At 34.9% G+C, this 57,671-nt stretch carries 45 protein-coding genes; 30 read left to right on the top strand and 15 right to left on the bottom strand.

Annotation, left to right across the window (positions count from 1 at the left end; genetic code table 11):
• The first annotated feature begins 41 nt into the window (after window positions 1-41).
• Genes LNP23_RS13545 through LNP23_RS13525 form a run of 5 tightly spaced genes read left to right on the top strand, consistent with a single transcriptional unit; the run spans window position 42 to window position 3,243 of the window.
• Window positions 42-650 carry a lactate utilization protein B/C gene (locus LNP23_RS13545; RefSeq protein WP_047776058.1) on the top strand — a complete coding sequence of 203 codons (609 nt, stop codon included), beginning with the start codon at window positions 42-44 and terminating at the stop codon, window positions 648-650.
• 1 nt (window position 651) lies between these two features.
• Window positions 652-1,542 carry a phosphatidate cytidylyltransferase gene (locus LNP23_RS13540; RefSeq protein WP_047776060.1) on the top strand — a complete coding sequence of 297 codons (891 nt, stop codon included), beginning with the start codon at window positions 652-654 and terminating at the stop codon, window positions 1,540-1,542.
• The gene (locus LNP23_RS13535) at window positions 1,532-2,185 is read left to right on the top strand and encodes a phosphatidylserine decarboxylase family protein (protein WP_047776063.1); all 654 of its coding nucleotides are present in this window, start codon (window positions 1,532-1,534) and stop codon (window positions 2,183-2,185) included. The genes LNP23_RS13540 and LNP23_RS13535 overlap by 11 nt, the downstream gene beginning before the upstream one ends.
• The gene (locus tag LNP23_RS13530) at window positions 2,186-2,455 is read left to right on the top strand and encodes an acyl-CoA-binding protein (protein ID WP_230001605.1); all 270 of its coding nucleotides are present in this window, start codon (window positions 2,186-2,188) and stop codon (window positions 2,453-2,455) included. It begins immediately after the preceding gene.
• A gap of 8 nt (window positions 2,456-2,463) precedes the next feature.
• Complete coding sequence (locus LNP23_RS13525) at window positions 2,464-3,243, top strand: superoxide dismutase (protein WP_230001604.1); 780 nt, start codon at window positions 2,464-2,466, stop codon at window positions 3,241-3,243.
• Between the two features lie 440 nt (window positions 3,244-3,683).
• Here LNP23_RS13525 and LNP23_RS13520 read toward each other — a convergent pair whose 3' ends face one another.
• A complete protein-coding gene (locus LNP23_RS13520; protein WP_230001603.1) occupies window positions 3,684-5,552 on the bottom strand; it encodes an alpha-amylase family glycosyl hydrolase in 1,869 nt (622 codons plus the stop codon).
• A gap of 285 nt (window positions 5,553-5,837) precedes the next feature.
• Between LNP23_RS13520 and LNP23_RS13515 the strand changes: the two genes are divergently transcribed.
• The 7 genes from LNP23_RS13515 to LNP23_RS13485 all read left to right on the top strand — a co-directional run bounded on the left by LNP23_RS13515 (window position 5,838) and on the right by LNP23_RS13485 (window position 15,545).
• A complete protein-coding gene (locus LNP23_RS13515; protein ID WP_230001602.1) occupies window positions 5,838-7,505 on the top strand; it encodes an OstA-like protein in 1,668 nt (555 codons plus the stop codon).
• A 362-nt stretch (window positions 7,506-7,867) separates the two neighbouring features.
• Window positions 7,868-9,064 (top strand): aspartate aminotransferase family protein, encoded by a 1,197-nt coding sequence (locus LNP23_RS13510; protein ID WP_047776072.1) that lies wholly within the window; start codon window positions 7,868-7,870, stop codon window positions 9,062-9,064.
• A gap of 206 nt (window positions 9,065-9,270) precedes the next feature.
• Window positions 9,271-10,668, top strand: a complete 1,398-nt coding sequence (locus LNP23_RS13505) for a tetratricopeptide repeat protein (protein WP_047776073.1) — start codon at window positions 9,271-9,273, stop codon at window positions 10,666-10,668.
• Complete coding sequence (locus tag LNP23_RS13500; RefSeq protein ID WP_230001601.1) at window positions 10,668-11,417, top strand: shikimate dehydrogenase family protein; 750 nt, start codon at window positions 10,668-10,670, stop codon at window positions 11,415-11,417. Before LNP23_RS13505 ends, LNP23_RS13500 begins: the two co-directional genes overlap by 1 nt.
• Window positions 11,418-11,483: 66 nt before the next feature.
• Complete coding sequence (locus LNP23_RS13495; RefSeq protein WP_230001600.1) at window positions 11,484-12,224, top strand: lipid A phosphoethanolamine transferase; 741 nt, start codon at window positions 11,484-11,486, stop codon at window positions 12,222-12,224.
• Window positions 12,225-12,503: 279 nt separating this feature from the next.
• A complete protein-coding gene (locus tag LNP23_RS13490) occupies window positions 12,504-14,495 on the top strand; it encodes a DUF349 domain-containing protein (RefSeq protein WP_047776079.1) in 1,992 nt (663 codons plus the stop codon).
• 630 nt (window positions 14,496-15,125) lie between these two features.
• Window positions 15,126-15,545 carry an OsmC family protein gene (locus LNP23_RS13485; RefSeq protein WP_230001599.1) on the top strand — a complete coding sequence of 140 codons (420 nt, stop codon included), beginning with the start codon at window positions 15,126-15,128 and terminating at the stop codon, window positions 15,543-15,545.
• Window positions 15,546-15,612: 67 nt separating this feature from the next.
• Here LNP23_RS13485 and LNP23_RS13480 read toward each other — a convergent pair whose 3' ends face one another.
• The gene (locus LNP23_RS13480; RefSeq protein ID WP_230001598.1) at window positions 15,613-16,881 is read right to left on the bottom strand and encodes a tetratricopeptide repeat protein; all 1,269 of its coding nucleotides are present in this window, start codon (window positions 16,879-16,881) and stop codon (window positions 15,613-15,615) included.
• A 40-nt stretch (window positions 16,882-16,921) separates the two neighbouring features.
• Window positions 16,922-19,564 (bottom strand): DNA gyrase subunit A, encoded by a 2,643-nt coding sequence (gene gyrA, locus LNP23_RS13475; protein WP_230001597.1) that lies wholly within the window; start codon window positions 19,562-19,564, stop codon window positions 16,922-16,924.
• Between the two features lie 261 nt (window positions 19,565-19,825).
• On the opposite strand from gyrA, the gene LNP23_RS13470 reads away from it, so the two are divergent.
• From LNP23_RS13470 to LNP23_RS13460, 3 genes are all read left to right on the top strand, one after another.
• On the top strand, window positions 19,826-22,372 hold the full coding sequence (locus tag LNP23_RS13470; protein ID WP_230001596.1) for an ATP-dependent Clp protease ATP-binding subunit: 2,547 nt from the start codon (window positions 19,826-19,828) through the stop codon (window positions 22,370-22,372).
• A gap of 139 nt (window positions 22,373-22,511) precedes the next feature.
• Complete coding sequence (gene rimK, locus LNP23_RS13465) at window positions 22,512-23,882, top strand: 30S ribosomal protein S6--L-glutamate ligase (protein WP_230001595.1); 1,371 nt, start codon at window positions 22,512-22,514, stop codon at window positions 23,880-23,882.
• A 102-nt stretch (window positions 23,883-23,984) separates the two neighbouring features.
• On the top strand, window positions 23,985-24,500 hold the full coding sequence (locus LNP23_RS13460) for a DUF421 domain-containing protein (RefSeq protein WP_230005160.1): 516 nt from the start codon (window positions 23,985-23,987) through the stop codon (window positions 24,498-24,500).
• A 130-nt stretch (window positions 24,501-24,630) separates the two neighbouring features.
• Here the strand turns inward: LNP23_RS13460 and LNP23_RS13455 are convergent, their stop codons facing one another.
• Genes LNP23_RS13455 through hutH form a run of 4 tightly spaced genes read right to left on the bottom strand, consistent with a single transcriptional unit; the run spans window position 24,631 to window position 29,756 of the window.
• The gene (locus LNP23_RS13455; protein WP_230001594.1) at window positions 24,631-26,151 is read right to left on the bottom strand and encodes an SMI1/KNR4 family protein; all 1,521 of its coding nucleotides are present in this window, start codon (window positions 26,149-26,151) and stop codon (window positions 24,631-24,633) included.
• 21 nt (window positions 26,152-26,172) lie between these two features.
• A complete protein-coding gene (locus tag LNP23_RS13450) occupies window positions 26,173-27,516 on the bottom strand; it encodes an inorganic phosphate transporter (RefSeq protein WP_230001593.1) in 1,344 nt (447 codons plus the stop codon).
• Window positions 27,517-27,548: 32 nt separating this feature from the next.
• Window positions 27,549-28,193 carry a DUF47 domain-containing protein gene (locus LNP23_RS13445; RefSeq protein WP_230001592.1) on the bottom strand — a complete coding sequence of 215 codons (645 nt, stop codon included), beginning with the start codon at window positions 28,191-28,193 and terminating at the stop codon, window positions 27,549-27,551.
• 48 nt (window positions 28,194-28,241) lie between these two features.
• Window positions 28,242-29,756: a histidine ammonia-lyase gene (gene hutH, locus LNP23_RS13440; RefSeq protein ID WP_047776311.1), complete on the bottom strand. Its 1,515-nt coding sequence runs from the start codon at window positions 29,754-29,756 to the stop codon at window positions 28,242-28,244.
• A 645-nt stretch (window positions 29,757-30,401) separates the two neighbouring features.
• On the opposite strand from hutH, the gene thrA reads away from it, so the two are divergent.
• The 3 genes from thrA to thrC all read left to right on the top strand — a co-directional run bounded on the left by thrA (window position 30,402) and on the right by thrC (window position 35,364).
• A complete protein-coding gene (gene thrA / locus LNP23_RS13435) occupies window positions 30,402-32,849 on the top strand; it encodes a bifunctional aspartate kinase/homoserine dehydrogenase I (RefSeq protein WP_047776093.1) in 2,448 nt (815 codons plus the stop codon).
• Window positions 32,850-32,938: 89 nt separating this feature from the next.
• Window positions 32,939-33,862, top strand: coding sequence for a homoserine kinase (locus LNP23_RS13430; RefSeq protein WP_230001591.1), 924 nt, complete (start codon window positions 32,939-32,941; stop codon window positions 33,860-33,862).
• 212 nt (window positions 33,863-34,074) lie between these two features.
• The gene (gene thrC / locus LNP23_RS13425; RefSeq protein WP_230001590.1) at window positions 34,075-35,364 is read left to right on the top strand and encodes a threonine synthase; all 1,290 of its coding nucleotides are present in this window, start codon (window positions 34,075-34,077) and stop codon (window positions 35,362-35,364) included.
• A 235-nt stretch (window positions 35,365-35,599) separates the two neighbouring features.
• Here thrC and LNP23_RS13420 read toward each other — a convergent pair whose 3' ends face one another.
• Window positions 35,600-35,800 carry a hypothetical protein gene (locus LNP23_RS13420; protein WP_230001589.1) on the bottom strand — a complete coding sequence of 67 codons (201 nt, stop codon included), beginning with the start codon at window positions 35,798-35,800 and terminating at the stop codon, window positions 35,600-35,602.
• A 146-nt stretch (window positions 35,801-35,946) separates the two neighbouring features.
• Between LNP23_RS13420 and LNP23_RS13415 the strand changes: the two genes are divergently transcribed.
• From LNP23_RS13415 to LNP23_RS13400, 4 genes are all read left to right on the top strand, one after another.
• Entirely contained in the window at window positions 35,947-36,153 is a 207-nt protein-coding gene (locus LNP23_RS13415) for a helix-turn-helix transcriptional regulator (RefSeq protein ID WP_395426016.1), read from the top strand.
• A 76-nt stretch (window positions 36,154-36,229) separates the two neighbouring features.
• Window positions 36,230-36,811, top strand: a complete 582-nt coding sequence (locus tag LNP23_RS13410; RefSeq protein WP_230001588.1) for a hypothetical protein — start codon at window positions 36,230-36,232, stop codon at window positions 36,809-36,811.
• An 88-nt stretch (window positions 36,812-36,899) separates the two neighbouring features.
• Window positions 36,900-37,487, top strand: coding sequence for a hypothetical protein (locus LNP23_RS13405; protein ID WP_230001587.1), 588 nt, complete (start codon window positions 36,900-36,902; stop codon window positions 37,485-37,487).
• Window positions 37,488-37,591: 104 nt separating this feature from the next.
• A complete protein-coding gene (locus tag LNP23_RS13400) occupies window positions 37,592-39,061 on the top strand; it encodes an FAD-binding oxidoreductase (protein ID WP_230001586.1) in 1,470 nt (489 codons plus the stop codon).
• Between the two features lie 194 nt (window positions 39,062-39,255).
• On the opposite strand, the gene LNP23_RS13395 is transcribed toward LNP23_RS13400, so the two are convergent.
• On the bottom strand, window positions 39,256-40,185 hold the full coding sequence (locus LNP23_RS13395; protein ID WP_230001585.1) for a hypothetical protein: 930 nt from the start codon (window positions 40,183-40,185) through the stop codon (window positions 39,256-39,258).
• Between the two features lie 324 nt (window positions 40,186-40,509).
• On the opposite strand from LNP23_RS13395, the gene LNP23_RS13390 reads away from it, so the two are divergent.
• From LNP23_RS13390 to LNP23_RS13380, 3 genes are all read left to right on the top strand, one after another.
• Window positions 40,510-41,514: a hypothetical protein gene (locus LNP23_RS13390; RefSeq protein ID WP_230001584.1), complete on the top strand. Its 1,005-nt coding sequence runs from the start codon at window positions 40,510-40,512 to the stop codon at window positions 41,512-41,514.
• A gap of 365 nt (window positions 41,515-41,879) precedes the next feature.
• On the top strand, window positions 41,880-42,386 hold the full coding sequence (locus LNP23_RS13385) for a GNAT family N-acetyltransferase (RefSeq protein ID WP_230001583.1): 507 nt from the start codon (window positions 41,880-41,882) through the stop codon (window positions 42,384-42,386).
• Between the two features lie 68 nt (window positions 42,387-42,454).
• Window positions 42,455-43,003 (top strand): HutD family protein, encoded by a 549-nt coding sequence (locus LNP23_RS13380; RefSeq protein WP_230001582.1) that lies wholly within the window; start codon window positions 42,455-42,457, stop codon window positions 43,001-43,003.
• 209 nt (window positions 43,004-43,212) lie between these two features.
• Here the strand turns inward: LNP23_RS13380 and LNP23_RS13375 are convergent, their stop codons facing one another.
• The 3 genes from LNP23_RS13375 to LNP23_RS13365 all read right to left on the bottom strand — a co-directional run bounded on the left by LNP23_RS13375 (window position 43,213) and on the right by LNP23_RS13365 (window position 45,357).
• Window positions 43,213-43,596: a DUF3037 domain-containing protein gene (locus tag LNP23_RS13375; RefSeq protein ID WP_230001581.1), complete on the bottom strand. Its 384-nt coding sequence runs from the start codon at window positions 43,594-43,596 to the stop codon at window positions 43,213-43,215.
• The gene (locus LNP23_RS13370; RefSeq protein ID WP_230001580.1) at window positions 43,586-44,368 is read right to left on the bottom strand and encodes a HipA family kinase; all 783 of its coding nucleotides are present in this window, start codon (window positions 44,366-44,368) and stop codon (window positions 43,586-43,588) included. Before LNP23_RS13370 ends, LNP23_RS13375 begins: the two co-directional genes overlap by 11 nt.
• 140 nt (window positions 44,369-44,508) lie before the next feature.
• Window positions 44,509-45,357, bottom strand: a complete 849-nt coding sequence (locus tag LNP23_RS13365; protein ID WP_230001579.1) for an NAD(P)H-hydrate dehydratase — start codon at window positions 45,355-45,357, stop codon at window positions 44,509-44,511.
• Window positions 45,358-45,638: 281 nt separating this feature from the next.
• Between LNP23_RS13365 and gcvT the strand changes: the two genes are divergently transcribed.
• The 3 genes from gcvT (at window position 45,639) to LNP23_RS13350 (ending at window position 50,332) form a co-directional block, all read left to right on the top strand.
• The gene (gcvT, locus tag LNP23_RS13360) at window positions 45,639-46,721 is read left to right on the top strand and encodes a glycine cleavage system aminomethyltransferase GcvT (protein WP_047776118.1); all 1,083 of its coding nucleotides are present in this window, start codon (window positions 45,639-45,641) and stop codon (window positions 46,719-46,721) included.
• Window positions 46,722-47,217: 496 nt separating this feature from the next.
• Window positions 47,218-49,248 carry a S41 family peptidase gene (locus LNP23_RS13355; protein ID WP_230001578.1) on the top strand — a complete coding sequence of 677 codons (2,031 nt, stop codon included), beginning with the start codon at window positions 47,218-47,220 and terminating at the stop codon, window positions 49,246-49,248.
• Window positions 49,249-49,618: 370 nt separating this feature from the next.
• Complete coding sequence (locus LNP23_RS13350) at window positions 49,619-50,332, top strand: YebC/PmpR family DNA-binding transcriptional regulator (protein ID WP_047776123.1); 714 nt, start codon at window positions 49,619-49,621, stop codon at window positions 50,330-50,332.
• A gap of 1,257 nt (window positions 50,333-51,589) precedes the next feature.
• On the opposite strand, the gene capA is transcribed toward LNP23_RS13350, so the two are convergent.
• The gene (gene capA / locus LNP23_RS13345; RefSeq protein ID WP_047776313.1) at window positions 51,590-52,630 is read right to left on the bottom strand and encodes a cysteate synthase; all 1,041 of its coding nucleotides are present in this window, start codon (window positions 52,628-52,630) and stop codon (window positions 51,590-51,592) included.
• Window positions 52,631-52,700: 70 nt separating this feature from the next.
• On the bottom strand, window positions 52,701-54,836 hold the full coding sequence (locus tag LNP23_RS13340) for a S9 family peptidase (protein WP_428979162.1): 2,136 nt from the start codon (window positions 54,834-54,836) through the stop codon (window positions 52,701-52,703).
• 68 nt (window positions 54,837-54,904) lie between these two features.
• On the opposite strand from LNP23_RS13340, the gene LNP23_RS13335 reads away from it, so the two are divergent.
• Window positions 54,905-55,225: a YbaB/EbfC family nucleoid-associated protein gene (locus LNP23_RS13335; RefSeq protein WP_047776126.1), complete on the top strand. Its 321-nt coding sequence runs from the start codon at window positions 54,905-54,907 to the stop codon at window positions 55,223-55,225.
• Between the two features lie 100 nt (window positions 55,226-55,325).
• Here LNP23_RS13335 and LNP23_RS13330 read toward each other — a convergent pair whose 3' ends face one another.
• Window positions 55,326-56,345, bottom strand: coding sequence for a threonine aldolase family protein (locus LNP23_RS13330; RefSeq protein ID WP_047776127.1), 1,020 nt, complete (start codon window positions 56,343-56,345; stop codon window positions 55,326-55,328).
• Between the two features lie 150 nt (window positions 56,346-56,495).
• Between LNP23_RS13330 and prfB the strand changes: the two genes are divergently transcribed.
• A protein-coding gene (prfB, locus tag LNP23_RS13325) for a peptide chain release factor 2 (RefSeq protein WP_117610300.1) occupies window positions 56,496-57,594 on the top strand; the annotation gives its coding sequence in 2 pieces (ribosomal slippage) (window positions 56,496-56,558 and window positions 56,560-57,594; 1,098 coding nt in all).
• Window positions 57,595-57,671: the final 77 nt, after the last annotated feature.

Below are 57,671 nucleotides of genomic sequence, written 5' to 3'. Positions count from 1 at the left end.
TTTGAACGTTTTCAATTAACATGTAAAGTATTTCATATAAAATGAATTTTTTCAAAAAAATATTTGGTTCCGGTGACTCCGCTTCTGATGAAGAACATGAAAGCGAATATGGAGGAAGTGCGGCAAGTCCTGATAGTCATTTGTCAATTGACGAGAGGTTCATTTTTAATTTTAAGAAGAATGGCGGTAAATTTTTGTATTGTGAAAACAAACAAGAAGTTGCTGAACAGTTTGAAAATATTCTGGAAGAAAACGACTGGTTCGAAAACGAAGTTTTATGTTATGAACCGGGGTTATTTAGCCTGTTAGAAGAGAATAAATTACTTTATATCTCTCCTAGAAATCCTAAATTTTTACTTGCCTCTTGCGAAAACCTTATTGCCGATGAAGGTTCGATCTTGTTTTCATCCAAACAAATCAGACAAGACAAACCAAACGAATTACCTGCTAACATTGTCATAATAGCAACCACAAGTCAGATCCTGGCTATAAAAAGCGATGGTCTAAGTGCTATTAAACACAAATACGAAAGGGATTATCCAACTAATATTACCACAATAAAATATTTCGAAAAAGCAAAAGAAGAAGATTTTACACAATACGGAAGTGTTGCAAAAAATCTATATTTATTGCTCTTAGAGGATCTTTAAGATGAACGAAACACTCAAGCGAGCCATTTCCGGTGCTGTTTATATTGCTTTACTATTAAGTTCGATCTTGTTTTCTACTGAAAGCTTTATTATCCTTTTTGGTATTTTCCTGATCATTACAATTTACGAGTTTTGCAACTTGGTAAGCCTTAATAAAATCTTCGCCATTCTATTCGGAGTTTTGTTATATGCTGTTATTGTACTCCTAAGTCATTACAACAAACAGACAACTGCTTATCTGGATGAATTGTTTCAAACAAACCTCGATTTAGAAACCAACATTCAACAATTAAATCTGATACTTCTTGCTGTTACAGTAGTGATATCAGTTAAATGTATTATATTCTTATTTTATGACTCTGTTCAAAAAGTAAGCATTTCCTCAAAATATCTCTACCTACTGGGATATATTACACTACCCTTTCTTTTTATTGTCAAAATTTCTTTTGGAACCAACGATTACAATCCGAAAATTATTATTGGACTATTCGTTCTGATCTGGACCAATGATACTTTTGCTTATCTGGTTGGAAAATCGATGGGAAAACACAAACTTTTTGAGCGTGTTTCTCCAAAAAAGACCATAGAAGGATTCCTGGGAGGTGTTGTATTCGCTGCTTTTGCCGGTTTTTTAATTTCAAAACTTTACATTCAGCCTAGTCCGGCTTTTAGTAATAAATCTATTTTAATATGGACGATTATTGCTTTAATAGTAAGTGTTTTTGGAACGATCGGTGATTTGATCGAGTCTAAATTTAAGAGAATCGCCGGTGTAAAAGACAGCGGTTCGATAATGCCGGGACACGGAGGCATCTTAGATCGCCTGGATAGTGTTATATTTGTTGCACCATTTATATTTTTATTTTACCAAATTTTATATTATGTTTCATAAAGAAGGAGCCCCATCAATCTTATTAGGTACAGTTTTTACTGTTGCCGTACTTTTAATTGCTGAAAAATTTATCGATATCAATTGGCTAAGAATGCTTGTTCAAATAGCAGCTTTGTTAATTTTGATTATTATTCTGCAATTTTTTAGAAACCCAAAAAGAATCGCCGTTTTAAACAGTGATCACATTCTTGCTCCAGTTGATGGAAAAGTTGTGGTAATTGAAGAAGTTTACGAAGGTGAATTCTTTAAAGACAAACGTCTTCAGGTTTCTATTTTTATGTCACCAATAAACGTGCACGTTACGCGCTACGCAATGAACGGTATTATCAAATTCAGCAAATACCACCCTGGAAAGTTTTTAGTTGCATGGCATCCAAAAGCAAGTGAAGAAAACGAAAGAACAACTGTTGTTATCGAAAATGATACTTTCGGACAGGTATTATACAGACAAATTGCAGGTGCTTTGGCACGTCGGATTGTGAATTATGCCGAAGAAGGAATGCAGGTTATTCAGGGAACTGATGCAGGTTTTATTAAATTTGGTTCGAGAGTAGATTTATTTTTACCTTTAGGTACTCCAATTAATGTGGAATTAAACCAAAAAGCAATTGGAGGAAAAACCATTATTGCTACAAAAGCTTAAATGACGATAAAAGATTTAGATACACGTTTCTCTGAGGCTGTAGAAAATGCATTAAAAATGACACAAGCCACGTTGCCGCAAGATGTGCAACTAAGGCTATATGCCTATTACAAACAAGCCACTTTTGGAACTGCCGTTTACAATCAATCTGAAAATTTTGATTTAAGAGACGCTTTCAAAACAAATGCATGGATGCAAATAAGCCATTTATCAAGAGATGAGGCTAAAGAAAATTATATCGAAATCATTAATTCACTAACAGCAAAATAATTTTTATTATGAAGAAAAACATTGTTCGTTTCAGTATTTTAACTTCATTCTTAGCATTATTTTCTTGTCAGGACAATAAGCTAACCGAAGTTGTAGAAGTTCCTTTACCAACAAAAGAAGAGAAAATACTCATAGGAACACCCGATGATGTAAAAGCAGACGCAGGATCTTTTGCTTTAACCAAACTTTCTTTTGCTTATGACGGTTTAGCCCCTGCCATACGATCACTTACTTTAGAAACACATTATTCAAAACATTATTTATCGTATACAAATACTTTAAATAAAGAAATTGTTTCTACCGAATATGAGAATATGACGATTGAAGATATACTGAAAAAATTAGATCTCAACAATGCCAAACTTCGTCAAAATGCTGGTGGGTATTACAATCACACGCTTTATTTTAATATTCTGACACCAAAAGAGCAAACCCCAAAAGATACGCTTGCAGGTTCAATTAATAAAGAATTTGGTTCGTTTAATAATCTTACACACCAATTTAAAAGTCAGGCAACAAAACAATTTGGTTCGGGCTGGGTTTGGCTGGTAGTGGACAAATTAGGGAAATTACAGGTCACAACGACCGATAATCAGGACAATCCACTAATGAAAAATGCTTTGATTCCCGGAACACCCATTATGGGAATTGACCTTTGGGAGCATGCTTATTATCTCGATTATCAAAACCGAAAAGGAACCTATATTGATGCTTTTTATCAACACATAAATTGGGAAAAAGTAAACGAAAATTATATTGAGGCTTTAAAGAAAGTAAGAAAAGTATAAAACATAAAAAACAGGCTGTTTCTACATTAAGAGACAGCCTGTTTTTTTTATCCTTATAACTTTTAAGGTTAGAAAGTTTAACCGCAAGGGTCGCAAAGGGTTTGCGCAAAGGACGCAAGTTTTACTTATAGCTTTGTATTTTTTTTTAGCACGCAGATTTTGCAGATTAGGCTGATTTATTTACTGCTAACAAAACAACAGTAGCTATTTTAACTTTGCGCGGCAACAAAAAAATCTGCCAAATCTGCGTGATAAAAAAATATCAAATTGTAAATGAATCTATTTTCAACTCTAAACCGAAAACCAAAACTGTTTTTTTTAAAGCTTCAATAACTTTACGGCAAAATGCACTAAGTAATATTATATCTTTTTATAAAGTCTAAGAAAAAAAATCATAGCGAACCTAGCGTAAACCCTTTGCGACCCTTGCGGTTAAAAAGTTACTTCACTTCATAAATAAACGACTCAGAAGGCCCTATTTTAACTCGTGCAACGCCTTCACCATTCTTTACTGTAAAATAGATTTTATTCTGCAAATACAACTGATCCAAAAGCACGTAAGAACCCTCCTTTAATTTCCATTTAGAAATAACATCAGAAGGAACTTTTAATTCGAATTCGCTTGTCTTTTCCGAAGAAAAATTAGCCACAACAATCAATTTCTGGTTTTCGGACCAACGCACATAGGAATAAATCAGATCGGTATAACCTGTATTCTGACGATTTACAGAATGAATTTCCTGAAAACTTCCCATCAAAGCCGGACTGTTAATCGAAAAATTCAATAAACGTTTATAAAAATCACGAAGACTCTTCTCTGACTCTGAAAGCTGCCCACCATCAAATTTTCCCTCATTCATCCAACGCTGATGATTTGGGACACCTATATAATCAAAAATTGAAGTTCGGGAACGCGTACCGAAACCGGCGTTTTCATTTCCGGCCTCTCCTACTTCCTGTCCAAAATACACCATGGTTGGCGATGTGCTGATTGTAGTAGAAACAACCATCAATGGTTTACCTTTTTCCGGAGTTCCTGCAAATTCAGGACTTGCCAAGCGCTGTTCATCATGATTGTCTAAAAAATGCAACATATGATGTTCGATATCCGACATTCTGTTTTGAATTTCAGACAAACCATCAGTTGAAGATTTTCCACGAATAATATCTTTTAGCTTATCGTATGTTTCTACTTTATCATACAAATAGTCCATTTTCCCCAAACGGATATAATTTCGGTATTCATTCGGATTATAAACTTCAGCCAATAAAAAGGCTTTTGGGTTTTTCATTTTGATTGCCGAATTCATATAACTCCAAAATTCATAAGGAACCATTTCGGCCATATCATAACGAAAACCATCAACCCCTTTAGCTGTCCAATACAAGGCAATCGATTTAAATTTCTTCCAGGAATCCGGCACGTCTTTATCCTGCCAAAAGGCAAAATGCTCTTGATAGGTTTTTTGATCAAAACCAGCCGGAAGTTCCGGAAAATCCTTTGAACCATCCGGACGAATTCCATAATTTACTTTTACGGTTTCGTACCAATCGTTTTGGTCCGGTTTTATTTTACGGGAGCCATTACCGGTCCATTTTGCCGGGTTTTCATCAAAAACACCATCAACGAGAGGGCTTTTTTCTCCATTAAGCGGAATATCGCCATCAGGAATCTGAAAATGTTGATTCGGAATATAATAGAAGTTATTGTTTTTACTGTATTCAACCTTTACATTATCATCAGCGCCAAAATCCCGAACACCCTCCGGATTGCTTTTTCCTTCATACTTTCTGGCAATATGATTGGGTACTATATCAATAATGACTTTCAAACCCGCTTTATGGGTTCGCGCAATCAAAGTTTCGAATTCCTGTAAACGATTCGCAGGATTCACCGCTAAATCAGGGTTTACATTGTAATAATCTTTCACTGCATAAGGAGAACCTGCTCTTCCTTTTACCACTTCCGGATCATCGTTTGAAATTCCATAAGCTGTATAATCACGAACCAAAGCATGATGTGGAACTCCGGTATACCAAACATAAGTCACCCCTAAATCTTTAATTTCATGCAATGCTTTATCTGTAAAATCATCAAACTTTCCAACCCCATTTTCTTCAATAGTGCCCCATGGTTTATTGGTGGTGTTTTTATTTCCGAATAAACGTGTAAAAACCTGATATACGACAATTTTCTTAGCTGCAGCAACTTCCTCTTTGTCTCTGTTCATTTTCAAATCTTTTGTTTTACATGCCGAAAACAGCATCGTCACAGCCATTCCTGCAACAAAAATTCTTTTACTTATCATATTGATTTTATAAACTGATTTTTTTCTAAACCGAAAGATTAAATCGATAATTTAGAAACCATTTATTAAATTTAAACTAATTTTTAAAATCCGAAGAAAACTTAAATCAATTTATACTGTTTCCAATTCAAAAAGACAAACTACAACGAGAGAGTAGCGGTTTTTGTTCATAATTTAAACTTTTAAAATTCGCTTAACCTGTAATGAAATTTATGAATTATAAATTAATCCTAATATCCTTAAAGGTTGTAACCTTTTTCATAAATTTGACAAAAATTTAAACCATTGAAGAAATCACTCCTTTTCATATCTTATTGTTTGCTTCTTTTAAGTGTTCAAAGCATCTTTGCACAAACACCAAAAAAAATCATTGTCGAGAATGCTGATTTTTCTGATGTCGATCAGATATTAATGCCGGACGCTCTTTTGTTAACCGGAAATGTGAAGGTCAATCATGATGGTGTAGTACTAACCTGTAACAAGGCTTACTTTTTTCAAAAAGAAAACTATCTGAAAGCTTTCGGAAATGTACAATTAGTACAAGGAGACACCTTGTTTCTAAACAGTAAATATGCCGAGTACAATGGTAATATGAAAAAAGCTTTTGCAACCGGAAATGCTGTAATGACTTCTCCGGATGCCACTTTGCAAACGGATACGATCAATTTTGACCGAAATGTTCAGGAAGTTTTTTACAACACAAAAGGAACTATCATCAACAAAGACAATACTTTGGTTAGTAAATCAGGCAGGTATTATGTGACGGAGAAAAAGTTTAAGTTTTTAACAGCCGTTACGCTTACCAACCCGAAATACGTAATCAAATCAAATCACCTGGATTATTACAGTAACTCAGGACACAGTTATTTATTTGGTCCGTCGACAATTACCAGTAAAACCAATTATATCTATACAGAAAATGGTTTTTATGACACCAAGAAAAATCTGGCGCATTTACTGCGAAAATCCTATATTAAATACGATGATCGGCGCATAGAAGGTGATAGTTTATTCTACAATCGGAATACCGAATTTGCATCGGCAACGCGCAATGTAAAAATTACGGATTCAATCAATCGCGGAATCGTAAAAGGACATTATGCAGAAGTCTTTAAACTGAAAGATTCGATGTTTGTTACCAAAAGAGCCGTTGCGGTTAACTTTGTAGACAATGATTCCGTTTATATTCACGGAAAAAAACTGATGGTTACCGGTAAAGAAGGCGAGCGAATCCTTAGGGCTTATAACAATGCACGTTTTTACAAAACCGATATGAGCGGAAAATGCGATTCGATTCATTCCAACTCTAAAAGTGCGTTAACAAAACTAATCGGAAATCCGATTCTTTGGAATGGTGAAAGTCAGATTACAGGAGACATCATGCACCTTATCGGAAATAATACAACTCGAAAAATCGATTCTTTAAAAGTACTCAACAATACCTTTATGGTCTCACGGGATACCCTCGGAACGGGTTATAATCAGGTCAAGGGTATCAATTTATTTGGTAAATTCCGGGATGGAAAACTACATGATGTCGATGTCGTAAAAAACACGGAAGTTATTTATTATATGCGGAATGATGCCCATGAACTTATCGGTATCAACAAAAACGTGAGTAGTAAAATCAATATGATTTTAGAAAACAATGCGCTCGAAACCATCACTTTTTTCAACAAAGTAGATGGCGATATCTACCCCGAAGCTGATCTGCCCGAAAATGCCAGAAAACTGCGAGGTCTAGTCTGGCGAGGCGATGAACGAATAAAATCTAAAGACGATATTTTTACCCCCGAAGAGAATGAACTCAACGATAAATTAGTCAAAGAAGGAAAACAAGATGATGCAAAAGAAAATGTTCCCATGAAAATCATGAAAGAGACATTAGATTACGATAAAAAGAAGCCAACTGTTAAACAAAAGAGTAAGGAGAAGACCAAGGAGAAAAAATAGTTTTCAGTCGCAGTTTTCAGTCTCAGTCGCAGTTTTTGGCAACCTGAAACTTGAAACTCAAGAAGTAGTTTTCAGTCGCAGTCGCAGTTTTCAGTAACCTGAAACTTGAAACTCAAGAAGTAGTTTTCAGTCGCAGTCGCAGTTTTCAGCAACCTGAAACTTGAAACTCAAGAAGTAGTTTTCAGTCGCAGTAGCAGTTTTCAGCAACTTGAAACTTGAAACTCAAGAAGTAGTTTTCAATCGCAGTAGCAGTTTTCAGCAACCTGAAACCTGAAACTTGAAACCTGAAACCTGAAACCTGAAACAAAAAACCCAAAATCTCAGCAACTCAGAATCTCAGCAACTTAGCACCTAAAAAAGAAATGAATCCCGATTTTATAAAATACCAGGCACAAACATCCCCATATCCTTTAGGAATGGAGGTTTCGCATGCCATTGGTTCCTACATATACGATACCAACAATAAAAAATATTTAGACTTTGTGGCCGGAGTTTCTGCCTGCACGCTTGGTCATCAGCATCCGAGAGTCAATCAGGCTATAAAAGACCAGTTAGACAAATATTCGCATGTTATGGTTTATGGCGAATATTCGCAAAGCCCTGCGGTAGAATATTGCAAATTATTAGCTTCACTCCTTCCCGAATCCCTGAACAAAACTTATTTGGTCAATTCAGGTACAGAAGCGATTGAAGGAGCGCTTAAATTGGCTAAAAGAACAACAGGTCGCAGTCAGCTTATATCGTGTCATAATGCGTATCATGGTAACACGATGGGTTCTATGAGTGTTATGGGTTTTGAGGAACGCAAACAAGCTTTTCGTCCGTTGTTGCCTGATGTAGATTTTATTACATTCAATAACGAAGAAGATTTACAAAAAATAACCACGCGAACGGCTGCTATTCTTTTAGAAACCATTCAAGGAGGTGCAGGATTCATCCAACCCCATGATAATTTCCTTCAAAAAGTACGCAAACGCTGTGATGAAGTTGGAGCCATGATGATTGTGGATGAAATCCAACCCGGATTTGGAAGAACCGGAAAACTGTTTGGTTTTCAAAACTACGATGTCGTTCCCGATATTGTCGTTATGGGAAAAGGAATGGGTGGCGGAATGCCTGTAGGTGCTTTCACGGCATCGGCAGAAAAAATGGATCTTTTAACGGAAAATCCGAAATTAGGACACATCACCACCTTTGGAGGTCATCCTGTCATTGCGTCAGCCTGTCTGGCAACTTTGCAGGAATTAACTGAAACAAACCTCATGCAAGAGGCGTTAGAGAAAGAAAAACTCTTTAGATCGCTTTTGGTACATCCTTTGATAAAGGAAGTTAGAGGAAAAGGATTGATGCTTGCCGCCATGACTGAAACTGCCGAAATAACCAACGAAGTTATTTTGAATTGTCAGGACAAAGGGCTCATTTTATTCTGGTTGCTGTTTGAAGGATGTGCGATACGAATAACACCGCCGTTAACGATTTCTGAAGAGGAAATAAAAGAAGGTTGTGCCATTATCTTGAATGTTATGGATGAAATAATGAAAAAGGAACAAGAAAATTAATCAGGAGTAAATACGCCGGATTAGTATTAAATTTTAGAATAATAATGCTGTATTCTTTTACAAGAAAAAAGAATACCACCTAAAAAAACAGAACACGAATTCTGTCCATATTGTTAATTAAATTGTTCAAAACAATTAATCCCCTTTCCTCACAACAAAATATGGTTGCCTAATTTTATAACAGGCTAATTTCAAATAAACAAAGTATGCAATTAAGCAACGAAGAAGAAGATTATAACCTATCCCTATCCAAATTTGAGTCGATGTTAAAAACTAACAAAGTACTCTTTTTTGATTCTGAAGAATTTGAAGAAATTATTCTTCATTATTTAGACATAGGTAAGGCTAATTTAGCAAAAAAAGCCTTAAAACTCGCATTAGATCAGCACCCAAAATCTACGGGCTTAAAACTAGTACAAGTAGAAATGCTGGTTTATGATGACAAACTCGACATCGCTGAAAAGCTTTTGAATGAGTTGTATGCAATTGAACCTAACAACGAGGAAATTTACATCCAGAAAGCCAATATTTGTTCTAAGAGAGACCAACACGAAAAAGCGGTAGAATTACTTAAAATTGCGCTGCAATATACAGACGATTACGCTGACGTGTACAACTTGATCGGAATGGAATATCTGTTTATGGATAACCTTGAGATGGCAAAAGACAGTTTTATTAAATGTCTTGAAGAAGATTTAGAAGATCAGTCTGCTTTATACAATGTGGTGTATTGTTTTGAATTTTTAGATCAAAATCAGGACGCCATTGTATATCTGAACGATTATATCAACAAAAACCCGTACAGTGAGATCGCCTGGCATCAGTTGGGTCGCTTGCACTATGGTGTTAAAGAATATGAAAATGCCATTCGTGCCTTTGATTATGCAACCATCATAGACGATGAGTTCTTAGGTGCCTTTATGGAAAAAGCGAAAGCTTACGAACGCCTGAAAGACTACAGCAAAGCCATCGAAAGCTACAACCGTACCATCGAATTAGACGATGCTACCTCGTATGCTTTGTTGCGTATCGGAAAATGTCATGAAAAACTGGGCAATTCAGCCAAAGCATTACAATATTACAATCAGACCGTACATGAAGATCCGCTTTTAGACAAAGGATGGATTGCGATTACTGATTTTTATGTTCGTCAAAAAAACTTCCAGAAAGCCTTATTCTTTGTCAATAAAGCATTGGCTATTGACAATCAAAATCGTTTGTACTGGAAACGTTACGCAACGATAAACAAACAAATGAACTTCTTTGAAGAAGCTGAGTTTGGGTATAGAAAAGCAGTAGAATTTGGCGATTACGCCTTAGAAACCTGGTTATTCTGGGTTGATATTCTTCAGTTTTTAGGTGAATTTGAAAGCGCCATTCAAACCTTATTGCAGGCGTCGGAATACTTCCCTGAAGAAAATGAAGTTGAATATCGTCTTGCGGGATTGTATTTTATGATTCAGGACAATACAAAAGCTAAATTTCATTTAAGCAACGGATTACGTTTAAACTTTGACAATTACATCTTAATCGAAGATTTGTTTCCGGTAGTCTGGACCAAAAAAATGGTTAAAAATTATATTGAAAAACACAGAAAGCAATAATGATTGACACTTTAAAAAGACGTTTTGGCTTACTGGGCCGTAACATTAGCTACTCTTTTTCGAAAGGATATTTTACTGAAAAATTTAGCAATGAAGTTTTTACCGGCAACAGCTACGAAAATTTTGACATTTCAGAAATCAATCACTTCACCGGATTAGTTAAAAACAATCCGGATTTAAAAGGATTAAATGTTACGATTCCGTACAAACAGCAAGTCATTCCCTTTTTAGATAAACTTTCAAAAAAAGCGGCTTTAATAGGCGCTGTTAATACCATAAAATTTACCAAAAGCGGTAAATTAAAAGGATACAATACGGACTACTATGGTTTTAAAAAATCATTAAAGCCACTATTAGAACCCCATCACAAAAAAGCACTCATTTTAGGTACCGGTGGTGCCTCAAAAGGGGTTGCTTTTGCTCTTGATGAGCTTGATATTCTTTATACTTTTGTTTCGAGAGAGGCCAAAGACAACATCATTGATTACGATTTAATCAACGCCACTACTTTTGACAATTATCAAATTATAATCAATTGTACTCCGGTAGGTACAAGCCCTAATATCGAAGCTTGCCCTGACCTGCCGTATGAGTATTTCACCAATAAGCATATCGCTTATGATTTAATTTACAATCCGGAGGAAACTCAATTTCTAAAAAATGCAAAAGAACGTGGTGCTGTTATAAAAAATGGTTACGACATGCTTATTTTTCAAGCCGAAAAAGCCTGGAAAATCTGGAATAAATAAAAAACCGGCCGTCCATAAAATGTTAAAGTAATTTTCGTACATTAGACTACTCGTTAACAGGTAGTTATGAATGAATCGTTACTTATTCTATTTTTTTTAATTGCCACGGCTACAAATGCTCAAGGAACAGTTGAGTCCAAAAGTCCTTTTTCGGAACCCCGTTATCATTATTTTCTTAAAACCATATTACTTTTTAATGAGTATTTAGATACCGACAATGGTTCTTTTAATACTACACAAGTACGTGCTTTAGTTCCGATTGGAGACAAAGCTTGGAATTTACGGTTTGACCTTCCTTTAATATCAGCCAATACCAATTCAATAAACAAAAGCGGGATTGGAGATGTTGGCATGGGGGTTAGTTACATTCCTTTTATGGAGAGACAAAACGGTATTGCCCTCAGAGCAAGAGTATATGCCAATTCTGCCGCAGATCCAAACTTCGGATCGGGTAAATGGGTTGTCATGCCGGCCGTTTTTTATGGGAAATATATGAGCGGCAAAAAATTTCTTTGGATCGCTTCCTTAGAATATCAGGCGAGTTTTGCCGGTTCCAGTGAGCGAAGTGACATTAGCGTCATTGCTTATGAAAATGTACTATTTCATTTTTTTGGCAAAAACTGGATTGCTGCCGATGTTGCTTTTCGGTACAATAGTATTTTAGAAGGCTTTCAAAATAATGCTTTTTTAGAATTTGGCCGAAAAATTACCCCTACTAACCTCGCCTACATCCATCCGAGTGTGGCTTTTGGAGGTAATAAAACATACAACTATGGTTTGGAGGTTGGTCTTCTAATCTTATTCTGACAAAGATCTTTGACTACAAAATTTCAGATTTCTTAAAATAAAATCCTTAATAGAAAACGAAATAATCAATTAATAGCATTTTTCTAAAAATGGTATGGGGTCAAATTTCGAATTTATTTCAGAAAACGAAACAAAAAAAAGAATATCACATCCCTAAAACAGAACAATAAATAAGGATTTCATCGAAAAATAGTGCATAAACAAACGATTTATTTTGTATTTAGAAACACCTTTACTATCTTTCGCTCTACTTAAACCAATAAACCTTATACATTTAAAATGTTAGAAGAAAAGAATGATAACCTGCAAGATGCAGACGGAAAACTAGAAATCGAGATTAGCGATTCTATACAAGACAATGTGATTGAAGAATCTGATTCTGAAACTGCAGCCGAAAATTTAGTTTCAACTACTGAAATTGAATTAGAAACTGTGGCTGAAACTCCGGAAGCAGATCATCAAGAGGCATTAGATGCGATCACCAATTCGAACGCTGAGGAAAGTGAAGATGAAACGTTAAAAGAACGTCATGAAATCCCTATGCAGGATTATGATACTTTTACGCTAGATACTCTTGTTGACGAACTGAAAAAACTTGTAAATACAGACAAAGTAATGTCTGTAAAAGAGCATATCGAAGAAATCAAGAAATCATTCTTATTACAATACAATCATCTTATAGAGGAGAAAAAAGAAGAATTCAACGCTTCTAAACAAGATCCTAATGAAGAATTTGAATACCATTCTCCATTAAAATCTAAGTTTGATGAATATTATTCTATTTTCAGAGAAAAGAGAAATGCGCATTTCAAACATTTACAAACCAATTTAAAATCTAATTTAGACAATCGACTTGCAATTGTTGAGGAGCTAAAAGAACTTATAAACCCGCAGGAAAACATCAAAGACACCCTTAAACATTTTAATGATTTAAGAGAAAGATGGAAAAATGCAGGACCAATTCCAAAAGACAAATACAATCACGTTTGGAACAACTATCACTTTCATGTAGAAAATTTCTATGATTATCTGCATTTAGATCGTGAAGCCAGAGATTTAGATTTTAAATACAACTTAGAGCAAAAACAAAAAATTATAGCTCGTGTTGAAGAATTGGTAAACGAAACGGATATCAGTAAATCTTTCAGAGAATTACAGGACCTACACCGAATCTGGAAAGAAGATATCGGACCTGTTTCTAAAGAACACCGTGACACGATCTGGAATAAATTTAGTGAACTGACTAAAAAAATCCACGATAAAAGAGAGGTTTTATTTGAAAGCCAAAGAGCTAATGAACAACAAAATCTTGAAATTAAAAAAGAGATTATTGGTAAATTAGAAGTTCTGGGAACTGAAAAAGTAAACTCACACTCCCAATGGTTGCTACAAATTCAAAAAGTAGAAGCGTTAAGAAATGAGTTCTTTGCAGCTGGAAAAGTGCCGTCTGAGGTAAACGAAGAAACTTGGGCTTCTTTTAAAACTGCCGTTAGAAATTTCAACTCTTTTAAAAATTCTTTTTATAAGGACATTAAAAAAGATCAAAACGACAACTTAAATAAGAAAATGGCACTTGTTGCCAAAGCCAAAGAATTACAAGAAAGTACTGATTTTGGTGCCACTACTCCAATCATGAAACAAATTCAGGAAGAGTGGAAACAAATTGGTCATGTTCCTAAAAAATATTCTGACAAAATCTGGAAAGATTTCAAAGACGCTTGTAATCACTATTTTGATAAATTAAAAGAGCACAAATCAGAGGAAAACGGTGATGAAGTAGCTGCTTTTGACAACAAAAAAGCGTACTTGGATATCTTAAGAGCTTACCAGCTTACCGGAGACCATAAAACAGATTTAGACGCTATAAAATTACATATTGAAACTTGGAAAGGTTTTGGTAAAGTCCCTTTCTCAAGACGTCATATTGAAGGGAAATTCAATAAAATCCTGGATGCTCTTTTTGAAAAATTAAGTTTGAGTAAAAAAGAAACCGAAATGATGCGTTTCTCTAACCGTATAGATTCTTTATCGGAAAGTAACGACACCAGAAAACTGGATAACGAAAAAATCTTCTTAATGCGTAAAATTGAAGAGGTTCAAAATGAAATTTTCCAATTAGAGAACAACATTCAGTTTTTTACCAATACAAAAAATGCTAAGAAAGAGAATTCAATTGTTCTTGAAGTTCGTAAAAACATTGCTGTTCACAAAGAAAGCCTTGATGTTTGGAAAGACAAACTAAAACAATTACGTAATCTAGGTCAGGAATAAGACTTTTGATTTAAAAATATAAAAGGTGTAATGAAATTCTCATTGCACCTTTTTTTTTATGCACTATTTTTTTTTAACCGCAGGGTTCGCAAAGATTTACGCAGAGTTCGCAAAGCAAGATCAACATAAAGTTTTTCGGACTCCTATGTTTGTCTCGTTAAAAACGCTCTATAACGTTCTTTTATGAATTATTGTCACCCTGAGCGTAGTCGAAGGCTGGTTGGATAAAAAGGGCTTCGACTTCGCTCAGCCTGACAAATGGAGGAAAGAAGAGAAAAACTGTTTGGCATTTTTTGCTTGGAAAACTTCGAAATCAAGTACAGAAATTGCAGAGAAACAAAAATCTCGCGAAGCCGCAGAGTCGCGAAGCTAAAAAATCAGTATAAAAACTTGGCGGCTCTGCGTCTTTGCGAGAAATAAAGCCTAAAAAATCACCAACAAAATAAACAGAAAAAGATTTATACAAATTACTCCACATTTTTTTGACTTGATCCAAACTTTGCACGCAATTATGCTTTCAAGTATTTCTCCCAGAAACTTAACGTTCTAATTAAATTTCATAAAACTATTCTTTAAAATATTGATTATATTTGAGAATCAGAAGATTGTAAACCTTTAAATAGTATCAATATGAAATTTACAAGAAAAGCAAATGCCAACTGGAAAGGTACGGGCATGGAAGGAAAAGGAACTATCAGTACACAAAGTACTACATTAGACAATGCGCAATTGTCCTTTAAAACAAGATTTGCAGACGGAGTCGGAACGAATCCGGAAGAACTTATTGCAGCAGCGCATTCGGGCTGTTTTACCATGCAATTAAGTTTTTTACTTAACGAAGGAGGTTTTACCGCAGATGATTTAACTACAGAAGCCACAGTAACTTTTGAAGACGGCGCCATAACTTTGATCCATTTGGATTTAAAAGGAAAAGTCCCTTCAATTTCAGCAGAAGAATTCGAAAAAACGGCTGCTAAAGCGAAAGAAATTTGTCCAATATCAAAGCTTTTAAATACTACAATTACGTTAACTGCTACTTTGGTAAGTTAGACGAAACTTTAAAGCATAAAAAAACCAAGGTCAAGCCTTGGTTTTTTTTATACTAATTCATTTCTGCTTACATTGTAGCTTTCAAAGCTTTTGCTTCAGCAGTCATTTCTAATGCTTTGTAAACACCTAATAATGTTTTAGAAACATCTTCGTTTTTAGGATCTAATTCGTTTGCTTTTTTAAGGTAAGGAATAACTCCTTTAAAAACAGACTCTCTTTGCGCTTTTAAAACGTCATAACGTTTCATGTCTTTTGCAGAAGTACCCAATTTGTTCATTTCTTCAATGATTGGTTTCTCTGCTTCTAACTTTAAAGCTGCAAGGTTAAGATAAGCGTTTGTATAATCCGGTTTGATTTCGATCGCTTTCAAATAGTATTTCTCAGCGTCAGCAGGATTTTTAGCATTGTTACTAATTACTCCTAAGTTAAACAATAGATCAGCATTGTTCGGGTCTTTTTGTAAAGCCTCGTTAACTAATTTTTTGTACGTTTCAAAATCTTTCGTTTCTAAATATAGATTGGCTTCTGTAAGCAACAAAGTAGAATCTTCCGGATTTGCTTTTCTAGCATCTGCAACGGCTTTTTTAGCATCTTCAATACGTCCTTTTTGAACCAGGATTAAAGCAAGATTTTTGTTGATCTCACCTCTTTTAGAAGGAATTGCTTCTGTTCTTGGTTTTTCGTGAGTTCCTAATTTCACAGCTAAATCTCTTTCGTTAGCATTATTAAAACCGTCTTCGTTTTTAGTTGCTTTGTTTAATGCTAAATAACTAGTTCCTTTTCCGGAATAATTTACTTTTTTCAATTCTTCGTACATTGGTAAAGCTGCATCATAATCCTGAGCATTTACCGCTGTTGAAGCTGCATAATACAAATTGATTGTATCTTTTTTATCTAACAAATAAGCTTCGTATAATTTCTTTGCACCATCAGCATGTTTGCTTGCTTGTGTATCAGCAATAGCCGAGTTAATCAAGTTTCCTTTAATTTGAGTAATTGAAGTAGCTGCCTGAGTAGAGTATTTTAACTTTCCTGACTCTTTTTCAATATCAATTAATTTTTTGTAGCTCTCTGCCGCAAGAGATAAGTTTTTACTTTCTTCAACTTTTTTGTTAGCCAAATCCAAGTAAGCGTTCCCTTTTACAAAATAGTATTGCGCTTGCTCTACATCTTTAGCATTAACAACTAAATTTTCGGCATCTTTTAGTATTGTGATAGCCCCTTGTGCGTCTCCGTTTTTTAATGCTTTCTCAGCACTTTTAATCTGATCTTTTTGAGCAAAAGTAGCTACTGAAATCAATAATGCTGACGCAAGTATTACATATTTACTTTTCATAATAGTCAATTTGTATATTTAATTTATTTTTGTGGTTTACTTATTCTTCTGATTCTTCTTCAGAATCCTCTTCGTCTTCTGTTTCTTCTTCAGCATCGTCTTCATCGTCCTCTTCTTCTGCCGTACCGTCGTCTTCAAGAACTTCTAAATCCGGCTTCACTCTTTCTATAGCGGATTCGATAACATTACCATCTTCGTCAACTACAACTTCTGCCACATCGTCTTTCATTACTTTTGTAACAGCAGCGATTGAATCTTTTCCTTTTAAGTTAATCAATCGAACTCCTTGCGTTGCACGACCCATTACACGTAAATCTTCAATTGCCATTCTGATTGTTAATCCAGATTTGTTGATAATCATCAAATCATCCGCATCGGTTACCGCATTAATCGAAATTAATTTCCCTGTTTTCTCCGTGATATTAAGTGTCTTAACTCCTTTTCCTCCACGGTTCGTAATTCTGTACACATCTTCACCATCATCATCAACCAATTTGGTACGTTTACCGTATCCGTTCTCGGTTACTACTAAGATTTGTGAATCGTTAACGTTGTCTTTATCAACAGTAACCATACCAATTACTTCATCGGTATCGTCTTTTAGCGTAATTCCACGAACTCCGGAAGCTGTTCTTCCCATCGGACGGGTTTTAGTTTCTTCAAAACGAACTAATTTACCGGATTTCACAGCCAGGATAATTTGGCTTTCTCCGTTTGTTAATTTCGCTTCCAGTAATTCATCCCCTTCTTTAATTGTAATTGCAGCAACTCCATTTACTCTAGGCTTAGAATATTTCTCTAAAGATGTTTTCTTAACCTGTCCTTGTTTGGTTACCATTACAAGGTTATGACTGTTGATATACTCTTTGTCTTTTAAATCTTGTGTACAAATGAAAGCTTTTACTTTATCATCGCTTTCAATATTTACCAAGTTCTGAATCGCTCTACCTTTTGCGGTTTTGCTTCCTTCCGGAATTTCATAAACACGCATCCAGAAACATTTTCCTTTTTGCGTAAAGAACATCATATATTGGTGGTTGGTTGCAACGAACATATGCTCAAGGAAATCCTGATCTCTTGTTCCTGCGCTTTTTTGTCCAACGCCACCTCTGTTTTGTGTTTTGTACTCTGTAAGGTTTGTACGTTTGATATAACCAGCGTGCGAAATGGTAATAACCACATTCTCATCGGCAATTAAATCTTCAATACTTACATCACCACCTGAATATTCGATTAGAGAACGACGGGCATCGCCATATTTCTCACGAATTTCTTCCAATTCTTCTTTAATTAAGTTCGTTCTAAGAGCTACATCTGCTAATAAAGCTTTCAAATGCTCTATTAATTTCATTAATTCTTCAAACTCAGCTCTTAATTTATCTTGCTCCAGACCTGTTAACTGACGCAAACGCATTTCTACGATGGCACGCGCCTGAATGTCTGACAAATTGAATCTTTCAATTAATTTATCACGTGCTTCTTCCGTATTTTTCGAACCTCTGATGATCGCGATCACTTCATCAATATTATCAGAAGCAATAATTAATCCTTCTAAAATATGCGCTCTTTCTTCTGCTTTACGCAATTCGAAACGAGTTCTACGTACTACTACATCGTGACGGTGCTCAATAAAATAGTGAATCATATCTTTCAGATTCAACATTTGTGGGCGACCTTTTACTAATGCAATATTATTTACACTAAAAGAAGATTGTAATGAAGTGTATTTATATAAGGTATTTAAAACTACGTTTGGTGTAGCATCGCGTTTCAGGATATACACGATACGCATACCGTTTCTATCTGATTCGTCACGGATATTGGCAATACCTTCGATTTTTTTATCGTTAACCAAATCAGCCGTACGTTTGATCATTTCGGCTTTATTAACCTGGTATGGAATCTCTGTAACGATAATACATTCTCTTCCGTCTACTTCTTCGAAACCAACTTTAGCACGCATTACAATACGTCCTCTACCGGTTTTAAAAGCTTCACGAACGCCTTCATAACCATATATTACACCTCCTGTTGGAAAATCAGGAGCTTTAATATGTGTCATTAATTCGTCTATTTCAATATCATTATTATCCAGATACGCTAATGTACCGTTGATAACTTCTGTTAAATTGTGTGGTGGCATATTAGTAGCCATACCAACTGCAATACCTGTTGCTCCGTTTACTAACAAAGTAGGAACTCTGGTTGGCATTACTTTTGGCTCATATAAAGTATCGTCAAAGTTGAGTTGAAAATCAACTGTTTCTTTTTCGATATCTGCCATAATATCTTCCGAAATTTTACGCATTCTTGCCTCAGTATAACGCATTGCTGCCGGACTGTCACCATCGACAGAACCAAAGTTACCTTGGCCATCTACTAATAAATAACGCATACTCCACTCTTGAGCCATACGCACCATAGCGTCATAAACAGAGGTGTCACCATGTGGGTGATACTTACCCAAAACCTCTCCTACGATTCTCGCTGATTTTTTGTGTGCAGATCTTGAAGTTACTCCTAAATCATACATTCCATAAAGAACTCTTCGATGTACCGGTTTCAAGCCATCTCTAACATCCGGAAGTGCTCTTGATACAATTACTGACATCGAATAATCGATGTAAGCTGATTTCATTTCATCCTCTATGTTAATAGGAATTAACTTTTCTCCTTCAGACATAAGTTGTTATATTAAATAATTATATTAATTTCAAAGCGTGCCAAGATACGGTTTTTTGAAATTTTTATAACTATCTTCATACACTTATTTCAATGATTTATTAACAACTTTATTTTCAATTTCAGTTAATAAATTAAGCGTTTTTTAACGCTATAATTGCTATTTTTTTTGTCTATTAGCTGTCATGAGATTCCGAAGGGTACGGTTTTTGTTTTTCACACAGTAATTCACTAAATTTACAATACATTACAATTATATATTATGGATGATAATTTTTCACCAAGAGTAAAAGATGTTATTACCTACAGTAAAGAGGAAGCCTTGCGTTTGGGCCACGACTTTATTGGTACTGAGCATCTAATGCTGGGCATTTTGAGAGATGGAAACGGTAAAGCCATTCATATTCTCAATAACCTGGCTGTTGATTTAGATCATTTACGCAGAAAAGTAGAAATACTCAGTCCAGCCAATCAAAGCGTTGAAGTCAATGCCGAAAAGAAAAATCTTCATCTTACCCGACAAGCTGAAAGAGCTCTGAAGACCACCTTTCTTGAAGCAAAAGTATTTCAAAGTTCATCGATCAGCACGGCACACCTGCTGTTATGCATCTTACGAAACGAAAACGATCCCACAACCAAGCTATTGAATAAACTAAAAATAGATTATGATATAGCTAAAGAACAATATTTAAATATGACTCCAAACGAAGAAGAATTCTTAGAAAACTTGCCAAGAAACGAATCATACAACGACGATTCAGGACAAGATGACAGTCTTAAAGAAAGTAGTTTTAACAATCCCGCCAATAAGTCAAACAAAAAGTCAAAAACTCCGGTTTTAGATAATTTTGGGAGAGATTTAACAGAAATGGCTGAGGAAGGAAAACTGGATCCGGTTGTAGGACGCGAAAAAGAAATTGAACGCGTTTCTCAAATCCTAAGCCGTAGAAAAAAGAACAATCCGCTACTTATTGGAGAGCCGGGAGTCGGTAAATCTGCTATCGCAGAAGGTCTGGCTTTACGCATTATTCAGAAAAAAGTATCTCGTATTCTTTTCAACAAACGTGTAGTTACTCTTGATCTGGCCAGTTTAGTAGCCGGAACAAAATACCGCGGTCAGTTTGAAGAAAGAATGAAAGCCGTTATGAACGAGCTCGAGAAAAACGACGATATCATTCTTTTTATTGATGAAATTCACACTATTGTAGGTGCCGGTGGAGCAACGGGTTCACTGGATGCTTCCAACATGTTTAAACCTGCTTTAGCAAGAGGAGAAATCCAATGTATTGGAGCAACTACTCTTGATGAATACAGACAATACATCGAGAAAGACGGAGCTTTAGAAAGACGTTTCCAAAAAGTTATTGTAGAACCAACTTCTGTTGAGGAAACAATCGCGATTTTAAATAACGTAAAAGACAAATACGAAGACCACCATAATGTTACGTACACCAAAGAAGCAATCGAGGCTTGTGTAAAATTAACCAACAGATATATGTCTGAGCGTTTTTTACCGGACAAAGCTATCGATGCTCTTGACGAAGCAGGATCTCGTGTACACATTACCAACATTGATGTTCCGAAGCAAATTTTAGATTTAGAACGTCAGTTGGAAGAAGTGCGTGAGCTTAAAAATATGGTTGTTAAAAAACAAAAATATGAAGAAGCAGCCAAACTTCGCGATGATGAAAAACGCATCGAAAAAGACCTGGCTGTAGCTCAGGAACAATGGGAAGAAGACTCTAAAAACAACCGTATTGAAGTTACAGAAGATAATGTAGCCGATGTTGTTTCTATGATGACCGGAATCCCTGTAAACAGAATTGCACAAACAGAGAGCAATAAATTAGCCCAATTACCGGAACTAATTCAAAACAAAGTAATTGGTCAAAACGAAGCTGTTCTGAAAATTGCACGTTCTATTCAACGTAACAGAGCCGGACTTAAAGATCCGAACAAACCAATTGGTTCGTTTATTTTCTTAGGTCAGACCGGAGTTGGTAAAACACAATTAGCTAAAGTTTTAGCAAAAGAATTATTCGATTCTGAAGATGCGTTAATACGTATTGACATGAGTGAATACATGGAGAAATTCGCTATTTCCCGCTTAGTGGGAGCGCCTCCGGGATACGTAGGTTACGAAGAAGGCGGTCAATTAACCGAAAAAGTACGTAGAAAACCATACTGTGTTGTTCTTTTAGACGAGATCGAAAAAGCACATCCGGACGTGTTCAACATGATGCTTCAAGTATTAGATGACGGTTATTTGACAGATAGTTTAGGTCGTAAAATTGATTTCAAAAACACGATCATCATCATGACTTCAAACGTCGGAGCCCGTCAGTTAAAAGACTTCGGACAAGGTGTTGGATTTGGAACTGCTGCGAAAATAGCTCAGGCCGATGATAATTCAAAAAGCATTATCGAAAATGCATTGAAAAAAACATTTGCTCCGGAATTCTTAAACAGAATTGATGACGTTATCGTTTTCAATGCATTAGAAAAAGCAGATATTGATTTAATCATCGAAATCGAACTTAAAAAACTGTACTCTCGTGTTGCTGAATTAGGATACAGCTTAAATCTAACCGATAAAGCCAAGGCATTTATCGCAGAAAAAGGCTTTGACAGACAATTTGGTGCAAGACCGTTAAAAAGAGCGATTCAGAAATACGTTGAAGATTTATTGGCAGAAGAGATCATTACCTCAAAAATACATTCCGGTGATGAGATTTTAATGGATCTAAAAGATGACTCTCAAGAACTTTCTGTAGAAATACACAAAGCCGAAGAGCCAACAAATCAATAAATACTTATTTTTTATAACAGAAATAACAAACCCGTTACGTTTTTATAACATAACGGGTTTATTCTTTAGTCCAAATCCTCGATTTATTAAAAGCAAATAGTTATTTTTGACTATTAAATTCTATAATAAAAAACAACGTATGCTTCAAAACAAAGTCATTTTAGGTAGCGAAGAATGGTGCTCATTTCCAGAACTAGGAATCCCAACAATCAAGGCTCGTGTGGATTCCGGTGCAAAGACATCGGCATTGCATGCTATAAACATAGCTCCTTTTATTAAAAATGATACCAACTGGGTAAAATTCGACATTAACCCGATTCAGAATAACATCAAAACCATCATACATTGTGAAGCACCGTTGGTTGACAAAAGAATTGTAAAAAGCTCCAGTGGTTTCAGAGAACATCGTTACGTAATCCAGACGCATCTTAAAATTGGTGATACGAAGTGGCCTATCGAAATGACGCTAACCAATAGAGATTCAATGGGCTTCAGAATGCTTTTAGGTCGCGAGGCCATGAGCGGACGTGTATTGGTTGATCCGGAAGAAAAGTACTTATTAGGACAACCAACTCCGGAATCCTTAAAAGAATTATACCAAAATTCAGAAAAAGCAACTTCCGGTTTAAGAATCGGACTTTTAGCCAGCAATCCTGAATTGTACAGCAATAAAAGAATCATGGAGGCCGGCGAAATGCGTGGTCACGAAATGCACTTTTTGAACATCAAAGAATGCTACATGAAACTGGATGCAAAAACTCCCGAAATTCATTACAGAGGTGGAAAAATTCTTAACCAATTTGACGCTATCATTCCACGTATCAGACCAAGTATTACATTCTATGGTTGCGCTTTGACACGTCAGTTTGAAGCATTGAAAGTTTTCTGTTTAAATTCAGCTACAGCCATCACACAGTCCCGCGATAAATTATACTCTTTACAACTGTTATTAAATAGTGGTATTGACATTCCGACGACTGGTTTTGCTAATTCTCCATTAGACACCGACAACTTAATTAAAATGGTTGGTGGTTCTCCGTTAATCGTAAAATTATTAGAAGGAACACAAGGAAAAGGAGTTGTTTTAGCAGAAACCAAAAAAGCGGCGGAAAGTGTTATTAATGCATTCAAAAGCTTAAATGCCAATATCCTTGTTCAGGAATTCATTAAGGAAGCCAACGGAAAAGACATTCGTTGTTTTGTTATTGACGGAAAAGTAGTCGCTGCCATTCAGCGTGAAGCTATGCCAGGCGAATTTAGAGCCAATATCCACCTTGGCGGAACCGCTTCAGTTATAAAAGTAACTGCCGAAGAGAAAAAAATCGCCATAAAAGCCGCAAAAGCAATGGATCTAAAAGTGGCTGGGGTAGATATCATTCGTTCTTCAAAAGGACCGTTGTTGCTTGAGGTAAACTCTTCGCCGGGTCTTGAAGGAATTGAAGGCGCAACAAACAAAGACATTGCCGGAGAAATGATCCGAGCGATTGAGAAAAATTTCAAGCTATCTTAAGTTAAGTTCATTTAAACTTAATACCGCATAATTATTTTAGTAGCTTTGTTAAAGTACCGTACTTTGACAAAGCTATTTTTTTAACTTAATTCCTGAAGAATGATGCTATTTCCCTATCTTGATATTATTTTCCGAAGTGTTGCTGTCTATTTTTTCATGACCATTGCACTCCGAATCTTTGGCAAAAAAGAACTCTCACAATTAAATACTGCCGATATTATTCTGATTCTATTAATTAGTAATTCGGTTCAAAATGCGATGGTTGGCCCGGACACAAGCCTTTGGGGTGGACTGGTTGCGGCTTTAGTGTTGTTTGTAATTAATTTCATTATTAAAAAACTAACACACAAATACAAAGTCCTTAACGATCTGTTATTAGACAAACCCGAGATTCTTATTCATAACGGAAAATTAGATTTTAAATCCCTAAGCAAATTAGACATTTCCCACGACGAATTAAAAGAAGCCATGCGTGAACATGGATTAGAACATTTCACCGATGTAAAGCTTTGTATGTTGGAAATTGACGGTACTATTAGTGTTATTTCTCAAGATAAAACTAACTTAAAAGAGACCCACTACAAGCGTAAGCACAATCATAAAAATTTCAGGAAGTAGCATTTGGTATAAAAAATGAAATGTGTCTATGTTTATAAAATGATATTACAAATGTTAATGTTTAATAATACAAAAAAAAAAGCTGCTTTAAATAAGAAAGCAGCTTTTTTGTTATTTTAATTAATTAGTATTATTTCCAAAACTGATACCATTTATTCTTGCTCGTGAAGAACTCATACGTTTCCACATCTATATTTTTAATTGTTGAATTTGTTAAACCAAAAGGCTTTAGTCTAAGATTTAAATTCACCAAAATATAATTTTGTTCTTTCGGAAATCTTTCGGAAACACTTTTGTAATGCCTTAATAACTTTTTATCTTCAAGTCCATCCAAAGCTTGTAAGGCTGTACGAACAACAGAGTTTGTTTTGTCATTTAAACCCTGAATAAAAATTTCAAGATATTTACTTTTATTTTTTAACTGACCAAGTGAATAGTAAGCACTAACCCTAATCTCTTCATTCTCATTAGATGCAAAAGGCGCAATTATTTCACCATAATCTATACTCATTTCTTTTAATAAATAAGTACAAAATCGAAACGTTTCTTCATCATTTATCTTTCCAACATTTGATTCAATACTTCCAAGCCAGTCGCTGCTTTTCTCCTTTGCATACCAAAAAACAAACTGAAAGACCTGCAGTAAATTTTCCTTTGCATATTCAATTAAATGAACGTGTGCTTTGTTGTAATCAAACTTTGTCAGTATTTGGAGTAAAACTTCCTGAATTTCTCCGGATCTTAATTTATACTCTGCCTCTATAACATCTAAAGTTTCCGTATCCAGTTTAGCCTTTTTTAAAAGCGCATTTAAGCAGTCTTTTTTAATATTGAATTCGCTCACAGAAAAATATGTTTCCAAAAGATCCTCTGCCTTACCTCCCATTGAATATCCAAACCAAGTTGCTGTATCTACAATCAGATCTCCTGAAATTACTTCATCAAGCCATCTTTCATACCAATCCAAAAAATTATTTTCGAAAGTAAATTTCGGTTTTTGCCTATCAATGTCAAGATTAACAACTCTGCCTTTAAATTCACCATTTAATACAAGCCCATGAATATAACTGCAACCTTGTGATCCAAGAGGCAAAACTCCTGAAAATATTTTCCCTAATTCGATTTCAAAATCCTCATCTGAGATACCTTCTTCATCAATATTTTTTGTTATTTCATCCCAATATTCATCCGTCATATTTGGATACCAAACACAATCCTGACTTAAATACTCTTTTGCATTTTTATCGATCAATTCCTCGATCATTTTTCCAAATGGGTAAATACCATAAAACGGACCAGCTCCTGAAGCATTAAAACCTATCCCTCCATTGCCAACATTAGTCAAAAAAGTTCTATAACACTCAGGCAATTCTAAATCATATTCCTTTTCAAATTTTAAAATATCTTTCTCATTCAAAGTATACCCTAAAGCATACTTATGCTCTTCCGAACCAAATACTTTTAACTTTACATCAGCATTTTTAGCTTTAATAAGCTTATTTTTTATTCTTTGTACCTGTTCTACAAACATCATTAACTGTTTAAATGGTAAATATATGGAATGTTCAATTTTAAAAAATAAAAAAAAAGGATAAAATCTTTCGAAATTATCCTTTTTCCTATGTTTAAAAATGTAAAATTTAAATCTCACATTTTACAAAAATCATTTTATTTAAATAAAAATACTCAATACAAAATACACTAAACCTGCTAAAATAGCCGAAATAGGAATCGTTAATACCCAAGCCCAGATCAAACTTACGGTTACCCCCCAACGAACGGCAGATACACGTTTTGTCAATCCAACACCAATGATAGAACCTGTAATTGTATGTGTTGTACTTACCGGAATTTTTAAATGCTCTGTAAAATAAAGCGTTAAAGCTCCAGCTGTTTCAGCAGCAACACCTTCAAAAGAAGTTACTTTTGTGATTTTTGAACCCATTGTTTTTACAATTTTCCAACCACCACTCAAAGTTCCTGCTGCAATTGCAGAATAACACGCTAATGGAATCCATCCCGGCATTACTCCTTTAACACCTAAATCATCATTTGGCAAGACCACATCTAACCAAGAATCCATATGAACCCCAGGGTTTGTATTGATGTATACCGCTACTGCCGCAGCAATAATACCCATTACTTTTTGTGAATCATTACCTCCGTGTCCTAAACTAAACGCAGCAGAAGACAATAATTGCATTTTCTTTAATGCTGCATCCGCCTGATGTAAATTTAAGCTACTGAATATTAAGCAAAAAGCACTAACCGTTAGCACAATAAAGGCTACCAAAAACCATTTAATATTGTGTGGATCGAAAACTACACTCCAAAAATGAGAGTCGAAACGAGCTTTTCCTCCTTTTTCCAAAATCTCTTCGTAAGGAATCATCTGACTGTAAACAAACCAGATTGTTAGCAGCATTAAGACAACAGTAAATATTTTAGGTCCAATACTTTTTCGAGAAGCATTTAACAACCAAATCGAAATTAGGTAAGAAGCCAATGCTCCCAATAATGGTGCTAAAACAATAAAAGCAATAATGATAAGAACTCCTGATGGCATTCCACCGTCTTTTCCTGCCTTATACCAACTTACTATTTCATACCAATAATGTGTAACTCCATCTTCGCCAACATAACCTGAGAAACCGTGTACAGCAATCGCATGAGCTATTGCAGCTCCGGCAAATCCACCAATTAAAGTATGCGAAGAACTCGAAGGAATTCCAAGCCACCAAGTCAATAAATTCCAACAAATCGCTGCAATAACACCGGCCAGAATTACAACCAGGTTGATCTCCATAGTGTGCGCTGTTTTTGCAACAGTATCCGCAACACCAAATCCGAAAACCCAGTAAGCCAGAAAGTTAAAAAATGCTGCCCAAAGAACGGCCTGAAAAGGCGTTAGTACCTTTGTCGCAACAACTGTAGCAATAGCATTTGCCGCATCATGAAAACCATTGATGTAATCAAAAATTAAGGCTAATACTATAATAATTATAAGTAGCGTCATAAATTATAACTTCAGAATGAAATAAATTGAATTTAAGAATGTTTTACAGAAATAGATTCCAGTATGTTCGCAACACTCTTACATTTGTCTGTAGCTGATTCTAAAACAGATAAAACTTCTTTATATTTAATAATATTTTTAGCATCTGTTTCGTTTTCAAAAATTTCAAAAACTGCTTTGTTATAAACATTATCAGATTTATTCTCAAGTTTATTAATTCTGGCGCAAGCCTCTTTAATAACTTTCATATTGCTTAGATTTCTAAGCTCCTTTACCGCACTGTCAATATTCTGACAAGCCTCAAGGTTAATTTCTGTCATCTTTCTGATCGATTTTGTAATCTTATCAACCTGATACAATTTCATTCTGCTTGCGGCTCCATGAAGGTAATCCGCTACGTTATCAATAGAAGTAATCAAAGTATGAATATCCTCTCTGTCAAACGGCGTAATAAAGTTTCTGCTCAATTCAAGATTGGTCTGACGCGTAATGTCTTCTCCTCTTTGCTCTAACTCATCAATTTTTTGAAAAAGAACTTCTCTTTCTTTCAATGGAAGGTTTACAGCTTCGTGTAAATTAGAAGCTAATTCAATTAAATTACTTGAAGCTTCTTCAAAAAGTGGAAAGAATTTTTTGTCTTTCGGCACTAAAAATTGGAAAATACTGTTTATTGACATTTTTTTATTTTTGATAGCGCAAAATTACTTCATTAATACTTTGTAATGTTAAGCCATTGTTAACAAATCGTTTTCAATTTGAAAACTGTTCAGGAACGATACTGTTTTTTCGATGTCATAATGCAAAATTCGGTCTTCTTTTACCAAAGGCACCACTTCTCTGTAGCTCGTTAAGAACATTTCGATGAAATCACTTGATTTTAAAGGTTCTCTGTACGCAATAGCCTGTGAAGCATTTAACAACTCAATTGCCAAAATACGCTCAATATTATCCATAACACGTAATGCTTTGGTAGCACCGTTTGCTCCCATACTTACGTGATCTTCCTGTCCGTTACTCGAAACGATACTGTCAACACTTGATGGAGTAGCCAGTTGTTTATTTTGACTCGCAATACTTGCCGCTGTATATTGTGGAATCATAAAACCGGAATTTAACCCCGGATTATCAACCAAAAACGCCGGAAGATTACGCAATCCTGAAATCAACTGATACGTTCTTCTTTCTGAAATACTTCCTAATTCAGCCAAAGCAATTGCCATAAAATCTAATGCCAAAGCCAAAGGTTGTCCGTGAAAATTACCTCCGGAAATAATCTGATCTGACTCAACAAAAATATTTGGATTGTCTGTAACGGAATTAATTTCTGTTTTGAATACTTTTCTAACATAATCAATCGCATCTTTTGAAGCTCCGTGAACCTGAGGTATACAACGGAATGAGTAGGGATCCTGAACATGTTTCTTTTCCTGAGCAATAATCTCACTTCCTTCCAAAAACTCATTGATGCGTTGTGCCGTCACAATTTGTCCTTTGTGAGGACGTATAAAATGGATCAATTCATTAAAAGGCTCTATTCTTCCATCAAAACCTTCCAATGAAATAGCTCCGATCAAATCTGCCAAATACGAATATTTATAAGCTTTAATTAAAATATGAGCTCCGTAAGCACTCATAAACTGAGTTCCGTTCAACAATGCCAAACCTTCTTTAGATTTCAAGACAATTGGCTCCCAGTTAAAATGTTTCATAACTTCTGCTGAAGCTACTTTTTTTCCTTCAAAAAGCACTTCTCCTTCTCCCAACAAAGGCAAAGACAAATGTGCCAAAGGGGCTAAATCTCCGGAAGCTCCTAATGAACCTTGTGTATAAATAATAGGTAAAATATCGTTGTTGTAAAAAGCAACCAGACGATCTAACGTCTGCAATTGAACTCCCGAATGTCCGTAACTTAAAGATTGAATTTTAAGCAACAACATCATTTTTACAATTTCAGACGGTACTTCCTCTCCTGTTCCGCAAGCGTGCGATTTTACAAGATTTTCTTGTAATTTTGACAGGTTTTCATTTGAAATTTTCACATTACAAAGTGATCCAAAACCAGTATTGATTCCGTAGATAGGCTCAGAATGTGACGCCATTTTTTTATCTAAATAATCGCGGCATTTCTGAACGTTTACTTTTGCTTCTTCTGATAATTCAAGTGTTTTTTGATTTACGATTATTTCTTGTAAATCTTCTAAAGTTATGGTCTCCGTACTTATATAATGAATCTCTCTCATGTTGTTTAAATATTTTAAGATGTCAAAATTCAACAAATCAATATTAAAAAGCAACATTTGTTCATAATAATTAAAATTGCCACAATCTAATATTGCCAATTCTAATCATTTCACATTATTAACCATATAAATCTTATGATAACATATAACCCGAATAAACCGATTTTTTAATAGTCCTCAGAAAATCAAAAAACTAAAAAGTCTATTAAATTTATAGACTAAACCGCTTTTTCAACTGAATTTGTCATTAAATTCAAACAACTTTTGACTTAACGACCTCAATAAAAAGTAAATAAATATACGAATAAGCTTATTTTATATATTGAATTTTATAAAATACTCAATATTGAATTTTATATTTTTGAAATAATGAAATATTCGCAAAAAGAAAATAAAGATTTTTAACTTTTATAAAAAACTGTACTTTTGAAAAATCAAAATGAAAAGTAACAGCACTACATATCAATCTTCTACAGTAACTCCAATCGGAGCTGTAATTGCTGTTACCACAATTTCTACTACAACAACTACCCCTTAGGGGTATACACTTTTACATATAATCCTGATTGTCTATACTTTTTTCTAAAAAGAAGAAAGCTATTGGATAGATAAAAATATTTGCATCAAAGAAAAAAAATCATCAAAATGAAAGTATTAAAATTTGGCGGAACTTCGGTTGCCAATGCACAAAATATAAAGCTCGCTCTCGAAATAATAAACCAAAATTCCAAACAGGAAAAAGTAGCTGTAGTGGTTTCCGCATTAAGCAAAGTAACGGACCTTCTTCAATTGGCAGCTGCAAAAGCCGCAGCCAACGACGAAAGTTTCAGGGAAATTATTGCCGAAATCGAGAAAAAACATCTTGACACTTTAAAAGAACTGATTCCGGTAAGCGAACAAAGTAGCTTGTTAAGTCATATCAAAAGAATTATAAATCATTTAGAAACTTTATTGGACGGTTGTTTCTTGCTGGGAGAATTATCTCCTAGAACAGCAGATACTATCTTAAGTTTCGGTGAATTGTTATCGTCTTTTATCATTGCACAAGCTTACCTGCAAATCGATAAAAATGCCGTTTACAAAGACAGCCGTGAGCTCATTAAAACCAATAATAACTTTGGTAAAGCAGTTGTTAACTTTGAAATCTCCAATCAATTAACTCACGACTATTTTACTGAAAACGAATCACAAATTACTATTTTACCGGGATTCATTGCCTCCACTCTTGACGGAATTACTACCACTTTAGGTCGTGGTGGCTCTGATTATACTGCTGCTATTATTGCCGGCGCTTTAAATGCAACACAACTGGAAATCTGGACTGATGTAAACGGAATGTTTACCGCAAATCCTAAAATTGTAAAACAAGCAAGACCCATTGCTACTATTTCATACCAAGAAGCTATGGAATTGTCTCATTTTGGGGCAAAAGTGCTTTATCCACCTACAATTCAACCCGTTTTAAGGAAAAATATTCCAATTTTAATCAAAAATACTTTTGAACCCGAAGCCGAAGGAACTTTAATTTCGGATCAGGTTTCATCAAAAGATACTGTTGTAAAAGGAATCAGCCATATTGATCATATTTCTTTGTTAACGTTGGAAGGCCCTGGAATGATTGGAGTTTCGGGTTCATCAAAACGTCTGTTTGAAGTATTGTCTCAGGAAAAAATAAATGTTATTTTTATCACTCAAGCTTCTTCTGAACACTCTATTTGTATCGGAATTTTGAATTCTGACGCAGAAAATGCCGAGGCCGCAATCAACAGAGCTTTTGAAATTGAAATCCTTCAAAACAAAATAGATCCTTGTATCGTAGAAAAAGACCTTTGCATCATTGCTTTGGTTGGCGAAAACATGAAAAATCACCAAGGTCTAAGCGGTAGAATGTTTAGCACTCTGGGGAAAAATAACGTAAACATCCGTGCCATTGCACAAGGTGCTTCTGAACGTAATATCTCGACTGTAATCAACGAAAGAGATGTTAAAAAAGCACTGAATACCTTACATGAGAATTTCTTTGAAGAAAACACCAAACAGCTTAATTTGTTTGTAATGGGTGTTGGAAATGTTGGAGAAAAGTTCATCGAGCAAATTCACAATCAGAAGAAATTCTTAAAAGACAATCTGAAGATTAATGTTCGTGTGATTGCTTTGTCCAATTCCAGAAAAATGCTTTTTGACGAAGACGGCATTTCGCTTAAAGAATGGCAAAATGATTTAGACAAAGGAGAACCAGCCAACAAAGAAGCCTTTATCGAACGTGCTAAGGAAATGAATTTACGTAACAGTATTTTTGTTGACATCACAGCAAATGCAAGCGTTTCCGATACCTATGAACAGTTTTTAAAACAAAGTATGGCAGTCGTAACTTGTAACAAAATTGCTTGTTCCTCTGCATATGCCAACTATAAAAAACTAAAAAACCTATCGCGTCAGTACAATGCTCCGTTTTTGTTTGAAACAAATGTTGGTGCGGGATTACCTATTATTGATACCGTAAAAAACTTAATTGCTTCAGGTGATAAAGTGCATAAAATTCAAGCCGTTTTATCGGGAAGTCTGAATTTTATCTTTAATAATTTCGATAAAAACAACTCTTTTCACGATGTGGTAAAAGAAGCCGGAGTACAAGGATTTACCGAACCTGATCCTAAAATTGACTTAAGCGGAATCGATGTGGCTCGTAAAATCCTGATTCTCATTCGCGAAAGCGGTTACGAAATGGATATTGACGCCATTGCCAACGAATCGTTTTTGCCTGCCGAATGTTTATCGACAACAAACAACGATGACTTTTTTGCAACCTTAATCAAACATGCACCCCATTTCGAAAACATTTACGAAGAAGCTTTAAACAAAGATTCAAGGCTAAAATATGTAGCACAATTCGAAAACGGAAAAGCGAGCGTTGGTTTACAGTTTATCCCAAAAGAGCATCCTTTTTATAATTTAGAAGGAAAAGACAACATCGTTTTGTTCTACACCGATCGCTACGTCGATCAGCCCTTACTTATAAAAGGTGCCGGAGCAGGTGCAGCGGTTACCGCTTCAGGGATTTTTGCAGATGTGATTAGAATTGGAAACATATAAATTTTTGTTTCAAGTTTCATGTTTCAAATTTTTGTAGCACGTTCTGCAAAAACTTGAAACATGAAACCTGAAACCTGAAACAAAAAATAATGAAAGAAATAAAACTATTTTGCCCGGCAACAATCGCGAATCTTTCGTGTGGATTTGACGTGCTTGGACTTTGCTTAGACAACGCGGGTGACGAAATGATTGTTCGGAAATCGGATCAAAAAGGGGTACGAATTACTAAAATTATTGGTGCCGATTTGCCATTAGAAACAGAAAAAAATGTTTCAGGGGTGGCTGCTTTAGCGATGTTGGAAACCTTAGAGGAATTGGATTTTGGTTTTGAAATTGAAATCTACAAAAATATCAAAGCCGGAAGCGGTATTGGAAGCAGTGCCGCGAGTTCTGCGGGAGCTGTTTTCGGAATCAACGAATTGTTGGGAAGACCTTTTTCCAGAAAAGACTTGGTGCAATTTGCCATGCAAGGCGAAAAACTAGCTAGTGGAAATGCGCATGCAGACAACGTTGCCCCTGCCCTTTTAGGCGGTTTTACTTTGGTAAGAAGTTACAGTCCGCTTGACATTATTAGAATTGACAGTCCGGAAGAATTGTTTGCTACGGTGGTTCATCCTCAAATCGAGTTGAAAACCTCTGATGCCCGTTCGGTATTAAAACAAAATGTTTCCCTTAAAAGCGCCATCATGCAATGGGGAAATGTCGGCGGATTAGTAGCCGGATTGTACACCAAAGATTATGACCTGATCGGACGTTCGCTTCATGATGAAATCGTAGAGCCTTTAAGAAGCGTTTTGATTCCAGGTTTTGATTTAATTAAACAAACTGCCCTAGAAAACGGCGCTTTAGGTTCAGGAATTTCAGGCTCCGGTCCTTCCATTTTCGCTTTAAGCCGCGGAGAAGAAACCGCAAACCGAATTGCAAAAGCCATGAGCGACGTTTACGAAAAGATGAATCTGCCTTATGAAATTCACGTTTCGAAGATTAATCCTGATGGGGTAAGGATTTTGTAATTTGAAAAGAATTAAAAATTAAAAAATTTGGGTACCGTTTGTCATTTCAAACGAGAAATCGCACAAGTGAGGACATACTGTTGTCGAGTTCCGAGTGCGATTTCTCCTTACGTCGAAATGACAAAAAGAACCGCTTATAATTAAGATTTAGAAATCAGAATTATCCACAACAACAATTCTGATTTCTAAAATCTAAAATCTAAAATTGACCAATGAAATATTATAGTTTAAACCATAACGCTCCTGAAGTTTCTTTTCAGGAAGCTGTGATACAAGGACTGGCAAGTGATAAAGGATTGTATTTCCCTTCAACGATTACGCCTCTAGATCCTTCTTTTTTTGATAAAATCGAAAGTTTAAGTCACGAAGAAATAGCTTTTGAAGCGATTAAACAATTTGTTGGAGACGAAATTCCGGCTTCAACTTTAAAAGAAATTATTGCCGAGACTTTGTGTTTTGATTTTCCGGTGGTGAAAGTCGAAAACGGAATTTATTCGTTAGAATTATTCCACGGCCCAACAATGGCTTTTAAAGACGTCGGAGCCCGATTTATGTCGCGTTGCCTGGCGTACTTTAACAAAGACAAAAAAGAAGCTAAAAACACTGTTTTAGTAGCAACCTCAGGAGATACAGGCGGTGCTGTTGCCAGTGGATTTTTAGGCGTTGACGGCGTTGATGTGGTCATTTTATATCCGTCAGGAAAAGTGAGTGACATTCAGGAAAAACAACTGACTACTTTAGGACAAAACATAAAAGCACTGGAAGTTGATGGTGTTTTTGATGATTGTCAGGATATGGTTAAAAAAGCGTTTTTAGACGAAACCTTGGCACATAAAAATTTGACCTCGGCAAATTCTATCAATATTGCGCGTTGGTTACCGCAAATGTTCTATTTTTTCTTTGCCTACAAAGCCTTGAAAAATCAAAACAAACCGCTGGTTTTCTCGTGTCCAAGCGGGAATTTCGGAAATATCTGTGCCGGAATTATGGCAAAAAAATTAGGTTTACCTATTGAACATTTCGTAGCTTCTACAAACGTAAACGATACAGTGCCAAGATTTTTAGAAAACGGAAAATACGATCCGAAGCCTTCTAAAGCAACCATTTCTAATGCTATGGATGTTGGAAATCCAAGTAACTTTATCCGAATACAGGAATTGTACAACAATGACTTAAAAGCTTTCGAGAAAGATTTCTCTTCGTATAGTTATACGGATGAAGAAACATTAGTTGCTCTAAAAAACATTTACAATACCGACGGTTACATCGCAGAACCACATGGCGCTGTTGGGTACTTAGGCTTGAAAAAAGAACTGCAAAAACACGAAAATGCTATTGGTATTTTCTTAGAAACGGCTCATCCAATTAAGTTTTTAGATGTGGTTGAACCAGCATTGGGAATTACGCTTCCTATTCCGACACAAATTGAGAGTGTTATGAATAAAGAGAAAGTGAGTGTGAAGATTGGGACTTATGAGGAATTGAAGGCGTTTTTGGGGTAATTTGCTCTGCTTATAAAATTTTAAAAGTCATGGATTATAAGGATTTTGTTCTTGTGATTTGTGGCTTTTTTTTAAAACATTAAATTCTAATCAAAATTCAATTCTAATTTCCCCCCGCCATCGCGAACGTCACACTCATGAACGCGAACAAAATAAAACCATAAAGCCATTTGGAACGTTCACGAGCGGGACGCTCGCGCGAGCAAATTGAATACTCAAACTAACCCAGTAAATCTTATTTACTATTTCGTTTACCAGTTGGATATGCAAAATGCTTCTCCTTAAATTCAGAAATTTCATCTTTCAATTTTTTGTTGGCATTGTGCAGCAGTTCATTCTGCACTTTCATGATACATAATAGGTCGTTAATAGCATTCAGGTTTTCTAATTGTGTCATAACAATTTGTTCAAGATCGGCTTTGGTATAAGTTTTCATGATTTTATATATTGAATTTCAATACAAATATATACTAAATTACAATATTTCACAATACATTTTTATATCATAATTTAACATACCGAAAGAAAGTTATTAGTAGACAATAATTTTCTATGTTAAATAGCATTACAAAAAACGAATCAATGGCTGATATTCAAATGAACAGGATCAAAGAAGTACTGAAAGAGCAAGGAAGAACACAAACATGGCTAGCTGAAAAAATCGAAAAAAGTTATGTGGTCGTAACGAATTATTGCAATAATAATTCCCAACCAAGTATTGAGGTTTTAAGGAAAATTGCAGAGGTATTAGATGTAGATGTTAGACTATTATTGGTTTCAACAAAATAAAACAAGGAAAAATAAAATATCTCATGCTCGCGCGAGCGTCCCGCTCGTGAACGCAAACAAAATCAACTAAATAGCTATGGCAATTTGGCAATATCTCCTAATCGTTGTTCCTGAAAAATCTATTCAAAACGATTACCAATGCATTTTCAAAAATAATACAACGGAATATCTACCTGAAACTGAACCTTTGTGGAAAGATTTCGATGGTGATACGATTTCTATTATTTCCACAATGGACAGTATTATAAAAAGAGCCGATTGGGGAGATGAAACCGATATATGCTGGAAAGGAGATACTAAAAATGAAGAAGACAATGACTGCAGTATTTCTTTAAATGAAGATAAAAATCAAATTATAGAATTCCGATTCCGCATTGATTTAAGAAAAGCTTCAAATCTTACTACTACCCTTCAGCCAATTTTAAAACTTTGTGAAGACAATCAACTTATTCTGATGGATTTAAAAGGAGAAATTCACAAACCAAAAATAGAAGATCTTATGGCCAGTATCAAAACCTCAAATGCAACTGCTTTTCTTACTGACCCAATACCTTTTTTAGAAAACTTAAATAATAAAAAGAAGACGTCTTTTAAAACGATTTTGATTCCTATACTAATTTTGATGACTTTCATATTAATTAAAATGCTAGGATTCTAATAATTGTTCTCACTCTTATTCTCTATCACTATTTATTAAATTAAAAAACATAGATTAAAAAACACTACCATTAAAAACCAATAAAACTATGCTTAAAATATTCACTGCCCTTTCACTTGTACTTTTAACATCTTGCCGAGAAAATGAATCTACGGATCGAAATAACAAAGAACCAAAAGCATTACAAGAAAAAAGTATTGATTTAGGAAGTTTAAGAAGCGGTAATAATTTAGTTGACGACCTCTATCAAGAACTTGTAAATAAATCTCCTGAATTGAAAGTTTTAGAGAATGAATTAGATGAGTTGAATACAAGAGATACTACAGACATCTTCTATGATTACGACCAAAAATCTGATGCATATTACAGTTCTGCAAACAGCTATATTAACACTATTAATGACAGTGTAATGAAACAAAAGATTTTAAATTTACTCCATAAAAATCAAGAGAAATATGTTTCCCGAAAAGCGGAATTGGAAAATCTTATAAAAACGATTCATAAAAAACGCATTGAAATAAAAGATTATCATAATGCCTTAAAAATTGTTTTAACGCTTCCATTAATTGAAGAATATCAGAAACAACATCTTCCAAGTAAATCTCCTTTTGAAAAAATGATTGAAAAGGAAAATCAATTACTCCTTAAAACCAAAAAGAATACTCCAAAGTATTAATCTGACACAAAATATAAAGCCCACGAGAGCAGAAACGAAAAACTACCAATTTTATATTATTACATAAACGTGCTATATTAACTTCTAACAATAAAACCCTGTAAATGAAGAGAAAACATTTTTATCTAGTCCTCATTCTAATAACCTTAATTTTCATATCAATTCCCATTATTCACGTATTGAGAACAAAATGGAATGAAAAAGATCATAAAACCGAAACTCCAACCGGTTATACCAACGATGCAAGTCAGCTTAATCTAACCAAAGTTGATACTATACTTAAGGTTCCGAAAGATCAAGATTCAATTGTAAGACAACTTCAAAGCATCTTAAGATACGCAAAGGAAAAAAATCTAAAAATAGCTATTGCCGGCGCACAGCACAGTATGGGCGGCCATAGTATTTATCCGGACGGAATTGAGATCAATATGCTGCCTTACAAAAACATGAAACTAGATACCGTTACTAATATCCTAACTATTGGTTCTGGTGCATTATGGCAGGATGCAATTGAGTATTTAGATACTTATGGAAAATCGATATCGGTAATGCAGGCTTTCAGTTCTTTTTCTGTAGGCGGCTCTATGAGTGTCAATGGGCATGGTTGGCAGAAGGACTCTCCTCCTATTTCATCGAGTATTGTTTCTTTTACCCTCATGAATTATGAAGGTAAAATTCTCAACTGCAGCAGAACCGAAAACAAAGAACTGTTTAAATTAGTTCTGGGTGGTTACGGTCTTTTTGGAATCATTTTAGATGTAAAGCTAAAAGTTACTGAAAATACGGCATTGCGATTTAAGTATGTTCGTTTGAGTTCCGAAAATTATGTTTCAAATTATAAAAAATACGTCTCCGAAAATCCAAATGTTGAACTGGTTTTTGGAAGATTACGAATTTCTAAAAAACATTTTTTAGAAGATGCTACTTTAACTTTTTTTGAAAAGACGAACAACAAACCATTACCCTTACAACAACAAAACAAAAACAACCAGGAAACCAAACGATTGGTTTTCAGAAGTACAGTCAATAGTGAATACGGCAAAAGACTACGTTGGGATTTAGAATCTGAAATGAATAAAGTTTCTAGAAATGAAGTCTATTCCAGAAATGAATTGTTAAACGATCACGTTTCTTTGATTGAGAATAAAGATCCAAATTCGACTGATATTTTACAGGAGTATTTTATTCCGGAAAGAAACTTCAACCAGTTTATTAATGAAATGAAACCTATTTTGGAAAAATCCAATATTGATTTGATTAATATCACAATTCGCGGTGTGTACAAGGACGAAGACACCTACATGAATTATGCAAAAGAAAATGTCTTTGGTTTTGTTTTCCTGTTCAATCAAAAAAAGACGGAGAAACAGGAAAATCAGATGGCGATTCTAACAAATGATTTGGTTGATATTACCATAAAAAACAACGGAACTTTTTATTTACCATACCGATTACATATCGACAAAGTAAAAATGAGAAGCGTGTATCCGCAAGCTGATGCTTTTTTTGAGCTTAAAAGAAAGTATGATCCAAAAGAGATTTTCAACAATAAATTTTATCAGCATTATAAATAATTCCCCGCTAACGCGAGCGTCCCGCTTGTGAGCGCAAACAAAATCAATCCAGAAAGACAATGGTCAATATAGAAGTCCTAAACTGACCTTATTCAAGATTAAAAAGTTTTTACACCAAGAAAAAGTCTTAGCTGTTTCGGAAATCCGAAACGGCTAAGACTTAAATTCAAAAGTACCTTCTACTGTATTCGTTTTTACTTATAAATAAAACTCATTTTTTCATTATTGAAACTTGAACTCGGAGTACCATCAACACTTTTCGTTATTGTTCCTGACAATAAAATTTCGCTTAGTCTGCCATTTTTGTCCAAATTTCTTGTAAAAAAAATCGTTCTGTAACCCAAAAATTGATTAGACCTTTTTTCATATGAAAAATCGGCTTTAGCGATATTGTTAACATTTTTCTTTCCTAATTTATCTTTAAAAAAAACATGCAACCCCTCAACACTACCAAAATACAAGGGTGTTTCATAAACCATATCCCCCATATTTACATAAGGATTACTATCATAAGAATAATTAACCTCTGTAATTCCGGAGTATTCCGATGTTTCTTTGGCTTGTGTAATATTTCCGTTAACTTCAATAAAGTCAAACTGTTTGTCTAGACTGTAAGAATTCCCCCAGTTGACTGATTTGCCATAAAACTGAACCTTTGAAAGGTATTTATTACTATAGCTGAATAGTGTAGAATCTGTTGCTGCATTTTTACTTTCATTAGTGGTCTCTATTAGATCAAACTTTTTATCTACAATCAATATAACATTTCCGTCTTTCAGGCTGATTGTCTTTTTTGATACCATCTTTCTTCCTTCGATTGGATCTTCCAATAAATTGATCTCAATCAAATCCGGATTTACATAAGTAACTCCGTAGACGAAACCCGTAAATTTTATTTTGCTGATTCTGTTTAAATTATCATACTCAAAAGTCTGCTTATCCATCATGTAAGGAATATTATTGCTAAAAGGATAGACAACCGAAACTAATTTTTCATTTGCAGGATTGACAACTTCGGGTTGCACAGGAAGTGTATCTGAAGCTGAATCTTCGTCAGAAGAGCAAGAAGTAATTGTAATACAGATAGAAGAAAACAAAATAAATGGTAATTTAGGAAATCTCATGTTTTTATGTTAAAATAGGTGAAATAGTTCGTTTATAGTGGCGCAAACATAATTATTATTTTTCCTATTCTCCCTTTCTTTTCCAAAAATAATAACAACAAAAAAACATACCTGAAAATAAATCTGAACCGCATTATTTTTTTTCTTTAATACTTTAATTCTAAGTCGATTTTCCGGTTAATGAATACAGTTCTGCCAAATGTTTCAACAATCAAATAGTCAACTTTTGACTTATTAGTCTTGAAATTACCCCGCGTTCATCATAAATAAAACAGTATCTTTCAATCAAAATTAACAATCACCATTTAACTCACATTACCAAAAATGAAGAAAACTACTTTAGCTTTTTTACTTATTACTTTACCCCTTCTTTTTACAAGCTGTGCAAGCGACGAAAACGCACCCGCTACACCTACTCCCGATGTAATTGACCCCAGATTACCAAATCAGGAGGTATTTAAACCTGCCATACAATTGATTCCTAAAAAAACGGCAGCAAAAACCACGGGAAAATCAACTGAAACAGCACCGCATCGTTTAATAAAAGAAGTAGTCTCTGATATTATCAAAGATGATAACGGCAACGAAATAGAAGAAAACTTAAGAGAAAGACGTTATACTTACGATTCAAGAGGCAGATTACACTCAATCGATAAATATACAGACAATCTATTAGTTGGAAATATTACAAAATTCGATTTTAATGAAGCCAATCAAGTTACTAATGCCTACTATGCTGATATTGTTACAGAAATCAACAGTAGTGGTTTTATCTCAAAAGTAACTGCTCCAAACGGAAACGTAACCGATATTTATTATGACGAAATCGGACGTGATATAAAAGAAGTCGAAAACGGAACTTATACCCAAAGAATTCTTCAACAGCAGCCTGACGGAAGTTATCTTCAGGTTCCGGTTACCAACCCGGTAAATATAACCTATTTGTATACTTATGTTGGCAATAAGGTTTTTGTGAATATAACAAGCTTGCAAAAAAATTATTCAAAACGTGTCGTTACCAACGGAGTTACTTCTTATGTTGTTAAAGACAGGATTTTAGATACCACTTACGAACTTACTGTAGACTACACAAAAGCCGGTATATATTCCAGTGAGCCAATTTTCAGATGTTACATTTACAATTGGATGCACATTTTAGACTGGAAAATTAAAGCCGTTTCTGAAGGGGTGACCTTATACGAAATGAGAAACGAGTATGATTATAAATATGATGCTAATGGCTATCTGACAGAATCTACTGTTAAAGTAATCGATTTGGCATATCCTGACGAAAAAACCGTTACAAAAACGGTGTACAGCTACGAATAATCTGATGCTGTTTATCCGGGTTTAAAATATATTTACAAAGCGCAAACGTCCCTGACTTTGCGCTTTTTTATTGTATTAACTTCTCTTTTTGCTTTGAAAGTCTCGCAAAGACGCCAAGCTGCAAAATTTTCTCTTCTTATTTTTAAGCTTTACCCTTTTGTTTTCCACTCTCTCACTTTGGGTTTCTCCAAATGCCACGGAGTCTCAATTTTTTTCTGTTTTTTTCATTAAAACTTTGCGATTTTGCAACTCTGCGAGATTTTTACTTCCCCAAAACTTTTGGATTTGATCCTTAATCTGATCTTTCAAACACATTTACTTTTTCTATCTTTGAAAAATAAAACCATAGTCCATTCCTGTTACAAATGATCACAAAAGCAACATTAGCAGACATCCCTGCATTAAACTTATTAATCAATTCGGCCTACAGAGGAGAATCGTCTAAAAAAGGCTGGACTACAGAAGCCGATCTTTTAGAAGGAAAAAGAACCACTGAAGAAGAATTGACGCAAACCATTCAGGATCCAAAAAATACAATTTTGAAATTTACTGAGAATGGAAAAATCATTAGTTCCGTTTTATTGGTCGAAAAAGAACATCAATTGTACTTGGGAATGTTAACCGTTTCACCCGAACTACAAAATAGCGGAATCGGCAGAAAAATGTTGACTGAAGCCGAAAATCATGCTAAATCTTTAGGTTTAAATTCTATTATTATGACCGTGATTTCAGTTCGTGAACAATTGATCGCCTGGTACAAACGTAATGGTTATGAAGATACAGGCGAAAGAGAAGCTTTTCCGCAAAGCGAAATTCACGTAAATATCTCTGAAAAACCTCTGGAGTTTATTTATTTCGAGAAAAAGATTTAAGTTTTTAAGTGCAATTGTTAATCATTGAAAAAATAGCACATTTGATTTCTTATTAAAAACAATAAAAAATGAACCTACATCTTTTCCCAAAAGAAAATAGTAAAGCCTCTGTTTGGAGTGGTGGATTGACCTACGAATATCTGATACATCCGAAAACAGCCCATTATGCCGACAGGGATTTTGTATTCAGAATAAGCAGTGCTACAATAGAGCAAGTGCCTTCAGAGTTTACCAAATTTAAGGGCTATTACCGCTACTTGGTAATGCTTGATAACGACTTACATATTGACCTGAACAAAGAAAAAAAAGTATATACTAAATATGAAATCATGGAATTTAATTCCGATGATGAAGTGACTTCTTATACAAAAGGCATTGATTTTAATTGGATGGTTTCTGAAAAAACAAGCCATCACAAACTGAAAATAGCCAATAGCAATCAGAATTGTAATGCACAAATAGTGATTTTATTTTCTTTAAATACAACAGTTATTACAATTAATGAGAAACCGTACGATCTAAAACCTTATGATTTAGTAGTCATTGAAAATCAAAAAAAGGAAAATATACTGCTTCATTTTTCCAATGAATGCCTCTACGGAATATTGGACTTTTAATCCGATCGTCAATTGAAAAGGATAGATTCGTTTTTTTTGTTTCAAGTTTCAGGTTTCAGGTTTTAACTGAATGTGTTTTTGCACGCGGATTTGGCAGATTAAGCGGATTTATACTGCTTTTTATCTCGCTTAAGAAAACTTGAAACTTGAAACTTGAAACTTGAAACTTGAAACCTGAAACAAAAACCTTCAAACCTTTAAACCTCTTCCTACAAAACCAATTCGTCAAAAAGCCTTTGAATCGTTTTTTCTAAATCTTCACACAAACCCGGATGAGGTCTTGACGTTTGAATCGCCGAACTCCTGATTGCGGTTAACCATCTAAAACGTTCCGGAACATCAAATTCAGCAATTGGACCTGCATCTTTGTCCCCGTTGGCAATTTTTTGTAATGAAGTTAAATTACATTCTAACTGTTCGATATCAAAATCATCGGAAAGTGCTTCAATTTTAGTTGTATTAATGTGAAAAAGCACCTTTATAAACTTAGCTCTTTTGCAAAATAAAATGATTCCGATATTGAGGAATTCTTCGCGCTCCACTCTTGGTACCACACGAATTACAGCATACTCATATAAGTGACTATCTTGCATTTTGAGCCTGATTTACAAAGATTTCGGAATTATTTAAACGGGTTTGCAAAAACTGCAGATATACGTTTCGCAAAGCTTCGGGAGTTTCATCAGTATCTTCCCATTGCAGCCATTCTAACGGAATTGTATTGGCAATTTCTTCCAGAATTTTGGGTGTTAAAAGCGCTTTAAATTCAACATCAACCTCCTTTAAAAGAGAAGCCTGTGGTAGTAAAACATGGTCTTTTATCAAGGCAAACGGACTTTTAGCATGCTGCTCCCAATTGTTCCAGGAATGATGAAAATACAAACAAGCCCCATGGTCGATCAGCCATAATTCTTTATGCCAGATCAACATATTTGTGTTTTTGAAAGTACGATCAACATTGGTAATATAAGCGTCCAGCCAAACAATTTGAGAAGCAAGTTTAGCATCAACAGTGGTTACAGCAGGATCAAACGTAATAGCTCCTGACAAAAAGTGAAGTGCCAGATTAAGCCCTTGACTGCCTTGCAATAAATCTTGAATTTCTTCGTCGGCCTCGGTTCTACCAAATGCTTCATCAAGCTGAGCAAAAACCAATTCAGGAAGCTGTAATTTTAAAGCTTTCGCAACTTGACCACCAACCAATTCGGCAATTAAAGCTTTTACACCATGTCCTGCACCTTTAAATTTTAATACATATTTAAAATCGTCATCGGCTTCTGCCAAAGCGGGTAAAGAACCGCCCTCGCGCAAAGGCGTAATATAACGCGTAACGTTTACCGTTCTGAGATCGAAATTGTTTTTCATAAGCAGTATTTACTGGAATACAAACTTACGAATTTTGATTTCTGAATTCCGATTTTAGATTTTAGATTTTTTTTTAAAATTCGGACTAAATCTACATTCTTTACAAAGTATCTGTATAAAAAGTGGAGAAGTCTAAAGTGCTAAGAATCCAACGATAAAAATGCTTTTCCCAGATTTTTAATGCTATCAGAAGCGATAAAAGAATGATATCCTGTTTTTTGCACTCCAATATCTGCCGTTAATCCATGAAGGAAAACACCAAGTCTTGCGGCTTGATCCGGTAAGTAGCCCTGCGCTAATAAACTGGTAATGATTCCGGTTAACACATCTCCGCTTCCGGCAGTTGCCAATGCGGCATTACCTGTTGTATTTTGGTAAATTTTACTTTGATTAATGATAAAAGTGGGTGCTCCTTTCATCACAATTATAACTTTATAGCGTTCCGAGAAAATAATTGTCTTTTCAAACTTATCGATCTCTGAGCTCCACTTTCCAACTATTCGCTCCAGTTCTTTAGGATGAGGTGTCAGAATCGTATTTTCAGGTAAGAGATCGAGCCAGGATTTGTTATTCGATAAGATATTTAAAGCATCCGCATCCAGAACTAAAGGGCTTTTATTGTTTTTTAAAAATTCAAAAAGCGCTATTTGTGTCCTTTGTTCCTGCCCGATTCCGGGACCAATTCCGATTGCTTGCGGTACTAACGAAAAATCAATTTTGGTGATACAATTTTCGCTTTGATCCGTCATAACCATTGCTTCGGGAATACTGATTTGCATAATCTGATACCCACATTTTGGTGTAAAAGCAGTGACCAGTCCACAACCTGCTTTTATGCATGCCTTTGAGGCCAAAACTGCCGCTCCTATTTTCCCATAACTGCCGCCAATAATTAAGGCATGACCTTGAATCCCTTTATGAGTTAAAGGATTTGGACGTTTATAAAAGGTCAGAATTTCTTGTTTTGTAATCTGAAGCGGAACTTTCATTTTGGATACTTTTACAGACCTAAAAGTATGAAAAATATTGAATACGAAGAATTTTCTTATTACTAAAATACTGAACTCGTTCATTCTTTACATTAATTTTACAAGTACAGGTACTATACGCAATGTTTACTACGGTATCTCCCTATTTTTTTTCTTAAAAAAGCAAAAGATATAGCGAATCACACAAAATCAGTATCAATCTTTAAGAATTTTATAATTTAGACTGTTTTATTTTGATATTTTTTAAATAAATTTGCGACTCAATTATATAAAACAACACAATGAAAAATACTGCGCTTACGCACATACATGAAGGTCTGGGAGCAAAAATGCTACCTTTTGCCGGGTATAATATGCCAATTACATATGAAGGTATCAATGCAGAACACGAAACGGTTCGTAACAGTGTGGGCGTTTTTGACGTTTCACACATGGGTGAGTTCTTACTTACCGGACCAAATGCTTTGGCCTTAATTCAAAAAGTAACATCAAATGATGCTTCGACTTTAACAATCGGAAGAGCGCAATATTCTTGTTTACCAAATAATGATGGTGGAATTGTAGACGATTTAATTGTATACAAAATGAAAGAAGAAGAGTATTTACTGGTTGTAAATGCTTCGAATATTGAGAAAGACTGGAATTGGATTTCATCACACAATGATTTAGGTGTTGAAATGAAAAATCTTTCGGATGACTATTCTTTATTGGCGATCCAAGGACCAAAAGCGGTTGAAGCAATGCAATCTTTATCTTCTATCGACTTATCAGCGATTGCTTACTACCATTTTGAAGTGGCGGATTTTGCAGGTCTTAGTGATGTAATTATCTCTGCTACGGGTTACACTGGTTCAGGTGGATTCGAAATCTATTGTAAAAATGCTGATGCAGAAGCAATCTGGAATAAAGTTTTTGAAGCTGGTGCAGCTTTTGGTATTAAACCAATTGGTCTAGCAGCTCGTGATACTTTACGTCTTGAGATGGGATTCTGTTTATACGGAAATGATATCAACGATACTACTTCTCCATTAGAAGCAGGTTTGGGATGGATCACTAAATTCACAAAAGAATTCACCAATTCTGACAGTTTGAAAAAACAAAAAGAAGAAGGTGTTACTAAAAAACTAATCGCTTTCGAAATGCAAGAGCGTGCAGTACCAAGACACGACTACGAAATTGTTGACGCAACGGGCACTGTAATTGGTGTTGTTACTTCAGGAACCATGTCACCTTCGATGAATAAAGGAATTGGTTTAGGATATGTAACAGTAAGCAATAGTACTGTTGACAGCGATATCTTTATCAGAATCAGAAAAAATGATGTTCCTGCAAAAGTGGTTAAATTACCGTTTTACAAGAAATAATATTTTTAAACTTTTAAGTATAGGTGCGTTGCAATTTTTATTGTAACGCATTTTTTTTTGCCACTAATTGCTCGAATTTTCACTAATTGATTTGTGGTTTTTCTTTTAGTTTAATCTGCCACAGATTACACTGATTTGAAGGATTTTCTTCTTTTGTCTTTTAAACTTTGACAAATAACACAAAGTTTAAACGATAAAATAATTCGTGGAAATTCGAGCAATTAGTGGCAAAAAAACTTCCCTATATAATATGCCACTTACTGTATATTCTTTCATAAAAATTTAAAACAAGAAACAAAATCTTAATAATCCTTTTAATCTGTGGCATTACAATTCACAAAGTAAAAATTCTAATAATTCGGGCAATTAGCGGCGAAAAAACCTCCTCCATGCAATTTGACCCAATTAATAATTCCTTTGCCGATATTTTAAAGAATTTACTGTCTTTTATCGAAAAATAAACGTAATTTTAGTCTGAACGATCATTTTCAGATTTATGAAAAAAATAGTATTTGCATTTGCATTAATTACCAGTACTCTATTTAGTCAAAATAGCGATAAAACCTGTGAAATACTAAATAAGATAAATGTACTAATTCAAACCGAGCATATTCGTCCCAAACCGGTCGACGATAGTTTGTCGGTATTTGTTTTCGATAATCTAATCAATGAGTTAGATCCGTCCCGAAACATTTTTTTTCAAAGTGAATATGAAGAAATATCCAAAAAATACCGCCACAATTTAGACGATTTGATTCTTCAGAACGATTGTAGCTTTTTAACAGATATTACTACCAAATACAGAAACGGACTCCTTAGAACCAAAACCGTTCTGGAGAAAATTCAAGCTGAACCAATTGATTATAACAAAAACGACACCATACGATTTTACAAAAAATCATTTGCTTTTTATCTCAACAAAGAAAATCTGGAGAAGGTCTGGCTAAAAAAACTGCGCTATCAAATTTTAGATGATATCGTAGAGACCAGTGACAATTTAGACTCTATAAAAACCAATTTCAAATCAATTGAAGCAGTTTCAAAAAAGTTGATTTTAACTAACGAAATCTGTCGCATAAATACATTGTTGGAAACAAAAAGCAAACAGGACGAAAAACTGTACAATTTCTTTTGTACCTATTTTGATCCCCATACCGCCTATTTTAGTGATGATTCTAAATCCAGTTTTGTCGCTTCCTTATCAAAAGAGCATTTATCGTTGGGAATGACCGTAAATCTAAATGAGAAAAACGAAATAATCGTAGAAGAAGTCGATCCCAATGGTCCGGCCTTTAAAACGGGACAGATTAAAAAAGGAGATCAGATTGTCTCCGTTTCCAATGAGAAAGAGACTTTGAAAGTTTCCTGTGCTTCTTTGGAATCCATTTCGACCATGATTTTATCCGAATCAAATAAAAATATTGTCTTTACATTAAAACGAAATTCAGGCAAAAGCTTTGAAGTGGCTATTGAAAAACAAGTCATGAAAGATGAAGAAAACTCGGTCTTTAGTTTTATAATTGGCAAGGAAAGTAAAATTGGCTACATCAAAATCCCAAGTTTTTATGCTGATTTAGATGGAAACAGCAGAAAAGGCTGTGCTGATGATGTTGCCCGCGAGGTAATCAAACTCGAAAAAGACGACATAGAAGGCCTGGTAATCGATTTGATTGACAATGGCGGAGGTTCAATGGAAGAAGCTATAAAAATGGCCGGTATGTTTATTGATTACGGCCCGCTTTCTGTTGTCGTGGACAATAAGCAAGAACAAACGGTGATAAATGACCCTTTTAGAGGACTAATTTACAAAGGCCCAATTGTGATTTTAGTAAACAGTAATACAGCTTCAGCAAGTGAGTTTTTCTCTTCTATTCTGCAAGATTACAATCGCGCCTTGTTGTTGGGCAGCACTACGCTTGGCAAGGCAACGATGCAAACCATTCTTTCGCTTGACGAAGAAAAAAATACCGACTTTCTAAAAATCACGATTAATAAATTCTACAGAGTTACCGGCAAAAGTCATCAATACGTTGGCGTTACTCCCGATGTAATACTTCCGGAATTTTACGAAGACGTGTATCAAAAAGAAAGTGATTTTCCGACCGCTATCAAGAATGACAGCATTAAACCGTTTTTAAAATACAGAACCTACGTCAAGCGAAACCTCATCACTAAAATAGCAACCAACAGCACTATAAGATTAGCGGATAATTATTATTTCAACGACATTAAAAAAATCAATCAGAAAATCGATAAATTAGTTAATGTCCCAAAATCAGAAGTGCTCATGACGCTGGATGCTGTTTTTGAGCAGAAAAAAAGAATCAGCGCTCTTTGGACAGAAATTCATACTTTTAATGACGATAACAACCCGCTTGATGTTTACAACTCTACCGTAAACCAATTTCTATTAGGCGTTTATCCCACTGAAAAAACAATGAATCAGTACCAGATAGACAATCTTAAAACGAATCCGTATCTGAATGAGGCTGTGAATATTATTACTGAATTTAACGGATCGAAGTAAAAACTAGATTTGTTTCGGGGTGGGTTTGTTTCAGGTTTGTTTTGTTTCAGGCTTGTTTTGTTTCAGGCTTGTTTTGTTTCAGGTTGGTATTATTGTTTCAGGTTGGTTTTGTTTCAGGTTGGTTTTGTTTCAGGTTTCAGGTTAATCTTCTTATGGCTTTTCGGATAAATTACAGTATTCAGTCACAGTACTCAAATATGCTGTAAAATGTATCCTTTTCTTATTAGATTTTATGGTTACACATCAAGCTATAAAAGCAATTGTTTTTAAATACAATTACTTATAAAAACATTATACAAAAAAGAATCCTTTTGATTTTGGAAAAATAAGGAATAACCGTATTTTTGCATCACAAAATAAAAAATTAGTAATGGGAAGAGCGTTCGAATTTAGAAAAGGAAGAAAAATGAAACGTTGGTCTGCAATGGCCAAAACATTTACCCGAATTGGTAAAGATATCGTTATGGCTGTCAAAGAAGGCGGTCCTAACCCAGAAGCCAATTCTAGATTAAGAGCTGTAATACAAAATGCAAAAGCGGCCAACATGCCTAAAGATAATGTTGAGCGCGCTATAAAAAATGCCAGTAATAAAGATACTGCCAATTATAAAGAAATCTTGTTTGAAGGATACGCTCCTCACGGAATTGCCATATTAATTGAAACAGCATCTGACAATAATAACAGAACTGTGGCTAATATTCGCAGTTATTTCAACAAATGCAACGGAACAATGGGAACTCAGGGATCGGTTGAATTCATGTTTGATCACACTTGTAATTTCCGCATTGCAAAAGGAGAACTTGATGCTGAGGAATTAGAACTGGAATTAATTGATTTCGGTGCAGAAGAGGTTTTCGAAGATGAAGACGGAATCTTAATCTATGCTCCTTTTGGAAGCTTTGGAGCTTTGCAAAAAGAATTAGAAAACAGAGGTTTAGAAATCTTGTCTTCTGGTTTTGAGCGTATTCCACAAATAACAAAAGAACTTACTGAGGCTCAAATCGCAGATGTAGAAAAATTAATCGAAAAAATCGAAGAGGATGATGATGTGATGAACGTTTATCATACGATGAAAGAAGAATAAAAAACTTCTATATACCTGTCCAAAAGCTCTGAAAACTCAGAGCTTTTTTTATTCCCCAAACTCTAAGTAAAGACATTTATTTTAAACCATATAAGTGATGTAAGTTCACATCAGCTTAAGCGTTTTGCTTAAAATGGACTTACATCACTTATATGGTTTAATTTTTCATCTACGGTTCTTTTTTACTTAAACCCGGATTTCTGCTTTGTAATGTTTCTGTTTTAATTATGAAAAGACAGATTAACTGTTATATTTGCAGCAATCAATAGTTTTATTAAAATCTAAAAATCAATCTCATGAGAACATCAAAATACACCAAATTTGCCGTGATTATTCTGGTAATTTTATTCGTAGTGTTAAGTGTAATAAGCTAAAACGACACCCGTAAAAAAACAAAAAGCCAACTGACGATGCATTTCAGGAGGCTTTTTCACTATTCAAAACTTAACAACTAATAAACTAATCAATCTATAACTATCAAAGTTTTACATTCAATTTAAGGTTGTTTTTAGAGGGATCATTTGTTATTTACAACAAACAACTCCCTTCCGTCAAGTCATATATCACTATTCTTTTTATCATCCCTCACTCGTTTCAGTCGATCTGAAAACACTCCTCTTCTTAAGTCTGAAAATTTCGTTTATCAATACCGATAACTCCGCATTGTCGTATATTTTTCATCGAATCACTATAAGTAATTAAAAAACAGCGCATTATTCTAATACTACTAATCTATAGTATAATAGTCTTAAAAGAAAATTTTCCCGTTAACTTACCTAAATAGTCGGCAAAACAATCAAAAGTGATGATCGTAGATGTTTTTAAGGCTGTTTTAAGCAATTATTTCTAAATTTTACTCCACTCTCCATCTAATTTCTTTCTTCGAAACTCAACTATTAACATCATCAATTCGTCAAACTCTATTTCCTGTAATTTCATGTAGAAAATCGCCAATCTTTGCCGAGTTACTTGTGTGATTTCTCGTGCCTCGAAATGACATGGTTAGTTGAAAAACGTTAGTATAAGAACAGGATTCGCTCTTTTTGTCATTTCGAGCGAAGTCGAGAAATCGCACAAGCAACTCCACAACAGGAACACATTTAGTTAGTCATTTCGAGCGAAGCCGAGTCTCCTTCGTTGAAAGAACAAACGGGACGCTTATTCTTTCTAGAGTTAATCCAAGTATCCTTTGCTTTAACTCCAAAAAAAAACTCCATTCGACCGGCGAATGGAGTTATATCTCTAAAAGTATATAAATTACTTTACGAATTCAATTTTTTGAACTTCTTCTTCATTGATGCTATCAAAGAATCCTTGTTCGTTCATCCAGTCATCACTAAATACTTTACTCATGTAACGTGAACCGTGATCTGGGAAAATAGCAATAACATTACTGTCTTTGGTAAACTCACCTTCTTCAGCATATTGTTTAATAGCCTGCATTACCGCTCCGGATGTATACCCCACAAATAAACCTTCTTTACGGGTGATCTCTCTTGCGGAGTGAGCACTTTCTTCGTCGGTTACCTTCATGAATTTATCAATAATATCAAAATCAGTCGCAGATGGAATCAGGTTTTTACCTAAACCTTCAATACGATACGGGTAAATCTCTTTGTTATCGAACTCTTTTGTTTCGTGGTATTTTTTTAATACCGATCCAAAAGCATCAACACCTAAGATTCTAATATTTGGATTTTGTTCTTTTAAGAATTTTGCTGTTCCGGAAATTGTTCCTCCTGTTCCGCTACAAGCAATAAGATGCGTGATTTGGCCTTTTGTCTGTTCCCAAATTTCAGGACCTGTGGTGTTGTAATGTGCATCAATATTTAACTGATTGAAATATTGATTAATATAAACCGAACCTTTAGTTTCTTCGTGTAATCTCTTGGCAACATTGTAGTATGATCTTTCATCATCTGCAGAAACGTGCGCCGGACAGACATATACTTTAGCTCCTAAACTTCTTAACATGTCAATTTTATCTTTCGATGATTTTGAACTTACAGCTAGAATACAATTATACCCTTTTATAATGCTGACCATTGCTAAACTAAAACCGGTATTTCCTGATGTAGTTTCGATTATGGTATCTCCCGGAGACAGAATTCCTTTCTTCTCGGCTTCTTCAATAATATATAATGCTATTCTATCTTTTGAGGAATGTCCCGGATTAAAAGCTTCTACCTTTGCGTAGAAATTTCCTTCTAACTCTTCGGTGACTTTATTTAGCTTAATAAGTGGTGTATTACCTATTAACTCTAAAACATTATTATAAGCATTTATTTCTTCTTTCATAAAAAAATAGTTAATCAAAGGCATTTTTAAATAACCTCGATAGGTTGCAAATTTAACAAAAAAAATCTAATTAGCTTTTAATTTTTTCTAAATCTAATAAAAAACTAAATTCCTTTGCTAAGTCTTTTAGTGCTTCAAACCTTCCTGAAGCACCGCCATGTCCGGCATCCATATTGGTATCTAAAAACAAAAAATTATTATTTGTTTTCATTTCTCTCAATTTGGCTACCCACTTGGCTGGTTCCCAATATTGCACTTGCGAATCATGCAATCCTGTAGAAACGTACATATTTGGATATTGTTGCGCTTTTACATTATCATAAGGCGAATAAGACAACATATAATCGTAATACTTTTTATTGTTTGGGTTCCCCCATTCGTCATACTCTCCTGTCGTTAATGGAATACTATCATCAAGCATTGTTGTAACAACATCAACAAAAGGCACCTGAGCAATAACTCCGTTATACAGTTCCGGGGCTTCATTTATGATAACTCCCATCAATAACCCTCCTGCTGATCCTCCTTCTGCATACAAATGTTTCGAAGAAGTAAATTTTTCGTTAATTACAAATTTAGAGCAATCGATGAAATCTGTAAAGGTATTTTTCTTTTTTAACAGTTTTCCGTCTTCATACCATTGTCTTCCTAAGTCTTCTCCTCCTCTAATATGGGCAATTGCATATACAAATCCACGATCTAACAAAGAAAGTCTTGTAGACGAGAAATAAGCATCCATTGTCATTCCGTATGAACCATATGCGTACAACAATAAAGGATTTTTACCATTTTTCTCGAGTCCTTTTCTATAAACGATAGAAATAGGCACTTTTACACCGTCTCTGGCAGTAGCCCAAATACGTTCTTCGATATAATTTTCTTTCTCAAACTTCCCTCCTAAAACCGCTTGTTCTTTTAAGATTTCTTTGGTTTTAGTTTTCATATTAAAATCAATCACAGACGATGGCGTTGCAAGCGATTGATAGCTATAACGCAAAATATCAGTATCAAAATCAATATTTGTTGTCGTATAAGCACTGTACGTTTCGCTTCCAAAAGGCAGATAATAATCCGGTTCGTCCTTCCAAGGCATGATTCGAATATGATTCAATCCATTGGAGCGTTCTTCGACAACCAGATAATTTTTAAAAATTTCAATGTCTTCCAACAAAACATCTTCGCGATGCGGGATAAGATCTACCCAGTTTCTCTTTTCTGTTCTGTTTTCAGGCGTTTTCATCAACTTAAAGTTCGTTGCCTTATCTTTATTGGTTAAGATATAAAACGAATCTTCGTAATGCGAAATACTATATTCTAAACCACGTACACGGTGCTGAAAAACCTCAAACTCCCCGTCCGGATTGTCTGAATTCAGGATTCTGTGTTCTGTAGTAAGTGTACTTCCGGATCCTATTACAATGTATTTTCTTGATTTTTCTTTGCTGATGGAAACATTAAAAGTATCATCCGTTTCATTAAAAACCAGTACATCTTTTTCAGAACTTGTATTTAGTTTATGTCGGAATACTTTATCGGCTCTTAAGGTAACTTCGTCTTGTTTGGTGTAAAAAATAGTATGATTATCATTTGCCCAAACAGAACCGCCTGTAGCATTTTCGATTTTATCTGCCAGAATTTCTCCTGTTTCCAAGTTCTTAAACTGAATCGTATAGATTCTTCTACCCACAATATCCACTCCAAAACTGGCAAATTTATTGTCCGGACTTATGCTTAAACCTCCTAGTTTAAAGTAAGCGTGACCTACTGCCAATTCATTACAATTGAATAAAATTTCTTCAGCAGCAGAAAGGCTTCCCTTTTTTCTTGAAAAAATAGGATAGTTCTGTCCGGTTTCGAAACGAGTTATATAATAGTATCCATTATAAAAATAAGGAACCGATGAATCATCTTCTTTAATCCTCCCTTTCATTTCTTCATACAAAGCATTCTGAATTTCCTTTGTATGTGCTGTCATACTTTCGTAGTAAGCATTTTCCTGATTCAGATAATCTATTACCTCAGGATTCTCACGATTATTCAACCAAAAATAGTTGTCGATTCGGGTTTCTTTATGCTTTTTTAATTTCTTTTCAATTATTTTGGCCTTTGGAGCCGTTATATCATTTGGCATAGATTGAGCATTAGTTTTTAAATAAGAAGGAGCAAAAGTAGCACAAACACAATAAAACAGAATTAATTTTTTCATAAAATATTGTATTGAAATACTAGAGCAATATACTAATTTTGTACGGAATAATTTAAAAATCAACAAAAATGGATTTAATGGGAATGATGGGCAAACTTAAAGAAACCCAACAAAAAATTGAAGATACAAAAAAGCGCCTGGATACTGTTTTAATTGACGAACAAAGTGCTGATGGATTATTAAAAGTGACCTTAACTGCAAATAGAAAGATAACTTCCATTTCAATTGACGACTCTTTATTGGAAGACAAAGAACAATTAGAAGATTACTTAATTGTAACAATCAATAAAGCGATTGAAAAAGCTACAGGTGTAAACGAAAGAGAATTGGACGCCGTTGCAAAAATGGATATGCCAATGATTCCGGGAATGGACAACTTGTTTAAATAAGAATGCTTCAAGTTTCAGGTTTCAGGTTTCAGGTTTCAAGTTATACGTATTACGAAAAACCTGAAACTTGAAACTTGAAACAAAATTTAAACCTTTTTTTTTAAAACTTCGAAAGTGTCTCCAAAACATACGTATGCATCACTTCTCTATAATCCAGATGCGTTACGATTCGGAGTTTATTATGTCCCATTAAACTTATTGAAATATTTTTCTGTTTCAATTTTTCTACTAAAAGCTGGTCACTGTAGTTTTCGGCCAATGAAAAAATCAAAATATTAGTTTCTACCGGTTCTATTGCGGCTATCCAGGGTTTTGTACTTAAAACCGCTGCGATTTCTTTAGCTCTGCGGTGATCTTCGGCCAATCTTTCAATATTATGAGCCAAAGCATAGAGTCCTGCTGCTGCCAAATACCCCACCTGACGCATTCCACCACCAAGTATTTTCCTGATTCTCAACGCTCTATGGATATCAGCTTTAGATCCTAACAGAACAGAACCGATTGGCGCACCTAATCCTTTAGACAAACAAACCGAAATAGTATCGAAAATAGCTCCAAATTCTTTTGGGTTTTGTCTTTTTGCTACCAACGCATTCCAAATTCTGGCGCCATCCAAATGAAATTTCAAATTATTGGCATCGCAGACTTTTTTTATCTCTCTTAAATCTTCTAATTCGTAACAGGCACCACCCCCTTTATTGGTTGTATTTTCGACACAAACCAAACTTGTTAAAGGACTATGATAAAATTCAGGATCATTAATTGCTGCTGCTACCTGAGTAGCATTGATCATGCCGCGATGTCCATCTATTAAACAACAGGAAACACCACTATTAAAAGAAACACCTCCTCCTTCATAATGATAAACATGCGCGTATTTATCGGCAATTAATTGTTCACCCGGTTGGGTGTGTAATTTGATTGCAGTTTGGTTAGCCATAGTTCCGGATGGAAAAAAAAGCCCGGCCTCCATTCCAAAAAACTCCGCTACTCTGGTTTCAAGCTCAATGACTGTCGGGTCTTGTTTGTATACATCATCACCGACTTGGGCATTAAACATATACTGCAACATTTCCAGAGAAGGTTTGGTAATGGTATCGCTAATTAAATTTATTTCCATATTCTAAAAACTATGTCTTATTTTTGCACAACAAAATTACGTATTACTGACAGTTATTCGAGATAAGTTTTAATAAACTTTAACTAGTGAATATCCCAGAACCAAATTAACGTAATATTTATAAAAAACATATAAAACTTGTATTAATTTATGACAACTACCGAACAAATTAAAGGTATTGTGGAGCGCCTTGGTGCGTTGAGGAGGTATCTTTGACGTTGATGCCAAGCTAATCGAAATTGCCAACGAAGAAGAAAAAACCTTCGCACCTGACTTCTGGAACAATCCTAAAGAAGCTGAAATCATTGTAAAAAACCTTCGAAACAAGAAAAAATGGATCGAAGATTATGATAAAGCTATTGAACTTACAGATGAATTACAGCTTGCTTATGATTTCTATAAAGAAGGGGAACTTTCAGCCGAGGAATTAGACGAGCATTACAACACGACACAATCGCATATTGAAAACATAGAATTCAAAAACATGCTTTCCGACGAAGGTGACAGTTTGAGTGCTGTGGTTCAAATTACGGCGGGTGCCGGTGGAACTGAAAGTTGTGACTGGGCCGGAATGCTGATGCGCATGTACATCATGTGGGGAGAAAGTTACGGTTTCAAAATAAAAGAACTGAACTTTCAGGCTGGCGAGGTGGCAGGAATCAAGACTGTAACTTTAGAGTTTGAAGGAGATTATTCTTTTGGGTACTTAAAAGGAGAAAACGGCGTACATCGTTTAGTTCGAATTTCGCCTTTTGACAGTAATGCCAAACGTCATACTTCATTTGCATCAGTTTATGTATACCCACTTGTTGACGATAGTATCGAAATCGACATTAACCCTGCCGATATTGAGATTACAACTTCCCGTTCGAGTGGTGCCGGAGGACAAAACGTAAATAAAGTAGAAACCAAAGTACAATTGGTTCACAAACCAACCGGAATTCAGATTCAATGTTCTGAAACCCGTTCTCAGCAAGATAACCGACAACGTGCCATGCAGATGTTACGTTCTCAGTTATACGAAATTGAGCTTAAAAAACAACAAGCCCAACGTGCTGACATCGAAGCCGGGAAAATGAAAATCGAATGGGGTTCGCAAATCCGTAATTACGTTATGCAACCTTATAAATTAGTAAAAGATGTCCGTACAGGTTACGAAACCAGCGATGTTGATGGCGTAATGAACGGAAATATTGATCCTTTCCTAAAAGCATTTCTAATGATGATGGGACAACGAGAGGAGGAATAGTTTTTTTAGTCGCAGTTTTCAGTCACAGTCGCAGTTTTACTCTTTGATTAAATTCAAAAGCAAAACCGTCAAGTAAA

Source organism: Flavobacterium cupriresistens (assembly GCF_020911925.1).
GTDB classification, from domain to species: domain Bacteria; phylum Bacteroidota; class Bacteroidia; order Flavobacteriales; family Flavobacteriaceae; genus Flavobacterium; species Flavobacterium cupriresistens.
Note: the sequence above shows the minus strand (reverse complement) of the source record. Positions and strands in the feature narration are given on the sequence as shown.

Excerpts from the sequence above, each read along its gene's own strand:
- LNP23_RS13545 (WP_047776058.1), top strand. The coding sequence starts at position 42 with ATGAATTTTTTCAAAAAAATATTTGGTTCCGGTGACTCCGCTTCTGAT.
- LNP23_RS13540 (WP_047776060.1), top strand. The coding sequence starts at position 652 with ATGAACGAAACACTCAAGCGAGCCATTTCCGGTGCTGTTTATATTGCT.
- LNP23_RS13535 (WP_047776063.1), top strand. The coding sequence starts at position 1,532 with ATGTTTCATAAAGAAGGAGCCCCATCAATCTTATTAGGTACAGTTTTT.
- LNP23_RS13530 (WP_230001605.1), top strand. The coding sequence starts at position 2,186 with ATGACGATAAAAGATTTAGATACACGTTTCTCTGAGGCTGTAGAAAAT.
- LNP23_RS13525 (WP_230001604.1), top strand. The coding sequence starts at position 2,464 with ATGAAGAAAAACATTGTTCGTTTCAGTATTTTAACTTCATTCTTAGCA.
- LNP23_RS13520 (WP_230001603.1), bottom strand. The coding sequence starts at position 5,552 with ATGATAAGTAAAAGAATTTTTGTTGCAGGAATGGCTGTGACGATGCTG.
- LNP23_RS13510 (WP_047776072.1), top strand. The coding sequence starts at position 7,868 with ATGAATCCCGATTTTATAAAATACCAGGCACAAACATCCCCATATCCT.
- LNP23_RS13505 (WP_047776073.1), top strand. The coding sequence starts at position 9,271 with ATGCAATTAAGCAACGAAGAAGAAGATTATAACCTATCCCTATCCAAA.
- LNP23_RS13500 (WP_230001601.1), top strand. The coding sequence starts at position 10,668 with ATGATTGACACTTTAAAAAGACGTTTTGGCTTACTGGGCCGTAACATT.
- LNP23_RS13495 (WP_230001600.1), top strand. The coding sequence starts at position 11,484 with ATGAATGAATCGTTACTTATTCTATTTTTTTTAATTGCCACGGCTACA.
- LNP23_RS13490 (WP_047776079.1), top strand. The coding sequence starts at position 12,504 with ATGTTAGAAGAAAAGAATGATAACCTGCAAGATGCAGACGGAAAACTA.
- LNP23_RS13485 (WP_230001599.1), top strand. The coding sequence starts at position 15,126 with ATGAAATTTACAAGAAAAGCAAATGCCAACTGGAAAGGTACGGGCATG.
- LNP23_RS13480 (WP_230001598.1), bottom strand. The coding sequence starts at position 16,881 with ATGAAAAGTAAATATGTAATACTTGCGTCAGCATTATTGATTTCAGTA.
- gyrA (WP_230001597.1), bottom strand. The coding sequence starts at position 19,564 with ATGTCTGAAGGAGAAAAGTTAATTCCTATTAACATAGAGGATGAAATG.
- LNP23_RS13470 (WP_230001596.1), top strand. The coding sequence starts at position 19,826 with ATGGATGATAATTTTTCACCAAGAGTAAAAGATGTTATTACCTACAGT.
- rimK (WP_230001595.1), top strand. The coding sequence starts at position 22,512 with ATGCTTCAAAACAAAGTCATTTTAGGTAGCGAAGAATGGTGCTCATTT.
- LNP23_RS13460 (WP_230005160.1), top strand. The coding sequence starts at position 23,985 with ATGCTATTTCCCTATCTTGATATTATTTTCCGAAGTGTTGCTGTCTAT.
- LNP23_RS13450 (WP_230001593.1), bottom strand. The coding sequence starts at position 27,516 with ATGACGCTACTTATAATTATTATAGTATTAGCCTTAATTTTTGATTAC.
- LNP23_RS13445 (WP_230001592.1), bottom strand. The coding sequence starts at position 28,193 with ATGTCAATAAACAGTATTTTCCAATTTTTAGTGCCGAAAGACAAAAAA.
- hutH (WP_047776311.1), bottom strand. The coding sequence starts at position 29,756 with ATGAGAGAGATTCATTATATAAGTACGGAGACCATAACTTTAGAAGAT.
- thrA (WP_047776093.1), top strand. The coding sequence starts at position 30,402 with ATGAAAGTATTAAAATTTGGCGGAACTTCGGTTGCCAATGCACAAAAT.
- LNP23_RS13430 (WP_230001591.1), top strand. The coding sequence starts at position 32,939 with ATGAAAGAAATAAAACTATTTTGCCCGGCAACAATCGCGAATCTTTCG.
- thrC (WP_230001590.1), top strand. The coding sequence starts at position 34,075 with ATGAAATATTATAGTTTAAACCATAACGCTCCTGAAGTTTCTTTTCAG.
- LNP23_RS13420 (WP_230001589.1), bottom strand. The coding sequence starts at position 35,800 with ATGAAAACTTATACCAAAGCCGATCTTGAACAAATTGTTATGACACAA.
- LNP23_RS13415 (WP_395426016.1), top strand. The coding sequence starts at position 35,947 with ATGGCTGATATTCAAATGAACAGGATCAAAGAAGTACTGAAAGAGCAA.
- LNP23_RS13410 (WP_230001588.1), top strand. The coding sequence starts at position 36,230 with ATGGCAATTTGGCAATATCTCCTAATCGTTGTTCCTGAAAAATCTATT.
- LNP23_RS13405 (WP_230001587.1), top strand. The coding sequence starts at position 36,900 with ATGCTTAAAATATTCACTGCCCTTTCACTTGTACTTTTAACATCTTGC.
- LNP23_RS13400 (WP_230001586.1), top strand. The coding sequence starts at position 37,592 with ATGAAGAGAAAACATTTTTATCTAGTCCTCATTCTAATAACCTTAATT.
- LNP23_RS13395 (WP_230001585.1), bottom strand. The coding sequence starts at position 40,185 with ATGAGATTTCCTAAATTACCATTTATTTTGTTTTCTTCTATCTGTATT.
- LNP23_RS13390 (WP_230001584.1), top strand. The coding sequence starts at position 40,510 with ATGAAGAAAACTACTTTAGCTTTTTTACTTATTACTTTACCCCTTCTT.
- LNP23_RS13385 (WP_230001583.1), top strand. The coding sequence starts at position 41,880 with ATGATCACAAAAGCAACATTAGCAGACATCCCTGCATTAAACTTATTA.
- LNP23_RS13380 (WP_230001582.1), top strand. The coding sequence starts at position 42,455 with ATGAACCTACATCTTTTCCCAAAAGAAAATAGTAAAGCCTCTGTTTGG.
- LNP23_RS13375 (WP_230001581.1), bottom strand. The coding sequence starts at position 43,596 with ATGCAAGATAGTCACTTATATGAGTATGCTGTAATTCGTGTGGTACCA.
- LNP23_RS13370 (WP_230001580.1), bottom strand. The coding sequence starts at position 44,368 with ATGAAAAACAATTTCGATCTCAGAACGGTAAACGTTACGCGTTATATT.
- LNP23_RS13365 (WP_230001579.1), bottom strand. The coding sequence starts at position 45,357 with ATGAAAGTTCCGCTTCAGATTACAAAACAAGAAATTCTGACCTTTTAT.
- gcvT (WP_047776118.1), top strand. The coding sequence starts at position 45,639 with ATGAAAAATACTGCGCTTACGCACATACATGAAGGTCTGGGAGCAAAA.
- LNP23_RS13355 (WP_230001578.1), top strand. The coding sequence starts at position 47,218 with ATGAAAAAAATAGTATTTGCATTTGCATTAATTACCAGTACTCTATTT.
- LNP23_RS13350 (WP_047776123.1), top strand. The coding sequence starts at position 49,619 with ATGGGAAGAGCGTTCGAATTTAGAAAAGGAAGAAAAATGAAACGTTGG.
- capA (WP_047776313.1), bottom strand. The coding sequence starts at position 52,630 with ATGAAAGAAGAAATAAATGCTTATAATAATGTTTTAGAGTTAATAGGT.
- LNP23_RS13340 (WP_428979162.1), bottom strand. The coding sequence starts at position 54,836 with ATGAAAAAATTAATTCTGTTTTATTGTGTTTGTGCTACTTTTGCTCCT.
- LNP23_RS13335 (WP_047776126.1), top strand. The coding sequence starts at position 54,905 with ATGGATTTAATGGGAATGATGGGCAAACTTAAAGAAACCCAACAAAAA.
- LNP23_RS13330 (WP_047776127.1), bottom strand. The coding sequence starts at position 56,345 with ATGGAAATAAATTTAATTAGCGATACCATTACCAAACCTTCTCTGGAA.